The organism is Stenotrophomonas maltophilia (genome assembly GCF_003970865.1).
Taxonomy (GTDB): Bacteria; Pseudomonadota; Gammaproteobacteria; order Xanthomonadales; family Xanthomonadaceae; genus Stenotrophomonas; species Stenotrophomonas maltophilia_AR.
Genome location: NZ_RXLZ01000042.1, coordinates 1 through 44,095 on the forward strand (window position 1 = coordinate 1; position 44,095 = coordinate 44,095).

Sequence of the window (44,095 nt, forward strand, 5' to 3'; positions counted from 1 at the left end):
TGATGTTGGTATCATTCGCGCACCTGTATCTCTGCTGGTTTTTTCTTTTTTAAAGAGTAAGCACGGAAACAGGTGAGGGGGTCGTTCATGGGGCCCGGGAATTTGTACAAGGGCTCAGCCGTTGGCCTTCGCCTTCGCCTCGCGCGCGGCCTGCTGCTCGGCCAGGGTCAGTGCCACGTTGTCGCGCAGGTACGCCGGCTCGACCTTCTCCGGTGCAATGGCTTCGCCGCGAGCGAACGCCGGCACCGCCAGTGCCAACACATCCGATGCCCGCGGCAGCGCCGTCGCATCAAAGCCGCGCAGGCCGTTGCCCAGCTGGGTCACCAATGCCCCCTCGGCTGCACCGAAACCGGTGCCGACACCGTAGGCCGACATCCCTTCCGGCAGCGCAACCGCAGCGGGTGCGCACACGCGCTCGGCATCACGTGCCACCGGCAGGCCGTCTACACGTTCAAAGCGCGCGACATACAGCTCGCCCATCCGTGCATCGATCGCCGACAGGATCTGCGTTTCTTCTGCCGGTGCCCGCAGCGCCAGCACCTGCAGCGTCGAGACCGGCAACAGCGGGCGGTCCAGGGCCAGTGCGATGCCCTGGGCAATGGCGATCGCCAGGCGCACGCCGGTGAACGCACCGGGGCCACGGCTGAGCGCAATGCCGTCCAGCTGGCGGCGGCTGATGCCGGCGTCGGCCAGCAGCGCCTCGGCCCACGGCAGGCTCAGTTCGGCATGCCGGCGCGGGGCGATCTCGAAGCGTTCCAGCACCTGCCCATCGACATGCAGGGCAACGGAACAGGCTTCGGTGGCGGTTTCAAAGGCGAGCAGTTTCATCGGATCGGGTCAGAACAGGGGGAACGTGGCACCGGGCGCTGGCTCGGGGCCGGTCGCAACAGCGGCCGGGGCAGCCGCATCATCGGCCACGGGCGCCCATTGTGGCGTAAAGAAGGCCTGCACATCGGCCAGGCTGCTGGTACGGCGGAACGGCGGCAGTGAATCGAGGAAGACCCGGCCGTAGCCACGGTTGAGCAGGCGCGGATCGCACAACACCAACACACCACGGTCGCTCTCGCTGCGGATCAGGCGGCCGACGCCCTGTTTCAGCGCAATCACCGCCTGCGGCAGCTGCTCATCGCGGAACGGATTGCCGCCCTGGCTGCGGATCGCCTCCAGCCGTGCCTCGTACACCGGATCGTCCGGTGCCGCGAACGGCAGCTTGTCGATCATCACCACGCTCAGCGCCTCGCCCACCACGTCCACGCCCTCGCGGAAACTGGCCGAGCCCAGCAGCACGCCATTGCCCGATTCGCGGAAACGCTGCAGCAGTGTCGCGCGCGGCGCCTCGCCCTGCACGAACAACGGCCATGGCCCATCACGCAGTGCCTCGGCGGCCTCGCGCAATGCACGGTGCGAGGCGAACAACAGGAACGCCCTGCCCTGCGAGGCCTGCAACACCGGCCGCAGGGTCTGGATCAGCGCGGTGCCGAATCCGCGCGCCGCCGGATCGGGCAGGCCCTCGGGCAGGTAGCACAATGCCTGCTCGGGCCAATTGAACGGACTCGGCTGGACCAGCGTGTGCGGATCGTCCAGGCCCAGGCGGGTGGCGATGTGGTCGAAGCCACCGCCCACGGTCAGCGTCGCCGAGGTGAAGATCCATGCCGCGCGACTGCGCTCGCGATGCTCGCGCAGCGGGCCGGACACATCCATCGGCGTGCGCTGGCAGCGGAAACCACGCGGGGTGAGCTCGTACCAGAGCACATCAGCGGCATTGGCTGTGTCCGCCGGATCGGTATCGAAGTCGAGCGTGGGCTCATCATCGCCCAACCAGCGGCTGAGCCGCGAGACCGCCTCACGCGCCCGCGCATGACAGGCATCCAGACCCGCCGCGGCTTCGCGCAGCGGCTGCAGTGCCTGCTCCAGGGTCACCAACCCCGCCATCACCGTATCGAATCCGTCGCGCACCTGCGGCATCGCCAACGCGCGCCATTGCGTGCCACGCGGCGGCAGTCCCTCCATCGCCGAACGCAGCGCCAGCAGCGCCTGCTGCAACTGGTCGACCGGTTCCTGCAGCGCCGACTGCGCGCCCCCGACGCCGCGCGCTTCGGCCAGGCAGTCGCGGCCCAGTTCCTGCCACGGGCGCATGCCAAAACCTTCGCCAAAGAACTGCGCGGCCAGTTCGGGCAACTGGTGTGCCTCGTCGATGACGAAGGCCTGCGCCCCCGGCAGCAATTCACCGAAACCATCCTGCTTCAGGGCCAGATCGGCCAGCAGCAGATGATGGTTGACCACCACCACATCGGCAGCCTGCGCGCGTTGCCGCGCGCGCACCACGAAGCAGTCATCCCAGAACGGGCAGTCGGTACCCAGGCAGTTGTCGACAGTGGAAGTGACCATCGGCAGCAGCGGCGAATCATCGGCCAGGCCTTCCAGTTCGGCGATGTCACCGAACTCCGAACGACCGGACCAGGCCAGGATCCGCTGGAACTGCGCGGCCTGTTCGGGGCTGGAAAAACGCGGCTCGCCCCGCGCCTGCTGCAGGCGATAGCGGCACAGGTAATTCGCGCGTCCCTTCAGCAGCGCACTGCGCAGGCCGACACCGAGTGCCTGGCGCACCCGTGGCAGATCGCGGTGGTAGAGCTGGTCCTGCAGCGCGCGGGTACCGGTGGAGATGATGGTGCGCAGCCCGGACAGCAGCACCGGCACCAGGTAGGCAAACGTCTTGCCGGTGCCGGTACCGGCCTCGGCCAGCAGCAGGTCACGCTGCTGCAGCGCATCGGCGATGGCTTCGGTCAGGTGCAGCTGTGCCGGACGCGGGACGAATGCATCCAGGTGCGAGGCGAGCGCGCCGCCGTCGCTGAGGGCTTCACGGCTGGCATGGACAAGGTCGGACATCAGAGGGAAAGGATACCCGGCCGGGCGCTGCCCGGCACCCGTTTCAAGCCAGAGCACCAGCAACGGCAACGGCGCTGTTCACGGCTCTGGGTTGCACTGAGGGCTGGCGGGGGACTGTGGGTTTGCGGGGACGCCGTAAACCCGTCCTTGAAGTGACCCCCGGGGCTTGGCCGCGGCATCCATGCCGCGGACACCCCGCAAACCCACAGTCCCCCGCCTTCGACAGTGTCCCGGTGACGGACGGACGCACTTCGTAGCGTCGAGCTTGCTCGAGTGGGATGTCAAAAAGCGGTGGAGGGAACGGGGAAAGAGGATGAACTACCGCGAGCACGCGCAGCGTGCGACCCGCTTTTGATTTTGATTTTGTTCTTGCCTGCGGCCCCCGCGATGTATGGCAGGCCGGGTGGGTGGGGCGTGCAGGACCGTTGGCGCCATGGATGGCGCCATCGAGCCCCCAAGGATGGGTTTACGGCGTGTCCTGCACGCCCCACCTACCCGGCCCATCACCAGCATCCATCAGTGCGAGCGCGCGCCGCAGAGGGGGCAGCGCCCGATGGAGTGGAATAACTCAGTACCGCTTGATCCCCGGCACCGTGCAGCCTTCCAGCTGCGCATGCGCCGACACCGCGTTCTCCTTCTCGCCCCGTGCCAGGCGCGACTGCTCGATCGTCGCCCAGTGCCGCCGGCACAGCGGCCCCGTCTTCGAGCCCAGATCCACCGCCTTGCGCGCGAACGTCTCCGCCTGCGCCCACTGCCCCTGCAGCAGCGCCAGTTCGGCACGTTCCTGCAGCACCGCCGGGTCACCCGCTACGATGTCCAGCGCATGGTCCAGGCTGCTGGCGGCACCGGACAGGTCGTTCGCCTGGCGTTGCGCCAGCGCGGTCACCCGCAGGTCTTCCACCTGCGAATCACGCAGCGGCTGCACCGACAGCTCCTTGTCGTCAGGACCTGCGGCCGCATCCACCGCAGCCAGGCGCTGTGCCGGCGTAGTGGTATCGATCGGCTTGACCACCGGCGGTGCACTGCTCACGCAGGCGGCCAGGGCCAGGCTGAGGCCGGTCAGGGCCAGGGGCTGCAGCAGGGATCGCATGTTCATCGGCATCATCGGCTCGGGGGAGGAGTGGCGGCGGCGGGCGCCGCGGCAGGTTCGGCAGGCGCTTCCGGCTTGCGGTCCAGGCCGAACCAGCTGCGCCAGCCACCGCCCTCGCCTTCGGCACCCTGCCCGTCCGGCGACACCGCCGGCGCACACGGCGCATAGGCCGGCGCATAGCCCACCACGAACGGGAAACGACGCGCGCCCGGGCAGCCTTCATCCGTGCTGTTGAGGCCGGTGGGCACCACCGACTGCCAGTCCAGGCCCTTGTTGCTGACCCGCAGCGGCGCACTTGGCAGGCGCTGGAAGATGCCCGACCAGACCCGCATCGCACCGGTGGCGCCGTACAGGCCGGCCTGCTCGTTCTGGTCGTTGCCGATCCAGATCACCGCCAGATGATCGCCGGTGTAACCGGCGTACCAGCTGTCGCGGCCATCGTTGGTGGTACCGGTCTTGCCGGCCGGCTGCAGGCGGCCGAGGCCATCGGCGTTGAGCCGCTGCGCAGTGCCGCTGGCAACCACCTGCTGCAGGCCGACACTGATCAGGTTGGCGGCAATCGAGTCGCCTTCCTGCGCCGGTGCCGGGGTCTTGTCATAACGCTTGAGCAGCTTGCCCTGCGGATCGAGCACGCCACGCACCGCATGCAACGGCTGGATCTCGCCGCCGGACGCGAGGAACTGGTACAGCTGTGCCATCGCGTACGGGCTCTGGTCGGTCGAACCGAGGATCACCGCCGGGTTGGCCTCGGCCTTGATGCCGGCCAGTACGTGGATCAGCTGGGTCACACGCTCGGGGCCGACCTGCATGCCCACGCGCACCGTGGCCTGGTTGTAGGAATGCGCCAGCGCGTCGATCAGGCGCACGGTGCCGTGGCTGCGGTTGTCCGCGTTGCCCGGGTTCCAGTTGCGGCCACGGCCGAGCTGCACCGTCACCGGCGAATCGTCGACCCAGCTGGCCAGCGAGTAGCGGTCCGGCTGCGCCAGCGCCAGCAGGTACACGAAAGGCTTGAGCAGCGAGCCGACCGGGCGCTGTGCTTCGATCGCTCGATTGAAGCCGACCTCGGACACCTCACGGCTGCCGATCACCGCCAGCACGTCACCGTTGTGCACGTCGGTCAGCACCATGCCGGCCTGCAGTTCGGGGCGACGCTTGCTCTCCAGCGACTTGATGGTGCGGGTCACCGCGCCTTCGGCATAGGCCTGCGCGGACGGCGACATGCCGGTCATCACGCTCAGGCCGGCGCCCTGCAGGGCCGATTCCGGATAGTCATGGCCCAGCTGGCGGCGGACCAGATCGACATAGGCGGGGAAGCGGTTGGCGGCAACCAGGCCCGGCGTCTTGGGCACGCCCAGTGGGGCCTTCAACGCACGTTGGTACTCGGCGTCATCGATCAGCGTGGCTTCGTGCAGTTTGCCCAGCACGAAGTTGCGGCGATCCAGTGCGCGTTCCGGATTGCGCCGCGGGTCGTAGAAGGACGGCCCCTTGACCAGGCCGATCAGCAACGCGATCTGCTCGGTCTCCAGCGACTGCAGGTCGCGGCCGAACCAGAACTCGGCGCCAGAGGACATGCCATGGATCGCCTGGCTGCCACGCTGGCCCAGGTACACCTGGTTGAGGTAGGCCTCGAAGATGGTGCGCTTGTCGTAGCGCGCTTCCATGATCAGCGCGTACAGCACTTCGTTGAACTTGCGGGTGACCGTCTGCTCCTTGCCGATGCCGAGCAGGCCGCTGCGGGCCAGCTGCTGGGTCAGCGTGGAGGCGCCCTGGCGGCTCTGGCCACCGGAGCGGATGGTCACCCACACCGCGCGCGCGATGCCGGACAGGTCGATGCCGTGGTGGCGGTTGAAGTCCTTGTCCTCCACCGCCTGCAGGCCGGTCACCAGCAGGTCCGGCGCCTCGTCCATGCGGATCAGGCGGCGTTCTTCCTGCTTCTGGCCGTACAGGGTGGCGATGCGGGCCGGGTCCAACCGTGCGGCCTTCAGGGCCTTGCGGTTGTCGGCGTCGCGCAGCGAGGCGACCGCACCATCGGCCAGCGACAGCTCGAGCCGGCGCGGGGCAACCCGGCCATCGACGTCGTTGTAGCCGCGGCTGGAGATGACGAAGCGCCCGCCGTTCACCGCATAGGTGGCCGGCTCCTTGCCCTGGCCGTCATCGCGGTAGGCGGAGGCGGCCAGCTCGGTCTTCAGCGTGGACGCATCCATCGCCTTGCCGGGGGTGAGCACCAGCGGGCGCGCATAGACGCGCGTCGGGATCTGCCAGCGCAGTTCGCCGAAACGCTGGGTCACCTGCTGGTTCAGGTACAGCGTATAGGGAATGAGGAAACCCAATCCCAACGCGACCGCAGCCATGCTCCAGGTGATCAGCCGGCGCCGCCACAGCGGGCCGTTGTCCTGCTGGTCGTCGTCGTCGAAATCGTCGATGTCGTCGGAATCGTAGCGTCGGGGCACGGGAATGCGAGAATGTAGGGTCTGGCGAGTCTACCCCAGCCGCTGCGGCTGGCGAATTCTCCCGGGTTCCCCTGCTTAAGCTGGAGTTGCAACCGGATGGCGATGTCCCTGGCCGAGATCCGATACCTGATCAACCGCCTCACGGGCCTGGCCCGCCGGAGCCTGGCCAGCCTGCGTACCCGTGGGTGGCGGGCGACCTGGCAGCGCATCCGCGTGCATACCCAGCGCGCCGTACCTGCGCCGCGAACGCCGCTGTTCCTGCCGCCGGCACAGGATTTCGCCCCCTTCACGGTGCCGTTCAGCGAGACGCCGGAAGTGAGCATCGTCATCCCGGTCTACAACCACGTCGGCCACACCCTGGCCTGCCTGCGCGCCCTGGCGGCACATCGGCCGCTGGCCGCGTGCGAGATCCTGGTCGTGGATGACGGCAGCAGCGACGCCACCGTGCAGTGGATGCCACAGGTCGCCGGGCTGCGTTATGAAGTGCGCGAGCACAACGGCGGCTTCATCGAGGCCTGCAACGATGGCGTGTCGCGCGCACGCGGCCGCTACGTGGTGCTGCTCAACAACGATACGGTGCCGCAGCCGGGCTGGCTCGACGCTCTGCTGGACACGTTCGCCAGCACGCCCGACGCCGGCCTGGTCGGCAGCCAGCTGTTGTACCCGGATGGCCGCCTGCAGGAATCAGGGGGCGTGATCTTCGCCAACGGCAGTGGCTGGAGCTACGGCCGTTTCGAGGCGGCGGACGACCCGCGTTTTGCCAGCCTGCGCGACGTCGACTACTGCTCCGGTGCGGCGCTGATGCTGCCGCGCGCCCTCTGGCAGCAGCTGGATGGCTTCGATACCCGCTACAAACCGGCCTACTACGAGGACACCGACCTGGCTTTCCGCGTGCGTGCACAGGGCCTGCGTGTTCTGGTTCAGCCGGCCAGCCGGGTGATCCACGACGAAGGCACCAGCAACGGCACCGACACCGGCAGTGGGGTGAAGGCCTACCAGGTGCGCAACCAGGCCATCTTCGCTGCCCGCTGGGCCGCCGAGCTGGCCCGCCATCCGGCGGTGGGCGAAGTGCCGTCGCCGGCGCTGCTGCTGCGTGGCCGACGCCAGGTGCTGATCCTGGACGAGGAAGTACCGCGGCCGGATCGCGATTCCGCGTCGCTGCGCCAGGTGAACCTGATCCGCCTGCTGCTGCAGGGCGGCGCTCATGTGGTGTTTGTCCCCACCCGCCGCGAACATGGCGGTGCCGCCACCGAAGCATTGCAGCGGATGGGCGTGGAAGTCTGGTATGCACCGTTCCTCGATGGCGTCGCCAGCTGGCTGCGAACGCACGGTGCGCGTTTCCACGTGGCGCTGCTGGTCCGCCACCATGTCGCCCACGAGTGCCTGCCGCTGCTGAAGCGCTATGCGCCGCAGGCCCGCACCGTGTTCGACACCGTGGACCTGCACTATCTGCGCGAACGTCGTGGTGCCGAAGTCGCCGGTGATGCCGGGCTGCTGCGCGCCGCCGAGCGCACCCGCGCCAGCGAGCTGGCGGTGATGGAGCAGTGCGACGTCACGGTGCTGGTCAGTGCCGCCGAGCGCGAGCAGCTGCAGGCCGACGCCCCGTCCGTGCAGGTGGAGCTGATCTCCAACCTGCACGACGTCGCCGGCGCCGGCAAGCCGTTCGAACAGCGCCATGATCTGGTGTTTGTCGGCGGCTTCCGCCATCCGCCGAACCTGGATGCCATGGAGTGGTTCATCGGCGAAGTCTTCGCCGGCATCCGCGCCCGTCTGCCCGATGTACGCCTGCACTGCATCGGTGCCGCCACACCCGAATCGCTGCTGGCATTGGCCGCACGCCAGCCCGGCGTGCAGATGCACGGTTTCGTCGAGGACATCACACCCTACATGGACGGCGCACGCATTTCCATCGCGCCGCTGCGCTTCGGCGCCGGCGTGAAGGGCAAGATCAACCTGAGCATGGCCCATGGCCAGCCGGTGGTCGGTACCACCTGCGCCGTGGAAGGGATGCACCTGCACCCGGGCCAGGACGTGCTGGTGGCCGATGATGCGGCGGGCTTCGTCGATGCGGTGGTCCGCCTGTACCAGGATCCGCAGCTGTGGCAGCAGCTGTCCGATGCCGGCCTGGCCAACATCGCAGAGCACTTCTCGCTGGACGCTGCCCGCGCAACCGTGCAGCGGGTGTTCTTCACCTAATCCGGGCGCCCGCCAGCGCGGCGCAGGCGGTCTTCGAACGCTGGCAGCTCGGCCAGGTCCGGTTGCAGCAAACGGGCCTGTTCGGCGGCATGCGCCGCGAAAGCCAGGTCGCCGTTGCCGAGCCGTTCGCTGCCGATCGCCAGCCAGCGCTGGGCCAGGCGCAGGCGCGCCGAGGGGAGCCCGGCCGCGGTCGGCGACAGCGTCTGCCAGGCCTGCAGGCAGGCACCTGCGGCCTGCACGCGGTTCTGCCGCAGGTTGTCGTCGAAGCAGCGGCGACTGGCGGGCAGCAGCCGCGCTGCGGCAGCCTTCACCCGCGCATCGCGAGGCGCCAGTGACTGCGCCTCGCGCAACGCGTCGAACGCACTGTGGCCGGGGGGGCTGATCCATTGCCCGGCACGTTCGGCGCGCTCGATCCTGCGCAGGTGGTCGCGCAGTTGGCGCTCGCGCTGCGTGTTGCTGACCGCCGGCTGCTGCAGCGCCTTCTGCGCCTGTTGTGCGCGCTGCAGGCGTTGCGCGAGCTGCTGTTGCGCGGCCGGCGAAGCACCCAGTTCCGCCGCCAGCGCGGCATCGGCCTGCGCCGCTTCGAACTGGAAATCGTCGGCATGCTTCTGGCTGCGTGCCAGCACCGCCTGCAAGGTCTGTTCGCGGCCGCGCTGGGCACTGGAATCATCAACCACCACTGCCAGCACGGCGAGGAATCCCTTCGCTGCGGATTCCAGCTGCCGGCGCTGCAAAGCGCGCTGAGCCTGGCGCAGGCGCTGGTCGACAGCCTGTGCCAATGCTTCCTGGCTGGCGGGCAGATCGGCATGGCCGGCATCGAACTGGCGCGCACGCTGCAGTATCGCGGCTGCCTCGGCCAGCTCGCCGCGCCCGGCCAGGATGCGGGCCTGCTGCAGCAGATCGCTCAGTGCGTCCTCGCGACCTTCCAGCGCCGGGAGATTGTCCGGCTGCAATGCCAGGATGCGCTGGAACAGGGGCAGCGCGCTGCTGTCACCTTCGTCCAGCCGGCCCGCTGCAAAGGCGTTGCGCGCCTGCGCCAGCAGTGCACCGATGCCGGCACCTGCACTGCGCCGGGCCTGCAGCTGGCGTGCCACGGCGTCAGCATCGCCCTGCGGCACCTGCAGCTCCCGGGCCAGTGCCAGCGCCTGCGCACTGCCCTCGAGGTCGTTGGTCTGCAGTTTTTCGCTGGCCTGCTGCAGGGCCGCGGCGCCGGTACGGGCCAGCCCTTCGCGAGCCTGAGGACGATCACCATCCAGCGCCAGCACGGCCTGGTAGCGCTCGCGTGCACCACTGCCATCGGCGGCACTCAGCCGGCCCGCCGCCAGTGCGCGATCGCCTTCGGCCAGCAGCTGTTCGATCTGCGGCTCATCCCAGAACCAGTCGGCCAACGGCTTGCGCAGCAGCACCAGCAGTACGAACACCGCCAGCGCCGCGAGCAGCGCCCAGCGCCACACCCGGCGCGCGTGGCGTGCCTGCAGCCACCACCAACGGCCTTCGCGGCGGACGCGGTCCAGCGCAGGATGTTCAGCGCCATGCGGGCGATGCGGGGGCTCGCGTTCCATGCGTGCAGGGTAGCCGGGGCAGCGTGAAGCTCAGCCGAGGCGACGCGCCTCGCTCACGCCGGGCAGCGCATCCAGCTTGCCCAGCAGGGTCGACAGCTGGCCGTAGTCGCTCACCTTCAGACGCAGGCGCAGGTGGGCACGGCCACTGTTGCGTACGTTGTCACTGTGGATGTCGAGCACGTAGGCGTCTTCCTGGGCGATCAGGTTGGTGATGTCCTTCAGCAGCCAGCGGCGGTCGACTGCAGTGACCACCACGTCCACTTCGTAGCCGCCGCCAGCCTGGCCCCACTCCACCGGCAGGATGCGCTGCGGGCTGGTGGCTGCCAGCCGGGCCAGCGCGGCACAGTCTGCACGATGCACGGTGACACCGCGGCTACGGGTCAGGTAGCCGACGATCGGCTCGCCAGCCACCGGCTGGCAGCAGCGTGCCAGCTGTACCAGCAGGTTGCCCACGCCCTGCACGGTGAACTTGGACTTGCCCAGGTTCTCGCGGCGCGCGGTCGGCCGCGGCAGGGTCGGCGCGGGCGCTGGCTGGCTCGCTGCACGTTCGGCTTCCAGCAGGGTACGGCTGACCTGGTTCGGGCCGGTATCGCCCAGCGCCACCTGGATGTAGAGGTCATCAACGCTGTCGGCATGGAACTTCTTCGCCGCCACCGCCAGATCCGAATGCTGCAGGCCCAGACGCTTCAGCTCGCGCTCGAGCAGTTCGCGCCCGGCCTGCACGTTGCGCGCGCGGTCCAGCTTGTGGAACCAGCTGCGCACCTTCTCCCGCGAGCGGTTGCTGGCCAGGAAGCCGTTGGCCGGCATCAGCCAGTCGCGGCGCGGGTCGGCCTCCTTGCCGGTCAGGATCTCGACGCGGTCGCCGCTGCGCAGGCGATAGGTCAGCGGCACGATGCGACCGTTGACCTTGGCGCCGCGGCAGCGGTGGCCAACCATGGTGTGCACCTGGTAGGCGAAATCGAGCGGCGTGGCGCCCTGCGGCAGGTCCAGCACCTCATCCTTCGGGCTCAGTGCATAGACCCGGTCCTCGGTCAGCTCGGCATCGAGCGCCCCGGCCAGTTCATTGCCCTGCCCGTCCTGCGCCTGCTCCAGCAGCTGGCGCATCCAGGTGATCTTGCGGTCGAAGGACTTCTCCGCGCCCTTGCCGCCTTCCTTGTACTTCCAGTGCGCGGCCACGCCCAGCTCGGCCTGCGAATGCATCTCGTGAGTACGGATCTGCACTTCGATGGTGCGCCCTTCCGGGCCGACCACGGCGGTATGCAGCGAACGGTAGTCGTTGGCCTTCGGGCGGGCGATGTAATCGTCGAACTCGCTCGGCACCGGCGCCCAGAGTGCATGCACCACGCCCAGCGCGGCGTAGCAGCCGGCGACATCGTCAACCATGACGCGCACCGCACGGATGTCGTACAGCTGGTCGAACGCCAGCCGCTTCTTCTGCATCTTCCGCCAGATGCTGTAGATGTGCTTCGGGCGGCCACTGACCTCGGCCTTGATGCCCTGCGCGACCAGCTCGCGCGACAGCACCTTCTTGACGTTCTCGACGTAACGCTCGCGGGCGATGCGGGTTTCGTCCACCTCCCGCGCAATGCGCCGGTAGGTCTCCGGTTCCAGGTGGCGGAACGCCAGGTCCTCCAGTTCCCACTTCAGCTGCCAGATGCCCAGCCGGTTGGCCAATGGCGCGTGGATGTCGCGTGTCAGCTGCGCCAGCGCGCGGCGTTGCTCGTCATCCAGCTTGTCGGCCGCACGCATGCGCGCCAGCTGCCGGGCCAGCAGGATGGGCACCACCCGCAGGTCGCGGATGATCGCCAGCAGCAGCCGGCGCAGGCCCTCGCTGTTGCGCCCTGCCTCACGGCCGGCATGCAGCGCCCAGACCGGGTCGGCGGCGTCCTGGCCATCAAGCAGGCCGATCACCGCGGCCTTGTGGTTGCCCAGCGGCAGCTGTTCCAGGCTCGCCCGCAGGCCAGGCAGGTCGAACAGCAGGGCCGCGACCACCGCGCCTTCGTCGGCGGAGAGCATCGCCAGTGCGTCGAGGGTGTCACCCAGCACCGACCAGCTGGCGCGCATCTGGTGATCGCACTCCGGTGCTTCCCAGTGCCCGCGCAGGGCCTGGCGCAGCGGAGCAGGCAGCACGGCTGCCGAGGGACGGTTCAACAAGGCATCCAGGCCGGGGACGGAAGCGCGGTTCACAGCATCGAGCAGGCAAGACAGAGGCCTCTACACTAGCGCCGGCGCCGTTCAGGGACAATCACCGCGGCCACCATCACCCGGCATGAAGACATACCGCTACACTCGCGGGCAAACCCAGGAGAGTCCCGACATGTCCTCGATCGTCCCGCGTTTCCGCCTACGGCTGCTGGCCTGTGCCGCACTGCTGCTGTCCCTGTCGGCGCCTGCGCTGGCCCAGCGCGTGGTGGAGGGTGACCTGCAGCAGCAGATGTCGCCGGCCGAGTTCAAGGCTGCTGGCCTGGACAAGCTCAGCGCGCAGGAACTGGCCACGCTGAACCGCTGGCTGCAGGGCAAGGTCGAAGCGGCCACCACCCAGGCGGTTGCCGCCGTACGGGAATCGGCGCGCGAGGAAGGCCGTCAGGAAGTGATCGTGAAGAATCGCGGCTTCTTCGATTTCGGCAGCAGCGAGCCGATCACCGGCGTGCTGCAGGGCGAATTCCGCGGCTTCGGCAAAGGCCGCGTCTACGTGCTGGACAACGGCCAGGAATGGGAGCAGACCGACACTTCCACGACCCCAGGGGTACGCAAGCAGTCGCCAAACGTCAGTATCAAGCCCGGAATGCTCGGTGTCTGGTACATGAAGATCGAAGGCGTGAACGTTCAACCGAAGGTGCGCCGTACCAAGTAACGGCTTATCCGTCCTGTGGGGCCTGGCGGATGCTCGGCTGCTTTCCGATGGACCGCCAGCGTCCATCGCCAGCAGTCGAGCGCCGGCTCGGCTCTACAGGACCGGATTCACGCCTGGCGCAATGCGGTCACCCGCTGCGCCAGCTTCTTCGCCGAAATGCCGGTGCGTGCACCCAGCTCCTGCGCGAACAGTGACACCCGCAGCTCTTCCAGATCCCAGCGCAGCGCCTGCCATTGCGGACGCTCGCGCAGGCCCTGCTGCTCACCCACTTCCAGCGCTTCCAGGAACGGATGCAGTTCCAGCATGCGTGCCTGGTCACGTGGCGGATCACGCTTGGCACGCTCGGTGCGCAGGATCATCGCTTTCAGATAGCGTGGGTACTGCGCCAGCGCGTCGGCTGGCGTATCGCGCAGGAAGCCGGGATGGATCAGGCCGACCAGCTGCGCTTCCATGTCGTCCAGGTTGCCGCGCGCCCAGCCCATCAACGGCGCTTCCAGCATCGGCTTGAGTTCCGCCACCAGCGCCAGGATGGATTCAGCCAGCTTCAGTCGCGACATGGCCTCACCGAACAGGGCCTTGGCCGCATGCTCGCGTCGATGCTCGAAGGTAGCCGCATCGCGGATGTCTTCCAGGCCCTCGGCCAGCACCGCGTTCATCGCCGCATCGACCAGGTCACCGCGCAGGCGCTCCTGCGATTCGATCGCGGCATACAGCAGGCCGGTCTTGGCCCCAACCGGCAACTGCTTGCGTGCCTGCTTCACCTTCTCGGCCAGGGCGATTTCCAGCAGGCGGCGTACGCCCAGCGGATGGGCCTCCTGCGCCTGCTGCCGATCGGCGAAGATGCGCAGCGCAACGCTGTCGCCCTCGTCCAGCAACGCCGGATAGGCCGGTACACCGGCCTCGCCAGGCACCTGCAGCGGAACCGGTGTGGCCGGGAACGTGCGCAGCCCATCGGCCGCCATCTCACGGCCGGCGCGTGCAGCGAAGGCATCGCCGGCACGACCGCCGAACTTCGCGCGCAGTGCGTCCAGATCACGCGACGTCGCCAGCACCTTGCCCTGCTCATCGCGCAGCCGCAGGTTCATGTGCAGGTGCGGCTCGATCGAACTAGGCTCGAAATCCAGCGCGGTCACCGTCGCGCCGGTTGCGCGTGACAGGAAACGCGCCAACTCGCCGGTGATGGCATCGGCGCTGGGCTGCGGGAATGCCTCGTAGAACGCGCGACCGAAGTCCGGCGCCGGCACATAGTTGCGCCGCATCACCTTGGGCAGGCTGCGGATCAGTGCCGAGGCCTTGTCGGCGACGAAACCCGGCGCCAGCCAGCCCAGTTGCACCGGGTCCAGCGCGTTGAGCAGGTGCAGCGGCACGTCCAGCGTCACGCCATCATCGTCGGCACCCGGCTCGAAGCGGTAATGCAGCGGCAGCCGTGCCTGGCCCAGCGCCAGGTACTTCGGGTAGCGCTCCTGTTCGCTGCCCTCGCCCGGCAACAGGTCGACCAGCGACCAGTGCAGGGTCTTGCGCTGTTCCGGCGCCAGCCCCTTCCACCAGGTATCCAGCCCCGCCGCCGAATGGATCTGCGGCGGCACCCGGTCCAGGTACCAGCGCGCCTGCCAGTCCTCGTCGGCGACGATGCCGGCGCGGCGCAGCTTGGCTTCTTCCTCGCGGGCGATCTCCAGCACTTTCTGGTTGTCGGCCACGAAGCTGGCGCGGGTGTTGATCTCGCCGGTCACCAGTGCCTGGCGCACGAAGATGTCATGCGCTTCGCCCGGTTCGATGCGGCCGTAATGCACCGGCTTTTTCGGTGCCAGCACCAGGCCGAACAGGCTGATCTGCTCGGACGCCAGCACCTGTCCCTGCGCGCGCGACCAGTGAGGGTCGAAGTGCTTGCGCAACAGCAGGTGCGGCAGCTCGGCGATCACCCAGTCCGGCTCGATCGCGGCCAGGGTCATGCCCCACACCTTCTGCGTGTCCAGCAGGTTGGCCACCAGCAGCCACGGCGGCGGGCGCTTGGACAGCGCCGAACCCGGGAACGGCAGGAAGCGGCGCTGGCGTGGCGCCTGGAAATCGCCCTTCTCGGTACGGTGGCCGATCTGCGTCGGCAGGCCCGCCACCAGCGCCCGGTGCAGGGTCTGGTAGGCGGCGGCGCGCACGCGTTCGCTGAAACCCCCACCGGCCGGCGCCTGTTCCTTCTGCGCGCGCACGGCCACCGGCGCCGGTGCGGCTTCAGCCTTGCCTTCGCGGGCCAGGCGCGCGGCGCGGTGCAGTTGGCCACGGGTGGCCTTCACCGCCGCCGCATCGTCCCGCGCCGGGGCCGGTGCGCTGCTGCCGGCCAGCAGCGGCGCCATCGACGCATCGATGGCCTCTTCCTTCCAGCCCAGTTCCTCGCACAGCAGCCGCAGTTGGCGATGCAGCTCGCGCCACTCGCGCATGCGCAGGAAGCCGAGGAAATGACGGCCACACCAGTCGCGCAGCTTGGACTGGGTCAGGTCTTCGTGGGCCTGCCGATAGGCATCCCACAGGCGCAGCACGCCAACGAACTCGGAGCGGCCATCGGCGAACTGCGCATGCGCGCTGTCGGCCGCACCACGCGCTTCGGGTGGGCGTTCGCGCGGGTCCTGGATGCCCAGGAACGAGGCGATCACCAGCATCGGCCGCAGGCAGCCGGCGGCCTGCGCAGCCACCAGCATGCGCGCCAGCTTCACGTCCACCGGCAGGCGTGCCATCTGCTTGCCGATGGTGGTCATGCGCCGTTCGGCGTCGATCGCGCCCAGTTCGGTCAGTTGCTGCCAGCCATCGGCCACCGCACGCTCGTCCGGTGCCTCCAGGAACGGGAACTCCTCGATCCGGCCCAGGCCCAGCTGCAGCATGCGCAGGATCACCCCGGCCAGGCTGGAGCGGCGGATTTCCGGATCGGTGAACTCCGGCCGCGCCTGGAAATCGGCCTCGGCGTACAGTCGGTAGCAGATGCCCTCGGCGATACGGCCGCAGCGGCCCTTGCGCTGGTTGGCGCTGGCCTGCGAGATCGGCTCGATGTGCAGGCGGTCCAGCTTGTTGCGCGGGCTGTAGCGCTTGACGCGGGCGAAGCCCGGATCGACCACGTAGCGGATGCGCGGCACCGTCAGCGAAGTTTCCGCCACGTTGGTGGCCAGCACGATGCGCCGGTTCGGCCCAGGATTGAACACCCGGTCCTGGTCCTGGTTGGACAGGCGCGCGTACAGCGGCAGCACCTCGGTATTGCGGTACTTGCGCCGTTCCAGCGACTGGTGCGCATCGCGGATCTCGCGCTCGCCCGGCAGGAAGATCAGCACGTCGCCGCGCGCATCCAGGCGGGTGATCTCGTCGATGGCCGACACGATGGCGTCGTTGACGGTGCGTTCGCCCTGGTCTTCGCCCTCGCCTTCCAGCGCGCGGTAGCGCACTTCCACCGGGTAGGTGCGGCCTTCGACGCTGATCACCGGCGCATTGTCGAAATGCTGGGCGAAGCGTTCGGTGTCGATGGTGGCCGAGGTGACGATCAGCTTCAGGTCCGGGCGCTTGCGCAGCAGCTGCTTCAGGTAGCCCAGCAGGAAGTCGATGTTGAGGCTGCGTTCGTGCGCCTCGTCGACGATGATCGTGTCGTAGTTCGACAACCAGCGGTCACTGGCGATCTCCGCCAGCAGGATGCCGTCGGTCATGAACTTGATGCGGCTGTCTTCGCTGACCTTGTCGTTGAAGCGCACCTGGTAGCCCACCAGCTGGCCCAGTTCGCTCTGCAGCTCCTGCGCCACGCGGCTGGCCACCGCACGTGCGGCAATCCGTCGCGGCTGGGTGCAGCCGATCATGCCAGCCTGGCCACGGCCCGCGGCCAGGCACAGTTTCGGCAGCTGGGTGGTCTTGCCCGAGCCGGTTTCACCGGCGATCACCACGACCTGGTGGTCGCGGATCAGCTCGATGATGGCATCGGCTTCACGCGCAATCGGCAGCTGCGGGTCCAGAGTAATGGACGGCTGCTGCTGCGCCCGTGTCATCCGGCGCTGCACCGACGCCTGCAAGGCCTGCTCGAAGGTGGCGGCCAGTGCCGCATCCTGTGGCTTGGCCTGGCAACGCGAGAGCATCCCCAGCAATCGGCCCCGGTCGCGGCTCATGGCGCCGTCGATGGCGGCGCGCTGTTGGCGCAGGCGGGGCGGCGGATTTTTATCGATAGAGTTCATCAATCGGTTCGTTCAAAACTTTGAAAGCGACCAGTCATCACGACCGGTTTATTGTGAAGGCCAACGATTCCACAAGGAGGAACCCCATGGCGAAGACCAAGAGCACGACCAAGGCCAAGACCGGCAAGCAGAAGCTTGCAGCGGCGGCAGCGTCGGCGCCGAACATCGATATCGGGATCACCCAGGGCGACCGCAAGAAGATCGCCGACGGTCTGTCGCGCTTCCAGGCCGATGCGTTCACGCTCTACCTGAAGACGCACAACTTCCACTGGAACGTGACCGGGTCGATGTTCAACTCGCTGCACACCATGTTCGAGACGCAGTACACCGAGCAGTGGGCGGCACTGGACGACGTGGCCGAGCGCATCCGCGCGCTGGGCTTCAATGCCCCGGGCTCCTACCGGGAATTCGCTGCGCTGACCTCGATCGCCGAGGAACCGGGCCTGACCGACAGTGCGGACTGGCGTGAAATGGTACGCCAGTTGGTGGTCGCCAACGAAGCGGTCTGCCGTACGGCACGTGAAGTGCTGGAGGTGGCGGCCAAGGGTGACGACGCCCCGACCGAGGATCTGATGACCCAGCGGCTGCAGACCCACGAGAAGTACGCCTGGATGCTGCGCTCACTCCTCCAGTAAGGGTTGGGAGTGTTCGGCAGGGCTGCGCCCTGCACCCGCAGAGGCAACTGCAACGGCAACAGCCGGAGCAAAAGCTGGTTTCCTGTGGGTTGGCGGGGTGGGTCCGGTGGCAGGGGACGCCGTAAACCCGTCCTTGGGGGCTTGGCCGCGGCATCCATGCCGCGGACACCCCTGCCACCGGACCCACCCCGCCTTCGACAGTTTTCCGCGATCTGCCGGAACAGCGTCCGCTCTGGTAGGTGTCGACCTTGGTCGACACGGATGAATTCATTCGATATCTGACAGATGTGTCGACCAAGGTCGACACCTACCAACAGCACACGGAATCTGTCGAGGGTGGGGCGGTGTGGGCTTGCAGGACCGTTGGCGCCATGGATGGCGCCATCGAGCCCCCAAGGACGGGTTTACGGCGTGTCCTGTAAGCCCACACCGCCCCGCCCAACCAGCAGACAGCCCAGAGCCGGCTGTTGCCTTTGACGTTGCCGTGGCTTGTAGCAGGTGCAGGGCGCAGCCCTGCCGCCGCCTCCGGGAGGTAAACTAGCCGGATGGCTTCCCGTCCCGCGCACGACCTGCTCCAACGCGTCTTTGGTTACGACGATTTCCGTGGTCCCCAGCAGGACATCGTGGAGCATGTGGCTGCCGGTCACGATGCCCTGGTGCTGATGCCCACCGGCGGCGGCAAGTCGCTGTGCTATCAGGTCCCGGCCCTGCTGCGTGACGGTTGCGGCATCGTCATCTCGCCGCTGATCGCGCTGATGCAGGACCAGGTCGAAGCCCTGCGCCAGCTCGGCGTGCGCGCGGAGTACCTGAATTCAACCCTGGATGCCGAAACTGCCGGCCGCGTCGAGCGCGAACTGCTCGCTGGTGAGCTGGACATGCTCTATGTCGCTCCCGAGCGGCTGCTGACCGGTCGCTTCCTGTCGTTGCTGTCGCGCAGCCAGATCGCCCTGTTCGCCATCGACGAAGCACACTGCGTCTCGCAGTGGGGCCATGACTTCCGCCCCGAATACCGCCAGTTGACCGTGCTGCACGAGCGTTGGCCGCAGATCCCGCGGATCGCGCTGACCGCCACCGCCGATCCGCCGACCCAGCGCGAGATCGCCGAACGCCTCGATCTGCAGGAAGCGCGTCATTTCGTCAGTTCCTTCGACCGACCCAACATCCGCTACACCGTGGTGCAGAAGGACAATGCCCGCAAGCAGCTGACCGATTTCCTGCGCGGCCACCGTGGCGAGGCCGGCATCGTCTACTGCATGTCACGGCGCAAGGTTGAAGAGACCGCCGAATTCCTCTGTGGCCAGGGCTTCAACGCCCTGCCCTACCATGCCGGCCTGCCGCCGGACGTGCGCGCGAACAACCAGCGCCGCTTCCTGCGCGAGGATGGCATCGTGATGTGCGCCACCATCGCCTTCGGCATGGGCATCGACAAACCGGACGTGCGCTTCGTGGCGCATACCGACCTGCCCAAGTCGATGGAAGGCTACTATCAGGAAACCGGTCGCGCCGGCCGCGATGGCGAGGCCGCCGAGGCCTGGCTGTGCTACGGCCTGGGTGACGTGGTGCTGCTCAAGCAGATGATCGAGCAGTCCGAGGCCGGCGAAGAGCGCAAGCAGCTGGAGCGGTCCAAGCTCGACCACCTGCTGGGTTACTGCGAATCGATGCAGTGCCGCCGCCAGGTGCTGCTGGCCGGTTTCGGCGAGACCTATCCCCAGCCCTGCGGCAACTGCGACAACTGCCTGGCACCGCCGGCCTCGTGGGACGCGACCATTCCGGCGCAGAAGGCGCTGAGCTGCGTTTACCGCAGCGGCCAGCGCTTCGGCGTCGGCCACCTGATCGACGTCCTGCGCGGCAGCGAGAACGAGAAGGTGAAGCAGCAGGGCCACGACAAGCTCAGCACCTACGCCATCGGCCGCGATCTGGATGCACGCACCTGGCGCAGCGTGTTCCGCCAGCTGGTCGCGGCCAGCCTGCTGGAAGTGGACAGCGAGGGCCACGGTGGCCTGCGCCTGACCGATGCCAGCCGCGACGTGCTGACCGGCCGCCGCCAGATCAGCATGCGCCGCGACCCGGCCAGCAGCACCAGCGGACGCGAACGCAGCGCGCAGCGCACCGGCCTGTCGGTGCTGCCGCAGGACCTGGCGCTGTTCAACGCGCTGCGCGGCCTGCGTGCCGAACTGGCCCGCGAACAGAACGTGCCTGCCTTCGTGATCTTCCACGACAGTACCCTGCGCAACATCGCCGAACAGCGCCCGACCAGCCTGGACGAACTGGCCCGGGTCGGCGGCATCGGTGGTACCAAGCTGAGCCGCTACGGCCCACGCCTGGTCGAAATCGTGCGTGAAGAAGGCTAGCGCCGGGCCTCCTGTAGCGCCGCGCCCACGCTCGGCTGCCCTGCTCGACGCTACAAAGCCGTCCCTGGTGCGGGTCCAACCTTGAACCGGCCATTCAGCCGGAAGTGCATCCGCGCCCACTTGCAGCTAGATTAGCGCCATGTCCCTGGCCTCGACCCTGCTCCGTGTCGTGCTCATGCTCAGCCTGTTGCTCAACGGGCTGAACGCGGCCATGGCCAGTGGTCACGAGGAAATGGGCCGGATGGCCCACGCGGTAGCCGCCCTTGATGGCGGCGACGCCGACTGCCACCACCACGCCAGCATGCAGGCCGACCAGGCCCCGCAGACCAAGGCCCCCGCCCACGACGCCCACTGCCAGATCAAGGACTGCGTGCGCAGCTGCGCCCAGCACCCGCTGCTGGTGGTGCAGGCGTTGCCGTTCATGGCCGGCCCGGCGTTGTCGCTGGCCCCGCAGCCGATGCCGGCTACTGGCCGTCCGGCGCCGCCGCTGCCGCCGATCTCGCGTCCTCCCATCGGCTGATTCCACACGCACCGTGCGCCCTGCGCACCGTAGCCGGCCGTCTGCCGGCGTCTTTACGTGTCTGGAGTCACCACCATGAATACCCGTATTCCCCCCGGTCCGGGCGCAGTGCCCATGCCGTCGCGCCGCCTGTTCGTGCAGGGCCTGGCCGCCGGTGGCGTGGTTGCCGGCATCGCCGCTGTCGGCGTGCCGCAGCGCGCACTCGCCGCCGCCACTGCCGCCCCACGGCTGGCCGGCGCCCCCGCCGTACTCAGCGACACCCGCATCGAACTGGCCATCGGCGAATCGCTGGCCAATTTCACCGGCCGCACCCGCCCGGCGATCACCGTCAACGGCTCGCTGCCGGCCCCGATCCTGCGCTGGCGCGAAGGCCAGACCGTGGACCTGTTCGTGCGCAACACGCTGGAACGCCATCCGACCTCGATCCACTGGCACGGCATCCTGCTGCCGGCCAACATGGACGGCGTGCCCGGCCTGAGCTTCAACGGCATCGGCCCCGGTGAGACCTACCACTACCACTTCGAGCTGAAGCAGTCGGGCACCTACTGGTACCACAGCCACTCCATGTTCCAGGAGCAGGCCGGCCTGTACGGTGCGCTGATCATCGACCCGGCCGAACCGGCGCCGTACCAGCACGACCGCGAACACGTGATCATGCTGTCCGACTGGACCGACATGGACCCGGGCGCGCTGTTCCGCCGCATGAAGAAGCTGGCGGCCTACGACAACTACTACATGCGTACGCTGCCGGACTTCCTGCGCGACGCGAAGCGCGACGGCTGGTCGGCGGCGCTGTCCGACCGCGGCATGTGGGGTCGGATGCGGATGACGCCGACCGACCTGTCCGACGTCAACGCAAACACCTATACCTACCTGATGAACGGCACCGCCCCGGCCGGCAACTGGACGGGCCTGTTCCGCAGTGGCGAAAAAGTGCTGCTGCGCTTCATCAATGGCGGGTCGATGACCTACTTCGACGTGCGCATCCCCGGTTTGAAGATGACCGTGGTCGCCGCTGACGGCCAGTACATCCACCCGGTCAGCATCGACGAATTCCGCATCGCTCCCGCCGAAACCTACGACGTGCTGGTGGAACCCACCGGCCAGGACGCCTTCACGATCTTCTGCCAGGACATGGGCCGCACCGGCTACGCCGCGGGCACACTGGCCGTACGTCATGGCTTGCAGGCGCCGATTCCCGAGCGCGACCCACGCGTGCTGCTGACCATGGCCGACATGGGCCACGGCATGTCGGGCCATGACATGGGTGGTGGTGGCCACGGCGGTCACGACATGGCGGCGATGAAGGGCATGGAAGGCGGCTGCGGCGCCAGCATGGGCCACGGCGCACCCGCCGGCGGCGATACCGCCAGCAAGGCACCGAAGCATCCGGCCAGCGAGCGCAACAACCCGCTGGTGGACATGCAGAGCTCGGCCACCGAACCGAAGCTGGACGACCCCGGCATCGGCCTGCGCGACAACGGCCGCCAGGTGCTGACCTACGGTGCGATGCGCAGCCTGTTCGAAGACCCGGATGGCCGCGAGCCGAGTCGCGAGATCGAGCTGCACCTGACCGGCCACATGGAGAAGTTCTCTTGGTCGTTCGATGGCATCCCGTTCGCCAGCGCCGAACCGCTGCGGCTGAACTACGGCGAGCGCATGCGCATCGTGCTGGTCAACGACACCATGATGCAGCATCCGATCCACCTGCACGGCGTGTGGAGCGACCTGGAAAACGCACAGGGCGAGTTCCAGCTGCGCAAGCACACCATCGACATGCCGCCGGGCACCCGCCGCAGCTACCGCGTGCGTGCCGATGCACTCGGCCGCTGGGCCTACCACTGCCATCTGCTGTACCACATGGAAGCGGGCATGATGCGCGAAGTGAGGATCGAAGAATGAGCCGCTCACTGCTTTCCCCCAGCCTGCTGGCCTTGGGCCTGGCCGCCGCAATGCCGGTGTTCGCGCAGTCGCACGCCGGTCATGACATGGCCGCGATGGATCCGCCCGCGAAAACCGCGAAGTCTGCCAAGGCGCCGGTCGAACAGGTCGATCATTCGAAGATGGATCATTCGAAGATGGATCATTCGAAGATGGATTCGGGCGCGATGGACCACTCAGCCATGGATCACTCGAAGATGGACCATGGCGTGATGCAGCCGGCGACGATGGACAACGCCATGATGGGCCCTTCCAAGATGGATCATGCGGCAATGGGTCACGGCACGCCCGTGCCCACCGAGCCGCGTGAGCCGATTCCGGTACCCACCGATGCCGACCGTGCCGCTGCATTCCCGCCCATCGCCCACGGTGCGATGGAGCATGCGCCGGAGATCAACAGCCTGCTGCTGATTGACCGGCTTGAGCATTGGGATGGCAAGAGCAGCAACGGCCAGGCCTGGGAGGCCACCGGCTGGATCGGCGGCAACATCAACCGCCTGTGGTTGCGCACCGATGGCGAACGCAGCCGTGGCCGCACCGAATCATCGTCGCTGGAAGCACTGTATGGCCGCAGCGTGTCGCCGTGGTGGGACGTGCTGGTCGGTGTGCGCCAGGACTTCCGGCCGGCCGACTCGCGCACGTGGGCGGCCGTCGGCATCCAGGGCCTGGCGCCGTACAAGTTCGAAAGCTCAGCCACGCTGTACATGGGCTCCGGCGGCCAGGTGCTGGCCAAGGCCGAGGTCGAGTACGACGTGCTGCTGACCAACCGTTTGATCCTGCAGCCGCTGCTGGAAGCCACCGTCGCGGCCAAGGACGAGCAGGAGTACGGCATCGGCCGTGGCCTGAACAAGGTAGAGGCCGGCCTGCGCCTGCGCTACGAGTTCAGCCGTCGCTTCGCGCCCTACATCGGCATCAGTCACGAACGCAGTTTTGGCGACACCGCCGACTATGCCGGTGACCACGCGCGCGACACGCGTTGGGTCGCTGGCGTGCGCATGTGGTTCTGAGCAGCGTTACGTGAGCAGTGGCCAGCCCCGGCAGCCGCCGGGGCCGGCTACACTGCGCCACGTTCCAATGCAGGCACCGCCATGTCGTTGCAGATCCGCCGCGCCACCCTTGCCGATGTCGACGCGCTGTCGGCGATCGCCATCGCCACCTACAACGAAACCTGGGGCGACTCGTATCCGGCGCAGGAGCTGCACGATTTCCTGCAGGATCACTACAGCAGCGAACCGCAGCGCATCGAACTGTCCGATCCACGCAGTGCCATCTGGCTGCTGATGGACGGTGACGCCGTGGTCGGTTATCTGGCCGCCGGTGCCAACACCCTGCCGCACACGGATGCACGCGAGGGCGACATCGAACTGAAGCGGTTCTACATCCTGGCTGCACACCAGAACGGCGGCCATGGCGCACGCCTGATGGATACGTTCATGGCCTGGCTGGACCAGCCGCACCGCCGCACCCTGTGGGTGGGCGTATGGGAAGAGAACTTCGGCGCGCAGCGCTTCTACGCGCGCTACGGCTGCAGCAAGGTCGGCGAGTACGACTTCATCGTGGGCGACACCCACGACCGCGAGTTCATCCTGCGCCGGCCGTGATCACGCGCCCCATGTAGAGTCGAGCTTGCTTCACTGGCTGTTACCGCCAACAGTCGAGCAGGGCTCGACTCTACAAACTAGAAATCGAACAACTCGGACAGGAAGCTGTCCTTCTTCTTTTTCTTGTAGCCGTGCCCACGGTTGTCCTCGTAGCGCTGGCCCAAGTGGCGGGTATCACGATGCATCACCGGCGGCGGCGTGGTCGCCGGCTGAGCCTGCACAGGCGCAGGCGGCGGCACGGCCGCACCGGCAGCGGCGCGCTCGATGATCTTGTCCAGTTCGCCACGATCCAGCCAGACACCACGGCAGCTGGGGCAATAGTCGATCTCGATGCCATGGCGTTCGGCCATCTGCAGGGTCTGGGTCTTGCACACGGGGCACAGCATCGGCATTGCTCCTGTCGGTCTGGTAACGACTGTACCTGCCCTGTGATGACTGTGCGGCAACGCATGACCGATGACACAGGGACTTCCGACGCGTGCCCACATGCGTACCGCGCGGCACACTGCGCCCTTGTTCCGCAGGGAATGCGTACATGACCGTGCTGTCCCGCCTGCCCACCACCGCGCGCCTGTTGCTGGTCCTGCTGGGCGTCGGCCTTGGCCTGAACCTGCGCGATATCGCCGCGGCCATCGGCACCCCGATTCCCGCACTGCCCATGCCCTATGGCGGCAGCCTGTTGGACAACACGCTGGCGGTACTGGTGGCACTGCTGCTCGCCGCGCTGCTGCGGCCCCGTGGCATGAGCCTGCTGGCCAGCCTCGGGCTGCGCGGGAATGGCTGGGGCGGCCCGATGTGGGTGCTGCTGGCCAGCCTGCCCTGCTGGCTGGGCCTGGCGCTGCTCGGTACACCGAACAAGGCACTGACCGCACTGGATGCCACGATGCTGGCGGTGCTGTTCCCGCTGGCCGAGGAAGTCCTGTTCCGAGGCCTCGGCTTCGTGCTGCTGGTGAAGATCGTGCGCGGCCCCTGGCCATGGCTCGCACTGCCGCAGGCACTGCTGTTCGGCATGGTCCACTGGCTGGGCTTCGGTGGGTTCGACGGTGGCGGCATCGCGCTGTTTGTCGGCGCGGTGATCGCCCTGGGCGGCTTCATCTTCGCCTGGCTCGACCACCTCGACGGTGACACCCTGTGGTGCGGCCTGGTCCTGCACGTTTCAATGAACCTGGCCTGGAACGTGTTCAGCCTTGATGACGCCGTTGCACTGGGCTGGCAGGCCACCGGCCTGCGCATCGGCACCGCCCTGCTCGCGGTCGCGATCCTGGCCTGGCACGTGTGTCGCCGGCGCCAGACGCGGTTGTAACGCCCACTTAGCTTGCCGTGCACGCCGGGATCACTACCGGCTTGCGCATACTTGCGCGCCTTTCGCTCCCCCTGTTGTCCGGAGTTGCCGCGTCATGTTGCTGTCCAAGCGCTTTGTGGAACCGCGCGTCCTGCTGATCGAGGACGCCGAGGAAACCCAGGAACTCAGTCGCCTCGCCCTGGAAAGCCAGGCCTGCCAGGTCACCGCTGTCAGCAGCGCCGAGGCCGCACTGGGCCTGCTCAACGCCGGCGAACCGTTCGACCTGCTGTTCACCGACGTCTGCCTGGGCGGCATCAGTGGCATCGAAACCGCCAACCGCGTGCGCGAGCACCTGCCGCAGCTGCCGATCCTGGTCACCTCCGGCATGGACCAGCACCGTGTGCTTCCGCAGCTGCGCGCCGGCATCCACTTCCTGCCCAAGCCGTACAGCATGAGCGAGCTGCTCGATGCCATCCGGCTGTGCTTCCGGCACGCAGCGGATGCCACGTTGATGCCGCCACCGCAGGCCAGCGCGGCCTGAGGCGATCATCCACGCATGGTGTGATACCGGGGGATGGCCGGTTGCATCCACGCCGGCGAGACGCGGAACCAGTAGTTCCACGCCATGCGTGGATTGAACCCGCGATCAACCACTGCTGTACGGCCCGCTGCCCGGGAACACCTTCAGCAACGCGCGGGTGATCATGTCCGGGTAGACGGTGAAGTGGTCCTCGTCATCGATCACCAGGTTCTCCACTTTCAACGAATGCCCGCTGGCGCGTAGCTGCTCGGCGAATTCGGCGTTGTGACGCAGCATGTCGTTGCGGGTGAAATAGCGCGGTTCGGGTTTGACTGTCTCGAAACTGCCGACTGACAGCACCACCGTGGTCGGCTGAGTGGGCGCCGTGGCCTCGGCCTGCAGGCGCGGCACAATGTGGTTGTCGAACCACAGCGACGGGCTGGACAGGATGTAGGTCCGGAACATGTCCGGACGCGTGGTCAGCACGTAGGCACCGAACAGGCCGCCATAGGAATGGCCGGCATAGGCACGCCGCGCCGGATCGGTGCGGTAGCGCGTATCGATCATCGGCAACACGCGATCGGCCAGGAAATCGCGGTAGTGCGCGGCGCCGCCATAGCTGACGTCATCGCTGTAGTCGCGTGGATCGGTGCGCGCCGGATTGCTGGGAGTGTAATCACGCGAGCGGCTCTGCTTCGAAGTCAGCCCCTCCTGCGGCGGCAGCCCGACCAGGATGAAATCCTCGATGTTGACGCCCTTCTGCCCGACCATGTTGCGCACGCTGCGCACCAACGGGAAGCTGTACAGCGCATCGGTCACGTACAGCACCGGATAGTGCTTTTCCGGATGCGCCGCGTAGTCGGCCGGCAGCGCCACCCAGATCGGGTAATCGCGCCCCACCGGGTCATGTACGCGCAGCGCTTCGGTATCCGGCAGCACCACGCCCGGCACGGCCATTGTCGCGCGTTCCTTCGCGTCACTCTGCGTTGCCGGTGGTGCCACCGACATCGCGCAGCCACTCACGGCCAGGCAAGCCACCACGCTCCATACACGCACACGCTGCATCCACGCTCTCCCGTTGCGGGCGGCGCACCCGGGTGGCGCCGCTACCGCATCCTCACACGTCGTGCGGTGCAGTGCCACGCCGGATCAGGGCGAGGCCGGCGGCGGTGCCGGGAACAGCGTGCGCAGCGCCTGCAAGGCGGCCGGGTGGTAGATCGTGGCGTGGGTTTCCTCCGGCAGCGGCAGGTACTTCACCAGTGGCGATGGCGACGCCTTCTCCAGCAGCGTAGCCAGCTGTGCGGCAGAGGCTGCCAGCTCCGGCTGCCCACTGCTGGCCAGGAACACGCGCGGCTGCGCACGCGTCACCGCCGGCAGCTGCTTGGCCGCCCCGGCCAGCATTGCACCACGGTTCCACCACAGGCTGGGGTCCAGCGCGATGTAGCTGTTGAACAGCGTCGGCTCCTGCAGCAGCGTCTCGACCACGAACAGGCCGGCCAGCGATTCACCGATCAGTGCTCGCTCGTCGGTAGTCGGGTAGCGCTGGCGCACCTGCGGCATCAGCTCTTCGCGCAGGAAGCGGCGGTAGGCCGCCGATCCACCAATACGCGGCGCGATCTTCTGGTCCTGCGGGTCGTTGCTGGGGCCGGTCATGTCGCGGCGGCGCTCGGTGTTCTCGATGCCAACCAGCAGGAACGGACGCATGCTGCCGTTGCCGCTCAGCACCTGCACCAGCCCGGCCACATGCAGGAAATCCTCGCCGATGCCGCCATCGGCCATGTACAGCACCGGCAGCGGTGCCTTCGGGTCCAGGCCCCACGGCTGCGGACGGTAGACATTGATGCGGCGGGTTTCGCCCAGCGCCTTCGATTCGATGGTGAAGGTCTCGCCGATGACCAATGGCGAGGCGGCAGCGGGCGATGCGGTTTCGGCAGCCATCAGCGGCGCGGCGGAGACGACGGACAACATCAGCGACAGCACGATCAGACGCATGGGACGGCCCATCCTGGGAAAGATGCCGAGCATAGACCGCCGGAGGCACTGTCGTTCGCGGCACTTTGCCGATCTGCCGGAACTGGAGCACCATGGAGCCGGTGATGGTCATGCAACGGGCACCTTGGCTCACGGACTGGTCACCGCCACGCTCATATCCACAAGGAGGTTCCCATGTTGAGTGTATTGATCGCCACCACCCTTGCCGCCGCCTCACCGCAGTCCAGCAGCACTCCGCCGGCATCCGCAGCGTATGCGGACTGCCTGCTCGCCCACCTCCAACCAGGATTGTCCGACCACGCGATCCCGCTGCTGCAGCAGGCCTGCGTCGCGAAGTATCCGGAGAGCTACGTCGCATATTCAGAACTGGAACGCCGGATCAGCGCGCAGCGCCGGGCTGACTTTGACGCGGCTCAAGCGGAAGCCGTGCGTTCCGCGAATGCGGCAGCGACGGCCGCACAGCAAGCTGCCGACGCGGCGGCCGCAAAAGCCAAGGGAATGCGGGCGAAGTAGAGGCCACGGACCAGGGCAACAAAAAAGGCACCGCATTACGTTGCCTTTCTGAATGACCTGGGTCATTGGATGCAATGGTGGGCCGTGAAGGATTCGAACCTTCGACCAAAAGATTAAGAGTAACTGGGTAATTTCATTACTTTCGATGGGTTACGCCACCACTCGTTCCACTTCAATCTTTAAAGCGGGCGCTTGTAAGCCTTGAGCCACAACGGGCGCAGGAATTTTGCGGAACGGATTTCCTCCCCCTCCAGTTGCCTCAACAAGGCCTACCCCATCCCCCCGAATGACGGATCCTGGTCGGCCTTGGCCAGCCGGTTGCCCCGGACCCTCTCCTGCCATTCCAGAATCTTGGCGACGTCCCGACGCCCCCCCGCCGTGACCGATGACCCAATGCCGGAAGTGGCTGAGGTGGGCCACGATCGCACCGTCATCAACCTCAAGAGCGAATGGTTGGACACCTGGCTCAACTCCCGACCCTAAACATATGGATGAACTGCAAATGGCGATGGACGATCCGCAGCGCCCCTACTACGAACACACGTTTGAACAGGCCGCGTAAGAAAGCAAAAAGCCCTGCAATGCAGGGCCTGTTGCAACCTAAAATCGGTGTTGACTGGCGCGGCTACTGCCCGCTGCATGGAAGAGCCCTTTCAAGGCGATGCGGAAGCAAATCCTCTCACTCGGGCAACCGTGCCTTATAGGGGGCGAGCTTGACGAAACCGTCCCGATCCAAGCCGACAATTTTTGACGTGAGCGCGTACTGATTGAGATAGATCTTCACCGGACGATCCTCGATCGTTGCCCAAGGGCGAGCAACGCCGTAGGCAACTGCGTCCTTTTCGCCATCGGTGCGAAACTCAAGCCGCTCGTGCCGATAGTGCAAACCCATGACCTCGGCGTCGTCACCGCCACCACAAGCCATGATCAACTCGCGCTCGGAACCGGCGCTGAGGGCTTTGAAGTCATCCAGGACGAATGGCGGCAGTTCATCAAACCACTTCACCCGTCGCTGCTCTCGGCTCAATAGCACGCGATCCGCAACCGCGTCCATCACCTGACGCAGCGCTGCAATGTCCCTGCCCTGCTGGGCCGACTGCTCACCCAGCTCACGGATCACTTTCTCTCTGGATGACGCAATGTTGAACAAAACTGCGAGCACAAGCAGCAGAACGAGCACCCCCACGATACTAGCCATAGAACCCCCTTTCGTTAGTAGCCCAGTCTAGCGGGTCAATGGGTGGAAGCCACGCTCAGGCGGATATGATGACAATCCCAACAGGGCGGGCGTGGTGGACACGGAGTGCGCGATGGATACGGATGAATTGACGGATAGGCAGCTGCTGGACCTCCACTGTCTGGTCATGGAAGCGCTTCGACAAAGAGGCGTCGTGCGCTCATCAAACAATCCCGTGGCGGACTACACGGAAACATTGGTGGCGCGTGCCCTCAACGCAAAATTGGCCGTGGGCTCCCAGGCCGGTTTTGATGCAGTTGGCCAGGACGGGACGCGGTATCAGATCAAAGGCAGGCGACTAACCGCAACCAACCGCAGCACACAGTTGAGCGCGTTGCGGAACTTGGCGTCTGATCCATTCGACCACCTCGCAGCCGTGGTCTACAACAGCTCTTTGAAAGTTGAATACGTCGCCCTTATTCCATTGGACGTAGTGAAAAGGGTTGGCCGCTACAACTCGCACACAAACGCTCACACGCTTCACGTTCGCCGCTCGCTATTGAACGAACCTGGAGTGGTCGATATCACCATGCAAATCGTCAAGGCAATGGACGCATGAAGGCTCAATTGGATTTCAACGACTATCCGGACATTGTTGAGGGCGACATATTTTGGCGACCACCGCCAAGCGCACTGCAACAAGTGCCTCAGCTCTACGAGAGGGCGACATCCGCCCTTTACATGCTCTTTCTTTCGGGCGGCTCAGATATCCCAATTCGCGACGGGGTGCCAGCCGCCCTCCACGTAGCAATGCATGTGCGGGCCGCGCTGACCGAATTCGTGGGCATAGAAGAAGCAATGAAGAACGCAGGACACGCCTATAGGATTACGAGCAGCGCAAGTCCACTTCTTCATTTCATGCGGATGCTTCGCAACTATCAAATCCACATTGGTAGCCAGCCAATGGCAAGAAAGACCGTGGATATAATCTTCGGCGGCAAGGATGCCGTCATCGAAGTCGCCACTATCGACAACCTGCACGCCGACGACTTCATGCAGCTGGACACTATGAGGAAGTACAACTCATACAGCCGGAATGAAGTGGAGCGAATGATTGACTTGTTTCGCGAGCAGCAGGAGCGGCTGGGTGTGTACGAAATTCTAAGGCAAGGGACCAATCGCCTAATCTATGAAGTGCTTCAGCACATCTAAAGACGCGTATACGAACACCCCCACAGTACAGACATCAGGGTGCACAATCATTCCACTGAAGCTTGTGAGTTACGTCTCAGTGTCCGAGGGGAGACAGTGCTAGGCTCGCGCATCGAGGCATGTCGACGCCTCGGTGATTTGTTACAGACTCTGGAGATGTCGCATGAAACGGAAGGTTCTAGGATGCTCCGCAGCACTTCTTGTATCCACCTGTGCTTTGGCGCAGGTGCCTGACGCTGACACGCAAGAAGGCAAGGAGATGCAGATTCAAATTCACAGCTACATGAGTGAACACCCTACGGTCTCGATAGACGAAGCAATCACGCGCCTAGCGGTTCAAGGTGAGGTGATGTCGGATATTGAAGCGTTGCGTATCGAGTTCGCAGATCGTCTAACGGAACTGTCGATCAAAGACGCGCCAGATCAACACATCCTCGTGCAGCTCAAGGGGCCAGATCCAGTCGCGGATCGAACGATCAACACCGAGAGCGGGACGACCCGCGTGGTGTTCGAGGTTGGTCACAAGTACACCCAGGACGAGTTTTACGCGCTCCTTGCTAAGCACAGACCTCTTCTTCACAGCGCCATACCAGGCATCACGGGGACGACTGGGTTCCCAGGCGAAGAACGGGTGCTGATTGACATAAACGGCGACAGCCGCCAAGCAGAAGAGTTGAAGGATACAATCAAGAAGCTTGAAAGAGTCACCGGTCTCAAGATTGAAGTCCGCCCCAACATGCCGAAGTCAGTCAACGCGGAGTATGTTGTTGGCGGCGCCCCACTCCAATCCAACAATAGCTACTGCACCTCAGGATTTCCGGTTATTCATAAGGCCACTGGACGAAGGGGTATCACCACTGCGGCGCATTGCCCCGACAATCTGATCTATGGAAACTACGCAACCGGCGCAGGGAAGTACACCGTGCCGCTGACGTTCGTGGACCAGATCAATGATGCGAGCCACGACGTTCAGTGGCATACGGTGGGGTCACACACACCGCTCCGGGAGGTGTATGCCACCTCAACTTCGGATTACAGTAGGCGCCGCATCATGTACATGTGGACCAACGCTACTCAAGGCCAGAGCATGTGCTTCAGAGGCGTCACCAGCCAATACACCTGCGGAACTGTCGTGAGCATCAAGCACAGGCCCGAGCTCGCATGCGGTCCAACCGGAAACCTTCCATGCGCGGACGCTTGGATACGCATCGAAGGATCGTCGCTGGCGTGCGGATTTGGAGATAGCGGTGCCGCTATCTTCTTCGGAGACAATGGATACGGCATTGTCGCTAAGGCAAGCCTGAAAGACGGAAGCTGCAAGGGAGTCTCCGCGATGCCCTGGGGCGCAGTCAGCGCATTAGGGCTGGAGGCAGGCGGTTAGTCGCTCCAACGAAACGTCCGGCTGAGGATGCAAAGCCAGCATGCTCAGCCGGATATCTGAGATCGATTTTTAATTGCTTGAGTGAACGCGCCCGGTCCACCAGCCCTTATTCCGACTCAGCAATACCAGTGGCAGTGATCAATACGGGCGTCTGGTGCCGCCCAGTATGCGAATGGTAAAGCGTTCCAGTCATATTGACGCGCTTACCTTTAAGAAGTTGGTACTTGCGCATCAGATCGCCGCTCAAGTTCAGTTGGATGAGTAAGACGCCTCCGGCGTAAGGCGGGTATTCGTCCTGAGCCTGTACCGAAATTGGCGTGAATAATTTGATCGCCGGGCGACGCCCCCCCCCGCCGTGAGTAGTGGTCGGGTTTAGAGTCCGGGGTTGATGATATCGATGTTGGCCAGATGTTTGGCGTAGGCGGCCGGTGTCATGCCGCCGATGGCGTCCTTGGGGCGTTCCTCGTTGTATTCTCGGCGCCATCGCTCGATCTCGGTGCGGGCGTGTAGCAGCGTTGGGAACCAGTGCTCGTTGAGGCATTCGTGGTGCAGGCGACCGTTGAACGATTTCACATAGGCGTTCTGGTTCGGCTTGCCGGGCTGGATCAGGCGAAGCTTCACGCCACGTGCGTGTGCCAGCTCACCATCACCTTGCCGCAGAACTCCTTGCCGTTGTCGGTACCGATCACCTGCGGCAAGCCGCGCAGCGAGGCCAGCTGGTCCAGCACACGCGAGACGCCGTGCCCGGAAATCGCACGTTCCACCTCGATTGCCACGACTTCGTATGTGGCGTCATCGACGATCACCAAGCACTTGATGACCCGGCCTTCGGCCGTACGGTCGAACACGGAGTTCATCGACCACACATGGTTGGGCCGGGCCGGGCGCAGCAGTGGCTGCCGCTCGCCGACCGCCACCTTTTTGCGCTTGCGCCGCCTGACCTGCAGCTGCTGCGCCTGATACAGCCATTCCACGCGCTTGTAGTTCACGATGCGTCCTTCCTGCGGCAGCTTCAGGTGGATCATTCCGACGCCGTAGCGCTTGTGCCGATACGCCAAGGCCAGGATGCGCTCGCTCAATTCAACGTTGCGATCCTCGCGCCGGACATAGCGCAGCGCGCTGGCACTCATCCCGATGATCGCCAGGGCACGGCGCTCGCTTGCCCGCGCTGCATCCACTGCCGCACCAGCGCACGCCGCACCGGCGGGTCCGCTACTTTTTTCGCAGCGCGTCCTTGATCAGATCGTTCTCGAACAGCTGCTCGGCCAGCAACTTCTTCAGCCGGACGTTCTCGGCTTCCAGGTCCTTCAACCGCTTGGCGTCGGGCACGCTCATGCCACCGAACTTGCTGCGCCACAGTTGGTACGAGGCCTCGCTGAAGCCATGTCGACGGCACAGGTCCTTCACCGCCATGCCGGCCTCTGCCTCGCGTGGGAAGCCGATGATCTGTTCTTCGGAAAAGCGCTTCTTCATGTCCAATCTCCGGCTTGTTGGGGATTGAATTCCAAATCGCTGTGCTACTCAAAACCTGAGGGACGTCGGGGGCACAAGAGCGCCGCCATGCGCGATAGATACGATCATCGCTTGCCTGTCGTGAAACCTGCATCTCTCCCGAAGTGTTCGGTAGGGTTTTCAGGAGCAAAAGAAAAAGGCGCCCAAAAGGACGCCTAAGTCGCTGATGCAATTGGTGGGCCGTGAAGGATTCGAACCTTCGACCAAAAGATTAAAAGTCTTCTGCTCTACCGACTGAGCTAACGGCCCATTGCACTGCCCCAGCCTTTCGGCGGGGTGGGCATTCTACCCTACTTTTCCGGGCCGGGTGAAACCCTGGTGCGCTGAGGTTGCCGGCCAGCGGCCGGCACTACCCGATCTGGTGAGCCCGCTTAAACCTTCCGGGCCGCCGTCGCATCCCATCTGTGATCCTTCCCCGGAACCACGGATGCGCCTGCCCTTCTGCCTCATTGCCGCCCTGCTGCTGCCCTGTACGGCCCTGGCCACCCCATCCCAGGTCGTCACCGACGACATTGCCCGCTTCTGGGCCACCTATGACGCGGTGCGCGCCGAGCCCAACGTCGAACGCCAGGTCGCGCTGGTGCAGGAGCGCTACATCGATCCGGGCAGCCCCGGCCTGCATGCACTGATGCAGGTGCGCAACTACACCGCCCGCGAATACGCCGAGGCCATGCGTGCGTGGCCGCGCTTCTGGACGTCGGTACGCCCATTGACCGCCAACGCGCAGCAGGCCAGCGCCACACTGGAACGGGACCTGGCCGCCTTCCGCACGCTCTACCCCGCCCTGCGCCCGGCCACCATCACCTACGCGGTGGGCGTGCTGCGTACTGGCGGGACCACGCTGGGTGACAAGGTGCTGATCGGTGCGGAGATGGCGCTGGGCGATGAGCGCGTGGACGTGAGCGAGCTGCCGGCGAACATGCGCGATCGCCTGCGGATCTTCTACGACAGCAGGCCGGGCGCGAACAACGCGCAGAACAACCTGCACGAGTACGTGCATACCCAGCAGCGCGAGACCACCGGCAGCCTGGCACAGTACGTGGTGCGCGAAGGTGTGGCGGAGTATGTGGCCGAACGGCTGAGCGGGCGTCGGCCGGCGTTGCCGCTGTACAGCTACGGGCCCGCGCACGAAGCGGAAATCCGCACGCGCTTCGTTGCCGAGATGGACGGCGAGGATCTGTACAACTGGCTGTACAACAGCGCGCGCAACCCGTTCGGCGTGAGCGATCTGGGCTACTACGCCGGCTACCGCATCGCGCAGGAGTACATGCGCCAGCAGACCGATGAGAGGGCCGGCATCGCGCGGATGATCGAGCTGGACTATGCCGATGCGGGGGCCGTGCGGGCGTTCATTGAGGCATCGGGGTGGTTGCAGCAGCGGTAGCGCCGGGCCATGCCCGGCGCACAGTGCCAACCAAGGTTGGCACCCACCAGAGTCAGACCTCCCCAGTAGCGCCGGGCCGTGCCCGGCGCACAGTGCCAACCAAGGTTGGCACCCACCAGCGTCAGACCTGCCCGGCGAGTCAGCCAGTGCGAACCAACGGTTCGCACCCACCGAGGGAGCGATTCGCACCCACCATCTGGGAATTCACACCCATCAGGGAAGACGGCCGGCGGCCGGCACTACCAGAGGCGGTCAGGCGTACAGCGTGGGGTCGGGCACGCCGGCTTCGGCAAAGCCCTGCGCGCGCAGGCGGCAGGCGTCGCAGTGGCCGCAGGCGGCGCCGTTGGCGTCGGCGTTGTAGCAGGACACGGTCAGGCCGAAGTCCACGCCCAGGCGCACGCCTTCGCTGACGATCTGGCCCTTGCTGAGGAACTGCAGCGGGGCATGCACCTTGATGCCCGCGCCCTCCACGCCCGACTTGGTGGCCAGGTTGGCCAGCGCCTGGAACGCGGCCACGAACTCGGGGCGGCAATCCGGGTAGCCGGAGTAGTCCACCGCGTTGACGCCGCAGAAGATGTCGTTGGCGCCGAGCACTTCGGCCCAGCCCAGGGCCAGCGACAACATGATGGTGTTGCGCGCCGGCACGTAGGTGACGGGGATGCCGGCACCGCCGGCCTCGGGCACGTCGATGTCGTCGGTCAGCGCCGAACCGCCGATGCTGCGCAGGTCCACGTCCACGGTCTTGTGCGCGATCACGCCCTGGGCCTTGGCCACGCGCGCGGCGGCATCCAGTTCGGAGGTATGGCGCTGGCCATAGCGCACGCTCAGGGCATGCACGGCGAAGCCCTGTTCCTGGGCCATGGCGATGACGGCGGCTGAATCCATGCCGCCGGAGAGAAGCACGACTGCCTTCTTCATGGGTAAAACGTCCGGTTGGGAGGGGAAAGCCAGCACGCTGTCCCGCGCCGGAGCTACATCAGGGAACGCTGCGCAGGCTCATCGGCCCGGCTCGTCGTTCCACAGGATTTTATGCAACTGCATCTGGAAGCGCACCGGCAACCGGTCTTCAACGATCCAGTCGGCCAGCTGGCGCGCGGTGATCTCGCCCTTGCTCGGCGAGAAGAACACGGTGCAACGTTTCACCAGGCCGTGCTCGGCGACCAGCGCCTTGGCCCAGTCGTAATCCTCGCGGTTGCAGATGACGAACTTGATCTGGTCGCGTGCAGTCAGCAGCGGCAGGTTTTCCAGGCGGTTGCGGGCGGCTTCGGCCGAACCCGGGGTCTTGATGTCGACCACGCGCGATACGCGTGGGTCTACCGCGCTGACGTCCAGCGCGCCGGAGGTTTCCAGCGAGACATCCATGCCGGCATCGCACAGCTTCTGCAGCAGCACCAGGCAGCGCTTCTGCGCCAGCGGCTCGCCGCCGGTTACGCAGACGTGACGCACGCCCTGGGCCAGCACCTCGGCCACGATGTCGTCGATGTCCCACCAGGTGCCGCCGTGGAAGGCATAGGCGGTGTCGCAGTACTGGCAGCGCAGCGGGCAGCCGGTCAGGCGCACGAACACGGTTGGCCAGCCGGCGGTATCGGCTTCGCCCTGCAGCGAGGTGAAGATCTCGGTGATCTTCAGGCGTGGCAGCGGCGACTGCACGATCTCACTGGGCGTGGCGGCGGCGCTGGACGGGGTAACGGCGGTCATGGCGGGGAGTTCTTGGTGGGACACGTGGCGGGTGGGCTACCGTGGCCGGTAACGAAAGCGGCCGAGCATGGCTCGGCTCTACAACAGCAACCGGACGGGGTTTGCCGGTCCGGAAACGAAAGCAGCCGAGCATGGGCTCGGCTCTACAGGGCACCCATTGTACGCCCGGTCAGCGGATCAGCGGATCTGCCTGCCGAGGCGGATGGACTGCAGACGGTCCTGCGCGGTGCGCGCGGCGTCCGAGCCGGGGTACTGCGCCACGACGGTCTCCAGCGTCTGCTGGGCCTGGTCGACCTTGCCCTCGCCGTACTGCGAGAGGCCGACCTTGAGCAGGCCGCCAGCGGCCTTGTCGTGGGTCGGATAGCGCGAGAGCAGTTCGCGGAACTGGGTCTCGGCCATCGGGAAATTGCGGGTGGCGTAGTAGCTCTCGCCCAGCCAGTACAGCGCGTTCGGCGCGTAGACGCCGTTCGGATACAGCTGCAGGAAGCTCAGGAACAGCTGCGCCGAGTCATCGTACTTGCCGGCCTTCAGCGAATCGAAGGCGACATTGTAGGAGGTGCGCTCGTCGCCGGTGGCGGCAAGGCTGCCGGCATCACCATGGACGGAAGGCGGCCGCTCGGAAGTGGCCGCCGTCGCGGGTTTTGCCGGGGCCGGAGCGGCCTTCGGCGCGCTCGCCGGAACGGGCGGCAGGGCCGGGGCGGCATTGCCCCCTTCCAACCGGTTCAGGCGGCTGTCCAGATCCAGGTACTGGTCCTGGGCGGACTGCTTGAGCTGGGCGTTGTCGTGCTGCAACTGCTCGATCGAGGCCTGCAGGCTGGTGACCTGCTGCCGCAGCTGATTGATCTGGTTCAACAGGTCCTGGTTGGCACTGTTGTTGTACATCTGCTGCTCGATCGCGCCAACGCGGTCGGCCAGGCTCTGTCGCTGTGCATGCGCCGGTGCGGCAGCCACGAGGGCTGCCGCAACGACCAGCATCAGTTTGATGCCAATGCGCATGGATTACTGCGCGGTGTAGACGATTTCGACACGACGGTTCTGCGACCAGCAGGACTCGTTCGACTCGGTGCAGACCGGACGCTCTTCACCGTAGGACACGACGGTCAGCTGCGAAGCCGAGCCACCGTTGGCCTGCAGGGCCGAGTTGACGCCGTTGCCACGACGCTCACCCAGGGCCTGGTTGTACGCGCGCGAACCACGCTCGTCGGTGTGGCCCTGCAGAGTGATGCGCGAGGACGGACGGTCACGCAGGTACTTGGCGTGGCACGCCATGATGGCCTGGAATTCCGGCTTCACGTCTTCCTTGTCCAGGTCGAAGTAGACAACGCGCTGGCGCAGGCAAGCGTCGGTGTCCAGGTCGCCCGGGCCGTACAGGCCGGAGGTCGACGGAGCGGTCGGGGTGGTGGTCGAGGTGCCGGTGTCAACCGGGGCTGCCGGCTCTTCCTTCACCTTCTTCGAGCAACCGGCCAGGACGGCCACAGACAGCAGGGAAACAAGCAGAACGCGGGTGGACTTGTTCATGGCGATACCTTTGTGGCTCCTAGGCCGATGAGGGGTTCAAGACAGCGAAAATATTAACACTCTTTTAGCGCTGGGTACGGTATGGGGACCATGCCGGTTCGCGCACATCTCCGTCAGCCAGAACCAACCGCTGGCGCACGCGCGCATCGGAAGAAACGGCGTACAGCACACCACGGCCACCCTCGCGGGCGGCGTACAACACCATGCTTGCGTTGGGCGCAAAGCTCGGAGATTCATCCAGCGAACCCGGGGACAGCGTGCTCCAGCGGGGCGAACCCAGCGAGCTGTCCATCATCGCGATCTTGTAGCTGTTGCCCGAGCCCTGGGCGACGGCGATCTTCTTGCCATCGTAGGACACCGAGGGCTTGGCATTGTAGTTGCCCTGGAAGGTCACGCGCTCGGCACTGCCGCCGCCCGCACCCACCTTGTAGACCTGCGGACGGCCGCCGCGGTCGGAGGTGAAGTACACCGCGCTGCCGTCCGGTGCCCAGGTCGGCTCGGTATCGATGGCGAAGTGGTTGGTCAGCTGGGTCAGCTGCTTGCTGCCCAGGTCCATCACGTAGATTTCCGGGTTGCCCGAACGCGACAGGGTCAGGGCCAGCTTGCGACCGTCCGGCGAGAACGCCGGGGCGCTGTTGATGCCACGGAAGCTGGTGACCAGCTCGCGTGCGCCGGTGCCGATGTTCTGGATGTAGATGGCCGAATTGCCACGCTCGAAGCTGACGTAGGCCAGCTTGCTGCCATCCGGGCTCCACGACGGCGACAACAGCGGCTCGGCCGAACGCACGATGGTCTGCGGATTAAAGCCGTCGGAGTCGGCCACCATCAGCGCATAGCGCATGGCGTCGCCCTTGCCGCTGGCGGTCACGTAGGCGATGCGGGTCCAGAAGGCGCCGCGCACACCGGTGATCTTTTCGTAGATGGCGTCGGCCATCTGATGGGCGACATCACGCATGGCATTGCCACGGGCGGTCATCGCCAGGCCCAGCAGGCGCTCGCCCTTGGGCACGTCAAACAGTTCGTACTCGACGCGGTAAGCGCCGGCACCCGCGTCGAGCACGCGGCCGACCACGATGTAGTTCTGCTTCAGCGCGCGCCAGGTGGCGAACTGGATGTCGCCGCCACGCACGGGCTTTTCGACGATCTGCGCTTCCGGCAGCGTGCGGAACTGGCCCGAGCGCTCCAGGTCGGCGCGGACCACGCCGGCGACGTCGGTCTGCGGTGCAGCCGCCGAACCCTGATAGGGCATCGGCACGATGGTGATCGGCAGCGCGGAGGCATTGCCGCCGATGATGTCGATATCCAGCCCCTTCTGCTGCGCGACGGCAGCAAAGGGCAGCAACAGGGCCGCAAACACGGCAAGCCAGCGAGGCATCTTTTTCATGGAGCGCTCAATAGGGGGAAACCGGAACGAGGGATAACAAAGCGGGAGTGAACCGCTTCGCAATCATGAACCAAGGGTACGTGAATTCCGGGTCAGTTCCAGCCCGTCCTCTCACGCACCGTTAACGTCGTGGCTAACATCGCACCGTCTGCCCCGGTCACACCGCCCCACAGGACGGTGTTCGACAGCAGCCCCAGCCTGCCCGGTCGAGACCGGGTCCGCCAGAGGCAAGCGCGACATCCGTGGGCGCAGGTGGCCCGAGAGCCACCCTGCCCTGCCCGCCTCAGCGATCCTGGGCGGTAAAGGTGAAGTTGAGCGTGCGCGCGAACACCGACTCGAACCCGCGGTACGGCAGCGGCTGCGCGTTGAGCACGGCGGCCTCGATCGAACGCTTGCCCGCCTCGTCGTACGGGCAGTTCGGGCTGACCTTGGCCTGCATCACCGTGCCCCCCGGAATCTGGGTGATGGTGATGGTGCAGCGCTGGCCCAGCGGCACCGTATCCGGGCGAACCCACTGCGACAGCACCTTGGCCTGGATCGCGGCCGCGTACTTGGCCGAAAGATCATCGCTGTTGCCACCACCACCGGCGGCCGGCTGCGAGGCACCGCTGGCACCGGCAGCGGCACTGCCGGCGGCATTGCGCGCGGCTGCCACCTGGCGCAGCTTCTGCTCGGCCAGCTTGGCTTCCTTCTCGGCCTGCTCGCGGCGGGCACGGATCTCGGCGATCTTCTTCTGCTTCTCGGCCTCGGCCTTGTCAGCCGCCACGCGCTCCTGCTCGGCCTGCTTCTTCTTCTCGTCCGCTTCCTGCTGCTTGGCCAGGCGCAGCTTCTGCTCCGCTTCTTCCTGGCGCTTGCGTTCGGTCAGGTCGATCTGCTCCTGGCGGCGCTTGGCTTCCTGTTCCTGCTTGGCCTTCTCCTGCGAGATGGCCAGTGCGCTCACCGCTTCCTGGTCCTTGGTGTCCGGCTGCGCGACACGCTCCTGCGCCTGTTGCTGCTGGGGCGTGGGGGCGTCCTGCGGGCGCGGCTCGGGAATCGGCTGCGGCGGCGGAATGGTGTCTTCGGGCACGGGGATCGGCTCGGCGACCGGCGGCGGCAGGTCCTCCAGATTCTCCGACTGGCGCAGGGCCTGGCGTGCGGCAGAGGCCTCGGACGCGGACAGCGCCAGGCTGGCCTCGACCGAGGGGTCGCCGGCGGCGGCATCGGTGTTGCGTTGGGGCGACCACAGCCAGGCCACGATGAAGACCAGCGCGACCAGCAGGTGCACCAGCAACGCCAGCGCCAGGGGCAGGCCCCAGCCGGGTTCGCGCTGATGCGGGGGTGGCAGGGCGTCAGCGTGCATCGGTGGCCAGGCCTACCTTGTCTACCTTGGCGCGCTTGATCACATCCATCGCGGCAATGACCTTTTCATAGGCCACGGCGCGGTCGGCGGCGACGATCACGCGCACGCCCTTGTCCTGGGCGGCGATGCCGGCCAGGCGACCTTCCAGTTCCTCGGCCGACACGGCGGTCGGGTCCTTGGCGTCGGGCAGCTTCAGGCTGAGCTGGCCGTCCTGGCGTACCGAGACGATCACCGGGTCCTGCTTGCTCTCCAGCGCCTTGGCGTTGGACTGCGGCAGGTCGACGTCGAAGCTCAGGGTGAGCAGCGGTGCGGTGACCATGAAGATGATCAGCAGCACCAGCATGACGTCGATGTAGGGAACGACGTTGATTTCCGATTTCAGCTTGCGGCGCTTGCGGCGACCGATGGCAGCGGACATGGCTTGGACTCCCGGGTCAGGCGCTTACTCGTCGCCAGCGCTCTGGCGCTGCAGGATCGAGCTGAACTCTTCGGCGAAGGTCTCGAACCGCACCGACATGCGCTCCACGCGCGTGGTGAAGCGGTTGTAGGCCCACACCGCCGGAATCGCCACGAACAGGCCGATGGCGGTGGCGAACAGGGCTTCGGAGATGCCCGGCGCGACGGCGGCGATGCCGGCCTGGGCACCGCTGCTGATCATGTCGTGCATGGTCACCATGATGCCGAACACGGTACCGACCAGGCCCACGTACGGGGCGGTCGAGCCGATGTTGGCCAGCAGTTCCAGGTTGCGCTCAAGCTGGTCCACTTCGCGGGTGTAGGTGGTGCGCATGGCACGCTGCGCGCCTTCCAGCTGCGCGCGGCCATCCAGCCGACGCTTGTCGCGCAGGCGGGTGTATTCGCGGAAACCGGCTTCGAAGATCGCTTCCAGGCCGCCGACATTGCGGCTGCGATCGGTGGCCGAGCTGTACAGCTTGCCCAGGTCCGCACCGGACCAGAAGCGGTTCTCGAACTCATCGGCTTCGCGGGTGGCCTGCTTGAACACGCGGGCCTTGCGGAAAATGATCACCCAGCTGACGAACGAGCCGACCAGCAGCAGCAGCACGATGATCTTCACCGGCAGGCTGGCCTTGGCCATCAGTTCGAGGTAGTTGATGCCGCCGCCAGTGGTGGCCTGGGCAAGGGTCTGTGTCGCGGCATTGCTGACGTCGGCCGGCAGTGCCTCGGTGACCGTGGCCTGCAGGGCCAGGAGCGTTGCGATCATCCGTTGTTCCTCAGTGTTCGGATTCGGGGTGGAGGTGGGGTTGCAGCACGGCAAGGACAGCCTCGTCCATGCCACGCGGGCGGAAACTGGCCGCTTCCAGTGCGGCGATGCGGACCTGCGCAGACAGCAGCAGCTCGCCGTCGCGCAGGATCTGCTGGTCGAAGACCATGCTGGCCTTCTTCAGCTGGACCAGGCGGGCACTCACCTGCAGGGTGTCATCCAGCCGTGCCGGCTTGATGAAATCCATCTGCATCGAGCGCACCGCGAAGACCATCCCATGCTCGGCGCGCATGCGCTCCTGGCCGTAGCCCAGCGCACGCATCCATTCGGTCCGGGCCCGTTCCATGAAGGCCACGTAGCGGGCGTGGTAGACCACGCCACCTGCGTCGGTATCTTCCCAGTAAATGCGTGTCGGCCAACTGAATCGGGGCTCAACCGACATCGGGAACCTCCGCGAACAGGTCCTGCGGCGGGTTCTTCGGCTTCAGGCCCATGTGCCGGTAGGCCTTGTGGGTGGCCATGCGGCCACGCGCGGTACGCACCAGGAAGCCCTGCTGGATCAGGTAGGGTTCAACCACGTCTTCCAGCGTGCCGCGCTCTTCGGACAGCGCCGCAGCCAGCGATTCGATGCCGACCGGGCCACCATCGAAGTAGTCGACCATGGTCTTGAGCAGGCGCCGGTCAAGCTCGTCGAAGCCTTCCGGGTCGACCTTGAGCATCTTCATCGCAGCCTGTGCCACGGCCTCGTCGATGTGGCCGCCGGCCTTCACCTGCGCATAGTCGCGCACGCGGCGCAGCAGCCGGTTGGCGATACGCGGCGTGCCACGCGCGCGACGCGCGATCTCCCCTGCCCCGTCGGCGGTGCAGTCGATGGCCAGGATGGCCGCCGAGCGGCGCACGATGCGGGTCAGCTCTTCGACGCTGTAGAACTCCAGGCGCTGGACGATGCCGAAGCGGTCGCGCAGCGGCGCGGTCAGCAGGCCGGCACGGGTGGTGGCACCGATCAGGGTGAACGGTGGCAGGTCGATCTTGATCGAGCGGGCGGCAGGGCCCTCGCCGATCATGATGTCGATCTGGAAGTCTTCCATCGCCGGGTACAGCACTTCCTCCACCACCGGCGACAGGCGATGGATCTCGTCGATGAAGAGCACATCGTGCGGCTGCAGGTTGGTCAGCAGCGCGGCGAGGTCGCCGGCCTTCTCGATCACCGGGCCGGAGGTGACGCGCAGGGCCACGCCCAGCTCGTTGGCGATGACATGGCTGAGGGTGGTCTTGCCCAGGCCGGGCGGCCCGAAGATCAGCACGTGGTCGAGCGCGTCGCCACGCCCCTTGGCCGCCTGGATGTAGATTTCCATCTGCTCGCGCACCGGCACCTGGCCGAGGTAGTCGGCAAGGCGCTTGGGGCGGATGCTGGCGTCGGCGGCGTCATCCTCGCGGGTGGCGCCGGTGCCGATGATGCGGTCGTCGGTCATGTGCTGATTATGCGGCAAAAGCGCGGGTTTCGGCCGGGCTGCGCCCGGCACCCGCAGAGGCCAGGACAACGGCAACGGCAACAGCAACAGCAACAGCGGGTTTCGGGGGGAGGGGGGGGCGGGGGGGGGTGTCGGGACCGCCCCGAAACCCGTCTCCTATAACCAACTTGGGCTGCCCGCCAACCTCGCCCGGTTGATCTGTGTGCGTGCGGC

Annotated in this window: 37 protein-coding genes, 1 tRNA gene and 1 pseudogene; 15 read left to right on the forward strand and 24 right to left on the reverse strand. The window is 66.3% G+C overall.

The features are described 5' to 3' along the window. Positions 1 to 114: 114 nt before the first annotated feature. The 4 genes from tsaB to mrcB form a co-directional block, all read right to left on the reverse strand. On the reverse strand, positions 115 to 828 hold the full coding sequence (gene tsaB / locus EKL94_RS14500) for a tRNA (adenosine(37)-N6)-threonylcarbamoyltransferase complex dimerization subunit type 1 TsaB (protein WP_126929613.1): 714 nt from the start codon (positions 826 to 828) through the stop codon (positions 115 to 117). Between the two features lie 9 nt (positions 829 to 837). Then, positions 838 to 2,886: a DNA repair helicase YoaA gene (locus EKL94_RS14505; protein WP_126929614.1), complete on the reverse strand. Its 2,049-nt coding sequence runs from the start codon at positions 2,884 to 2,886 to the stop codon at positions 838 to 840. 568 nt (positions 2,887 to 3,454) lie between these two features. Beyond that, positions 3,455 to 3,991 (reverse strand): hypothetical protein, encoded by a 537-nt coding sequence (locus tag EKL94_RS14510; protein ID WP_126929615.1) that lies wholly within the window; start codon positions 3,989 to 3,991, stop codon positions 3,455 to 3,457. Continuing rightward, positions 3,988 to 6,426, reverse strand: a complete 2,439-nt coding sequence (mrcB, locus tag EKL94_RS14515; RefSeq protein WP_126929616.1) for a penicillin-binding protein 1B — start codon at positions 6,424 to 6,426, stop codon at positions 3,988 to 3,990. Before mrcB ends, EKL94_RS14510 begins: the two co-directional genes overlap by 4 nt. 96 nt (positions 6,427 to 6,522) lie before the next feature. Between mrcB and EKL94_RS14520 the strand changes: the two genes are divergently transcribed. Then, positions 6,523 to 8,622 (forward strand): glycosyltransferase, encoded by a 2,100-nt coding sequence (locus EKL94_RS14520; protein WP_126929617.1) that lies wholly within the window; start codon positions 6,523 to 6,525, stop codon positions 8,620 to 8,622. Here EKL94_RS14520 and EKL94_RS14525 read toward each other — a convergent pair. Both EKL94_RS14525 and EKL94_RS14530 read right to left on the reverse strand, forming a co-directional pair. Next, positions 8,619 to 10,184, reverse strand: a complete 1,566-nt coding sequence (locus tag EKL94_RS14525) for a hypothetical protein (protein WP_126929618.1) — start codon at positions 10,182 to 10,184, stop codon at positions 8,619 to 8,621. The genes EKL94_RS14520 and EKL94_RS14525 overlap by 4 nt on opposite strands. A 30-nt stretch (positions 10,185 to 10,214) precedes the next feature. Continuing rightward, positions 10,215 to 12,371 (reverse strand): RelA/SpoT family protein, encoded by a 2,157-nt coding sequence (locus tag EKL94_RS14530; RefSeq protein ID WP_126929619.1) that lies wholly within the window; start codon positions 12,369 to 12,371, stop codon positions 10,215 to 10,217. Positions 12,372 to 12,501: 130 nt separating this feature from the next. Between EKL94_RS14530 and EKL94_RS14535 the strand changes: the two genes are divergently transcribed. Then, complete coding sequence (locus EKL94_RS14535) at positions 12,502 to 13,038, forward strand: hypothetical protein (protein WP_126929620.1); 537 nt, start codon at positions 12,502 to 12,504, stop codon at positions 13,036 to 13,038. Between the two features lie 107 nt (positions 13,039 to 13,145). On the opposite strand, the gene hrpA is transcribed toward EKL94_RS14535, so the two are convergent. Further along, a complete protein-coding gene (hrpA, locus tag EKL94_RS14540; RefSeq protein WP_126929621.1) occupies positions 13,146 to 17,228 on the reverse strand; it encodes an ATP-dependent RNA helicase HrpA in 4,083 nt (1,360 codons plus the stop codon). An 86-nt stretch (positions 17,229 to 17,314) separates the two neighbouring features. On the opposite strand from hrpA, the gene EKL94_RS14545 reads away from it, so the two are divergent. The 6 genes from EKL94_RS14545 to EKL94_RS14575 all read left to right on the forward strand — a co-directional run bounded on the left by EKL94_RS14545 (position 17,315) and on the right by EKL94_RS14575 (position 24,276). Further along, a complete protein-coding gene (locus tag EKL94_RS14545) occupies positions 17,315 to 17,863 on the forward strand; it encodes a Dps family protein (protein WP_126929622.1) in 549 nt (182 codons plus the stop codon). 545 nt (positions 17,864 to 18,408) lie between these two features. Beyond that, entirely contained in the window at positions 18,409 to 20,214 is a 1,806-nt protein-coding gene (gene recQ, locus EKL94_RS14555; RefSeq protein WP_126929623.1) for a DNA helicase RecQ, read from the forward strand. A gap of 139 nt (positions 20,215 to 20,353) precedes the next feature. Continuing rightward, complete coding sequence (locus EKL94_RS14560; protein ID WP_126929624.1) at positions 20,354 to 20,734, forward strand: CopL family metal-binding regulatory protein; 381 nt, start codon at positions 20,354 to 20,356, stop codon at positions 20,732 to 20,734. A 75-nt stretch (positions 20,735 to 20,809) separates the two neighbouring features. Then, entirely contained in the window at positions 20,810 to 22,636 is a 1,827-nt protein-coding gene (locus tag EKL94_RS14565; RefSeq protein ID WP_126929625.1) for a copper resistance system multicopper oxidase, read from the forward strand. Then, entirely contained in the window at positions 22,633 to 23,682 is a 1,050-nt protein-coding gene (locus tag EKL94_RS14570) for a copper resistance protein B (protein WP_126929626.1), read from the forward strand. Before EKL94_RS14565 ends, EKL94_RS14570 begins: the two co-directional genes overlap by 4 nt. An 81-nt stretch (positions 23,683 to 23,763) precedes the next feature. After that, positions 23,764 to 24,276 carry a GNAT family N-acetyltransferase gene (locus tag EKL94_RS14575; RefSeq protein ID WP_126929627.1) on the forward strand — a complete coding sequence of 171 codons (513 nt, stop codon included), beginning with the start codon at positions 23,764 to 23,766 and terminating at the stop codon, positions 24,274 to 24,276. A 77-nt stretch (positions 24,277 to 24,353) separates the two neighbouring features. On the opposite strand, the gene EKL94_RS14580 is transcribed toward EKL94_RS14575, so the two are convergent. Further along, positions 24,354 to 24,662: a TFIIB-type zinc ribbon-containing protein gene (locus tag EKL94_RS14580; protein WP_126929628.1), complete on the reverse strand. Its 309-nt coding sequence runs from the start codon at positions 24,660 to 24,662 to the stop codon at positions 24,354 to 24,356. Between the two features lie 149 nt (positions 24,663 to 24,811). Between EKL94_RS14580 and EKL94_RS14585 the strand changes: the two genes are divergently transcribed. After that, complete coding sequence (locus EKL94_RS14585; RefSeq protein ID WP_126929629.1) at positions 24,812 to 25,579, forward strand: CPBP family glutamic-type intramembrane protease; 768 nt, start codon at positions 24,812 to 24,814, stop codon at positions 25,577 to 25,579. Between the two features lie 94 nt (positions 25,580 to 25,673). Next, positions 25,674 to 26,099: a response regulator gene (locus tag EKL94_RS14590; protein ID WP_006385818.1), complete on the forward strand. Its 426-nt coding sequence runs from the start codon at positions 25,674 to 25,676 to the stop codon at positions 26,097 to 26,099. Between the two features lie 105 nt (positions 26,100 to 26,204). Here EKL94_RS14590 and EKL94_RS14595 read toward each other — a convergent pair whose 3' ends face one another. Both EKL94_RS14595 and EKL94_RS14600 read right to left on the reverse strand, forming a co-directional pair. Beyond that, positions 26,205 to 27,143: an alpha/beta hydrolase gene (locus tag EKL94_RS14595; protein WP_126929630.1), complete on the reverse strand. Its 939-nt coding sequence runs from the start codon at positions 27,141 to 27,143 to the stop codon at positions 26,205 to 26,207. A gap of 84 nt (positions 27,144 to 27,227) precedes the next feature. After that, positions 27,228 to 28,070, reverse strand: a complete 843-nt coding sequence (locus EKL94_RS14600) for an alpha/beta hydrolase (protein ID WP_126929631.1) — start codon at positions 28,068 to 28,070, stop codon at positions 27,228 to 27,230. A gap of 174 nt (positions 28,071 to 28,244) precedes the next feature. On the opposite strand from EKL94_RS14600, the gene EKL94_RS14605 reads away from it, so the two are divergent. Next, entirely contained in the window at positions 28,245 to 28,583 is a 339-nt protein-coding gene (locus tag EKL94_RS14605; protein ID WP_005410743.1) for a hypothetical protein, read from the forward strand. A 679-nt stretch (positions 28,584 to 29,262) separates the two neighbouring features. Here EKL94_RS14605 and EKL94_RS14610 read toward each other — a convergent pair. Then, positions 29,263 to 29,763: a hypothetical protein gene (locus EKL94_RS14610; protein ID WP_260473436.1), complete on the reverse strand. Its 501-nt coding sequence runs from the start codon at positions 29,761 to 29,763 to the stop codon at positions 29,263 to 29,265. A 130-nt stretch (positions 29,764 to 29,893) separates the two neighbouring features. Between EKL94_RS14610 and EKL94_RS14615 the strand changes: the two genes are divergently transcribed. The 3 genes from EKL94_RS14615 to EKL94_RS14625 all read left to right on the forward strand — a co-directional run bounded on the left by EKL94_RS14615 (position 29,894) and on the right by EKL94_RS14625 (position 32,353). Next, a complete protein-coding gene (locus EKL94_RS14615; protein WP_126929632.1) occupies positions 29,894 to 30,379 on the forward strand; it encodes a hypothetical protein in 486 nt (161 codons plus the stop codon). Further along, positions 30,376 to 30,972, forward strand: coding sequence for a hypothetical protein (locus EKL94_RS14620; RefSeq protein ID WP_126929633.1), 597 nt, complete (start codon positions 30,376 to 30,378; stop codon positions 30,970 to 30,972). The genes EKL94_RS14615 and EKL94_RS14620 overlap by 4 nt, the downstream gene beginning before the upstream one ends. Before the next feature lie 163 nt (positions 30,973 to 31,135). Beyond that, positions 31,136 to 32,353, forward strand: coding sequence for a S1 family peptidase (locus EKL94_RS14625; RefSeq protein ID WP_126929634.1), 1,218 nt, complete (start codon positions 31,136 to 31,138; stop codon positions 32,351 to 32,353). A 106-nt stretch (positions 32,354 to 32,459) separates the two neighbouring features. Here the strand turns inward: EKL94_RS14625 and EKL94_RS22840 are convergent, their stop codons facing one another. The 3 genes and pseudogenes from EKL94_RS22840 to EKL94_RS14640 form a co-directional block, all read right to left on the reverse strand. Beyond that, positions 32,460 to 32,837 carry a DUF4431 domain-containing protein gene (locus EKL94_RS22840; RefSeq protein ID WP_126929635.1) on the reverse strand — a complete coding sequence of 126 codons (378 nt, stop codon included), beginning with the start codon at positions 32,835 to 32,837 and terminating at the stop codon, positions 32,460 to 32,462. Then, positions 32,726 to 33,826, reverse strand: a pseudogene (locus EKL94_RS14635) (IS3 family transposase). The gene EKL94_RS22840 and the pseudogene EKL94_RS14635 overlap by 112 nt, the downstream one beginning before the upstream one ends. Before the next feature lie 212 nt (positions 33,827 to 34,038). Further along, positions 34,039 to 34,114 (reverse strand) — tRNA-Lys (locus EKL94_RS14640). Between the two features lie 178 nt (positions 34,115 to 34,292). Here EKL94_RS14640 and EKL94_RS14645 point away from each other — a divergent pair. Continuing rightward, positions 34,293 to 35,249 carry a DUF2268 domain-containing putative Zn-dependent protease gene (locus EKL94_RS14645; RefSeq protein ID WP_126929636.1) on the forward strand — a complete coding sequence of 319 codons (957 nt, stop codon included), beginning with the start codon at positions 34,293 to 34,295 and terminating at the stop codon, positions 35,247 to 35,249. 252 nt (positions 35,250 to 35,501) lie between these two features. Here the strand turns inward: EKL94_RS14645 and queC are convergent, their stop codons facing one another. The 10 genes from queC to ruvB form a co-directional block, all read right to left on the reverse strand. Next, positions 35,502 to 36,167 carry a 7-cyano-7-deazaguanine synthase QueC gene (gene queC, locus EKL94_RS14650; RefSeq protein ID WP_126929637.1) on the reverse strand — a complete coding sequence of 222 codons (666 nt, stop codon included), beginning with the start codon at positions 36,165 to 36,167 and terminating at the stop codon, positions 35,502 to 35,504. Between the two features lie 78 nt (positions 36,168 to 36,245). Further along, on the reverse strand, positions 36,246 to 36,947 hold the full coding sequence (gene queE, locus EKL94_RS14655; RefSeq protein WP_126929638.1) for a 7-carboxy-7-deazaguanine synthase QueE: 702 nt from the start codon (positions 36,945 to 36,947) through the stop codon (positions 36,246 to 36,248). A gap of 177 nt (positions 36,948 to 37,124) precedes the next feature. Then, entirely contained in the window at positions 37,125 to 37,943 is an 819-nt protein-coding gene (gene ybgF, locus EKL94_RS14660) for a tol-pal system protein YbgF (protein ID WP_126929639.1), read from the reverse strand. 3 nt (positions 37,944 to 37,946) lie between these two features. Continuing rightward, positions 37,947 to 38,465, reverse strand: a complete 519-nt coding sequence (gene pal, locus EKL94_RS14665; protein WP_032128527.1) for a peptidoglycan-associated lipoprotein Pal — start codon at positions 38,463 to 38,465, stop codon at positions 37,947 to 37,949. A 64-nt stretch (positions 38,466 to 38,529) separates the two neighbouring features. Beyond that, on the reverse strand, positions 38,530 to 39,849 hold the full coding sequence (gene tolB, locus EKL94_RS14670) for a Tol-Pal system beta propeller repeat protein TolB (protein ID WP_126929640.1): 1,320 nt from the start codon (positions 39,847 to 39,849) through the stop codon (positions 38,530 to 38,532). A gap of 283 nt (positions 39,850 to 40,132) precedes the next feature. After that, complete coding sequence (gene tolA, locus EKL94_RS14675; RefSeq protein WP_126929641.1) at positions 40,133 to 41,188, reverse strand: cell envelope integrity protein TolA; 1,056 nt, start codon at positions 41,186 to 41,188, stop codon at positions 40,133 to 40,135. Further along, the gene (tolR, locus tag EKL94_RS14680; RefSeq protein WP_049400778.1) at positions 41,178 to 41,606 is read right to left on the reverse strand and encodes a protein TolR; all 429 of its coding nucleotides are present in this window, start codon (positions 41,604 to 41,606) and stop codon (positions 41,178 to 41,180) included. Before tolR ends, tolA begins: the two co-directional genes overlap by 11 nt. Before the next feature lie 24 nt (positions 41,607 to 41,630). Next, positions 41,631 to 42,410 carry a protein TolQ gene (gene tolQ / locus EKL94_RS14685; RefSeq protein ID WP_006438802.1) on the reverse strand — a complete coding sequence of 260 codons (780 nt, stop codon included), beginning with the start codon at positions 42,408 to 42,410 and terminating at the stop codon, positions 41,631 to 41,633. 10 nt (positions 42,411 to 42,420) lie between these two features. Next, complete coding sequence (ybgC, locus tag EKL94_RS14690; protein ID WP_071229045.1) at positions 42,421 to 42,852, reverse strand: tol-pal system-associated acyl-CoA thioesterase; 432 nt, start codon at positions 42,850 to 42,852, stop codon at positions 42,421 to 42,423. Further along, the gene (gene ruvB, locus EKL94_RS14695; RefSeq protein WP_126929642.1) at positions 42,842 to 43,882 is read right to left on the reverse strand and encodes a Holliday junction branch migration DNA helicase RuvB; all 1,041 of its coding nucleotides are present in this window, start codon (positions 43,880 to 43,882) and stop codon (positions 42,842 to 42,844) included. The genes ybgC and ruvB overlap by 11 nt, the downstream gene beginning before the upstream one ends. Positions 43,883 to 44,095 lie beyond the last annotated feature (213 nt).

What these genes read in the sequence shown, in the direction of transcription:
- EKL94_RS14575 (WP_126929627.1), top strand. Translation starts at nt 23,764, where the DNA reads ATGTCGTTGCAGATCCGCCGCGCCACCCTTGCCGATGTCGACGCGCTG.
- EKL94_RS14580 (WP_126929628.1), bottom strand. Translation starts at nt 24,662, where the DNA reads ATGCTGTGCCCCGTGTGCAAGACCCAGACCCTGCAGATGGCCGAACGC.
- EKL94_RS14525 (WP_126929618.1), bottom strand. Translation starts at nt 10,184, where the DNA reads ATGGAACGCGAGCCCCCGCATCGCCCGCATGGCGCTGAACATCCTGCG.
- EKL94_RS14510 (WP_126929615.1), bottom strand. Translation starts at nt 3,991, where the DNA reads ATGATGCCGATGAACATGCGATCCCTGCTGCAGCCCCTGGCCCTGACC.
- EKL94_RS14520 (WP_126929617.1), top strand. Translation starts at nt 6,523, where the DNA reads ATGGCGATGTCCCTGGCCGAGATCCGATACCTGATCAACCGCCTCACG.
- EKL94_RS22840 (WP_126929635.1), bottom strand. Translation starts at nt 32,837, where the DNA reads ATGGCGCCGAGAATACAACGAGGAACGCCCCAAGGACGCCATCGGCGG.
- EKL94_RS14545 (WP_126929622.1), top strand. Translation starts at nt 17,315, where the DNA reads ATGGCGAAGACCAAGAGCACGACCAAGGCCAAGACCGGCAAGCAGAAG.
- EKL94_RS14605 (WP_005410743.1), top strand. Translation starts at nt 28,245, where the DNA reads ATGTTGAGTGTATTGATCGCCACCACCCTTGCCGCCGCCTCACCGCAG.
- ruvB (WP_126929642.1), bottom strand. Translation starts at nt 43,882, where the DNA reads ATGACCGACGACCGCATCATCGGCACCGGCGCCACCCGCGAGGATGAC.
- ybgC (WP_071229045.1), bottom strand. Translation starts at nt 42,852, where the DNA reads ATGTCGGTTGAGCCCCGATTCAGTTGGCCGACACGCATTTACTGGGAA.
- EKL94_RS14565 (WP_126929625.1), top strand. Translation starts at nt 20,810, where the DNA reads ATGAATACCCGTATTCCCCCCGGTCCGGGCGCAGTGCCCATGCCGTCG.
- EKL94_RS14560 (WP_126929624.1), top strand. Translation starts at nt 20,354, where the DNA reads ATGTCCCTGGCCTCGACCCTGCTCCGTGTCGTGCTCATGCTCAGCCTG.
- recQ (WP_126929623.1), top strand. Translation starts at nt 18,409, where the DNA reads ATGGCTTCCCGTCCCGCGCACGACCTGCTCCAACGCGTCTTTGGTTAC.
- EKL94_RS14615 (WP_126929632.1), top strand. Translation starts at nt 29,894, where the DNA reads ATGGATACGGATGAATTGACGGATAGGCAGCTGCTGGACCTCCACTGT.
- EKL94_RS14585 (WP_126929629.1), top strand. Translation starts at nt 24,812, where the DNA reads ATGACCGTGCTGTCCCGCCTGCCCACCACCGCGCGCCTGTTGCTGGTC.
- tolQ (WP_006438802.1), bottom strand. Translation starts at nt 42,410, where the DNA reads ATGATCGCAACGCTCCTGGCCCTGCAGGCCACGGTCACCGAGGCACTG.
- EKL94_RS14590 (WP_006385818.1), top strand. Translation starts at nt 25,674, where the DNA reads ATGTTGCTGTCCAAGCGCTTTGTGGAACCGCGCGTCCTGCTGATCGAG.
- ybgF (WP_126929639.1), bottom strand. Translation starts at nt 37,943, where the DNA reads ATGCGCATTGGCATCAAACTGATGCTGGTCGTTGCGGCAGCCCTCGTG.
- EKL94_RS14595 (WP_126929630.1), bottom strand. Translation starts at nt 27,143, where the DNA reads ATGCAGCGTGTGCGTGTATGGAGCGTGGTGGCTTGCCTGGCCGTGAGT.
- tsaB (WP_126929613.1), bottom strand. Translation starts at nt 828, where the DNA reads ATGAAACTGCTCGCCTTTGAAACCGCCACCGAAGCCTGTTCCGTTGCC.
- tolR (WP_049400778.1), bottom strand. Translation starts at nt 41,606, where the DNA reads ATGTCCGCTGCCATCGGTCGCCGCAAGCGCCGCAAGCTGAAATCGGAA.
- hrpA (WP_126929621.1), bottom strand. Translation starts at nt 17,228, where the DNA reads ATGAACTCTATCGATAAAAATCCGCCGCCCCGCCTGCGCCAACAGCGC.
- EKL94_RS14645 (WP_126929636.1), top strand. Translation starts at nt 34,293, where the DNA reads ATGCGCCTGCCCTTCTGCCTCATTGCCGCCCTGCTGCTGCCCTGTACG.
- EKL94_RS14535 (WP_126929620.1), top strand. Translation starts at nt 12,502, where the DNA reads ATGTCCTCGATCGTCCCGCGTTTCCGCCTACGGCTGCTGGCCTGTGCC.
- EKL94_RS14625 (WP_126929634.1), top strand. Translation starts at nt 31,136, where the DNA reads ATGAAACGGAAGGTTCTAGGATGCTCCGCAGCACTTCTTGTATCCACC.
- EKL94_RS14620 (WP_126929633.1), top strand. Translation starts at nt 30,376, where the DNA reads ATGAAGGCTCAATTGGATTTCAACGACTATCCGGACATTGTTGAGGGC.
- EKL94_RS14600 (WP_126929631.1), bottom strand. Translation starts at nt 28,070, where the DNA reads ATGCGTCTGATCGTGCTGTCGCTGATGTTGTCCGTCGTCTCCGCCGCG.
- EKL94_RS14505 (WP_126929614.1), bottom strand. Translation starts at nt 2,886, where the DNA reads ATGTCCGACCTTGTCCATGCCAGCCGTGAAGCCCTCAGCGACGGCGGC.
- EKL94_RS14570 (WP_126929626.1), top strand. Translation starts at nt 22,633, where the DNA reads ATGAGCCGCTCACTGCTTTCCCCCAGCCTGCTGGCCTTGGGCCTGGCC.
- tolA (WP_126929641.1), bottom strand. Translation starts at nt 41,188, where the DNA reads ATGCACGCTGACGCCCTGCCACCCCCGCATCAGCGCGAACCCGGCTGG.
- queE (WP_126929638.1), bottom strand. Translation starts at nt 36,947, where the DNA reads ATGACCGCCGTTACCCCGTCCAGCGCCGCCGCCACGCCCAGTGAGATC.
- pal (WP_032128527.1), bottom strand. Translation starts at nt 38,465, where the DNA reads ATGAACAAGTCCACCCGCGTTCTGCTTGTTTCCCTGCTGTCTGTGGCC.
- tolB (WP_126929640.1), bottom strand. Translation starts at nt 39,849, where the DNA reads ATGAAAAAGATGCCTCGCTGGCTTGCCGTGTTTGCGGCCCTGTTGCTG.
- queC (WP_126929637.1), bottom strand. Translation starts at nt 36,167, where the DNA reads ATGAAGAAGGCAGTCGTGCTTCTCTCCGGCGGCATGGATTCAGCCGCC.